The sequence below is a fragment of the Flavicella sediminum genome, assembly GCF_006381105.1.
Lineage (GTDB): Bacteria > Bacteroidota > Bacteroidia > Flavobacteriales > Flavobacteriaceae > Flavicella > Flavicella sediminum.
Genome location: NZ_VDET01000001.1, coordinates 173,015 through 230,685 on the forward strand (window position 1 = coordinate 173,015; position 57,671 = coordinate 230,685).

Consider the following 57,671-nt stretch of genomic DNA (forward strand, 5'->3'; position numbering starts at 1 on the left):
ACAAGCGATTTGGACATTCAAGTGGATGCCTATGTTGATGGAAATAAAGGCTATATCATTTTAAACAATCTTGAATTTGTAAATAAGTCGATTGAATTGTCATTATTTGATAAATATCCAGTTTCAGCAACAAATATTATCAAAAGACATTTAACTCTTTCTGGAAATGAGCCAATTATAGATGAAGAAATTCTAAATGAAAAAAATCCTACTGTGGAGCTAGGTGCAGAGTCTACCATGATTTTGGAATATTCCTTTGATAAAACTATTACTATTGATGAAGTAAGTACGGAATCAAAATACTTTGCAACTACCTATTTACAAGCTATAGAAGCGAATACATCGATAGATTTTCAAGTGAATTCGGTAACGAAAAATATATATGGCGAAGCCGTTTTAAGATTAGGATTAGGAAGAGCACATGGAAAGAACTTACAACCAAAAGTTTTGTTTAATGACGTGGAAATAGATGTTCCTGAAGATTATAGAGGGTATAACCAAGCCGATAAAGCTAGTTTTTTCGGTGTGTTGGAAATACCTGTTCCTTATGGTTTGTTAAAAAATAACAATGAAATTTCGGTAACGTTTTCGGAGACTGGCGGACATATAAGTAGTGTTGCTTTGCAGGTGTTTAATTTTTCGAGCAATATTCGAGAATTTTCTCCGGACGATTTAGCAGCGAATAATTATAAGATCAAAACAAAAAGTACTAGCTGTGTTGCTACTGATAATGGAGCGATAGATGTGGATGCAATTGCTACTTTTAATTACAAAGCAAGACTAGTAGGTGAAGACTATGCAAAGGATTTTAATTTTACAAAATCTTTTAAAGCAGAAAATTTGAAAGCTGGAAGTTATGATTTACAAATTACAATTCCTGAACACCCTTCTTATAAAGCTCATTTTTCTTTAGAAGTGGATGAAGTGGCTCCTTTAAATATTGCCTCAAAAGTAGATGATGCTAATAAGGAACTTTCTTTGTCTTTACAGGGAAGTGATGTCTATTATATAAAGGTAAATAATAAAGTTGTGCAAACAAATGAAAATCAATTAGTGGTTCCTTTAAATTCTGGAAATAATTTAATTGAAGTCACCACCGATCAAAGCTGCCAGGGAGTTTATAAAACCGTTTTAAATTACAAGTATAAACTAGATATTTATCCCAATCCTGCCAAGGAAAAAGTTTCTTTTTCTGTTCCTGAGAATCTTGTTTTTTCTAGTGTTTTTGTTTTTGATACTGCTGGAAATAAGGTGTATGATAGTAAGGTGACGAATGTAAAACATGAAATTCAAATTGCAAATTTGTCGGAAGGAGTCTATTTGTTAAAGCTTTCAAAGGATAGTGAGGCTTCTGTTTATTCCAAGTTTATGGTCAATTAAAAAGTGATTGGATTTCTTTAAAATTAATGATTTAATATAAATATGATGAAAAATATTCTTTCTTGTTTTCTAGTTTGTATGGTGCTACTGGGCTGTGTCGAAAAAAAAGTGACAGCGCAAATTGTAGATACTACAACTGAAGATTTTAATAAAAATTGGAGTTTCTTTTTAGCGAAGGATGATTTGGAGTTGGATAAAATGGCGCATCCAAGTTTTAAAATGGTCAATTTACCACACGACTGGGCCGTTGAAAATGAATTTGACAAAAATTTAGGGGAAGATGCAAAAGCGACTGGGTATTTAGCCGCTGAAGGAGTAGGCTGTTATAGAAAGATTTTTTCAAAAGAATGGAAAGCCGATGAATTGGTTTTTTTACATTTTGATGGCGTATATAATAATGCAGAAATATGGGTGAACAAACAGAAATTAGGGTTTCATCCTTATGGGTATTCTCCTTTTTACTTTGAGATTTCTAAATACTTGCATAAAAACGGTGAAAATAATGAAGTATTTGTAAAAGTAGACAGAACACGTTATGCCGATAGTCGTTGGTATACTGGAGGAGGAATTTATAGAAATGTACAATTGATTACCAAAAAGAAAGTACATATACCTATGTGGGGGACTTTTGTAACAACTCCAAAAGTTTCAAAAACCGAAGCAGAAGTAAAGGTAGAGACTTTGATTCAAAATGATTTTAAAACAAGTGAAGAAGTTAAAATTGTTACCAAGTTACTAGATAAGAATGGTCATGAAATTGTAGCGTTTTCTGAAAATTTAATTCTTGAAGCAGGCGGAAAAAAGAAAATAAATCAAAGTTTTTTGCTAAAAGAACCAAATTTATGGAGCGTCGATTCACCTAATTTATACCAAGCAGAAATTTCAATCTTCAAAAATGCATCCTTATTAAAGTCGGAGAAAACAAGTTTTGGAATACGTAGTATCAAATTTGATGCGGAAAAAGGTTTCTTTTTGAATGGTGAAAACATGAAAATTAAAGGTGTTTGTTTGCATCATGACGCGGGACTTGTAGGAGCTGCTGTGCCAAAAGGTGTTTGGCGTAGACGTTTGCAAATTTTAAAAGATGGTGGTTGCAATGCGGTAAGAATTTCTCATAACCCTGGTTCAACAGAGTTTTTAGATTTGTGTGATGAAATGGGAGTTTTGGTGCAAGATGAATTGTTTGATGAGTGGGACAATCCAAAGGACAAACGATACAATCAGAACGAACGATCTGTAGATTATATTACAAGAGGCTACGGAGAACATTTTCAAGATTGGGCACATAAAGATTTAACAGCAACTATTTTAAGTCATAGAAATCATCCTTCCATTATTCAATGGAGTATAGGAAATGAAATTGAATGGACTTATCCAAGAAATGCTGCCGCAACCGGTTTTTTTAACAATATGGATTGGAATGGGAATTATTTTTGGTCGGAGCCTCCACATTCTGTTGAAGAAATAAAAGAAAAATTAAGAACCTTACCGAAAGAAAAATACGATATCGGACAAACGGCACAAAAATTATCTAAATGGGTAAAAGAATTGGATACCACTAGATATGTGACCGCCAATTGTATTTTACCTTCTTCAAGTCATTTATCGGGTTATGCCGATGCATTGGATGTTATTGGGTATAGTTATAGAAGAGTGCTTTATGATTATGGACATAAAAATTACCCGGAGAAACCAATTATGGGAACGGAAAATTTAGCACAATACCACGAATGGAAAGCTGTTGAAGAACGTGATTTTATTTCAGGAACTTTTTTATGGACAGGTTTTGATTATATGGGAGAAATTAGAGATCCTTGGCCTGTGCGAGTACAGCCATCAGGAATGTTAACGACTGCTGGTTTTAAAAAAGGGTCTTATTATATGATGAAGTCGCTTTGGACCGAAAAACCGCATATTCATATTGCTACGCAAAATATAGAGAAGTCCTTAAACAAGCTCAATTACAAAGGAATTATTGTTGCGAAAAATCCTGAGAAATGGAAACATGCTTTGTGGAAATGGCAGGATGTAAATGAGCATTGGAATTATAAAAATCAGGAATTAATTTCTGTAGAAATTTATTCTAATTGTGAAGAAATTGAATTGTTCTTAAATAATAAATCACTTGGAAAAAAGTACTTGCTGGATTTTAAAGATCATATTTATAAATGGGCCGTTCCTTTTCAGGAAGGAAAACTTGTGGCAAAAGGCCTAAAAGCGGGTGTGGAAATTGAAGAACATATCGTAACAGCAAGGACTTCGACCCAAATAAGCATGACCGTTGATAAAAATGTGTTGAAAGCCGATACGTATGATGTTGCGCATGTGGTGGTACAGCTAAAGGATGAAAAAGGAAATCCAGTAAAAACTGATGATAAAGAAATTGTTTATACCGTAAAGGGACCTGTAAAATTATTAGGAATTGACAATGGTTGGGAAAAAAGTGTTCAAAAATTCCAAAGCAATATAAATACAACGCATAACGGAAAAACTTTGTTGATCCTTCAGGCATTAGATCAAAAAGGAAATGTGGAAGTAATAGCAACTTCCAAAGGAATTGAACAAGGAAGCATTCACTTAAAAATAGAATAAAAATGACCTCAGTTTGAGGAGCTTTTAAACGTAGTTAGAATTAGTTAGTTTGGCCAGCTTTAGGTGTTTTATACACTTAGGGTTGGCTTTTTTTATAAGCGTCATTAAGTGTTTCTCAAAATTAATGAAGACGGTTCCTTATGAAAATGTATGCAGTAGTATCATTTACTGCCACAAAACGGAGCTGTGTTTTGTAATTCTAAAAAAGAAAATGGCTACATATTAAAGTAGTTAGCCCACAGTTTGTGCTGGAATTATTCAAAAACACTTTATTTTAAATATGTCTTTGGAAGTACATTTTTTAATAGAAAATAACTCGATTTTCCATTGAATTCATATTAAGTTTCATACAAACAAAGACATCATAATTACCGATAGCAACATCAATTAATGGGGCTTAAATTAACTTGCAGCGTATAAAATTGCATTTTAATAAAGCGTCTATGAAATTTATCAGAACCTATTGTATTTTGTTGTTTGTCCTAAGTCTTTCTATAGGCGTTGATGCGCAAGAGAAAAATATTAAAAAAATAACTTCGGAAAATTTACCCGCTCTAAAAAATATTTTAGAAAATCATCCGGAGATGGATACAAATAAAGATGCCATTCTTACAGAGGGAGAGTACAGAGCTTTTCAACATAAAAGAGATTATAAAAAACACGAACAAGCATTTAAAGGGTATTACAATTATATAAGCGATATCAATTATGCAGGAAATACAAACAAGGCGCAGTCCTTAGACATCATGATTCCTGAAAATAGAAAGGGAAAGAAGTTGCCCGTAATTGTATTTATTCATGGAGGAGGATGGAAAAATGGAGATAAGGCAATTGGTCTGGGTATTTTGGACCCTTTTATTGCTTCAGGAGAATTTATTGGAGTTACCATCAATTATAGATTGTCAAGGGAAGCCAAGTGGCCCGCTCAAATCCACGATTGTAAAGCCGCCCTACGTTGGCTGCGAGGGAATGCTAAAACCTTTGGAATAGACAAAGATAAAATTGCCGTTTGGGGTTTTTCGGCAGGCGGTCATTTAAGTGCCATGCTTGCAGTTTCATCCAATCATAAAGAACTTGTAGGGAAATTAGGAAAGCATAGAAAAGAGTCAAGCACTGTTACTTGTGCTTTGTTTGGGGCTGGACCTACCGATTTTTTAATGAAAAAATCAGTGTCTATTATTCCAGAAATGGTTGATAATGGTTTTCGAGGAAGTGCTCATAATGTGTTCAATTTGTTAGATGATGGAAGTGCAATAAAAGAGAAAGCAAGGAAAGCATCTCCCATCTATTTAATCGACAAAAAGACCAAACCCGTCTTTGTTTATCATGGAACAAAAGATCCTTTGGTAAACATGGAACATTCAGAAAGTTTTATAAGAATGTGTAAAGAAAAAGGAGCTACAGATTATTATTTAACGAAGGTTGAGGGCTTAAAGCATGAATCAAAAATGCCTTCAGACTTAAAAGATAGAATTACTAGCTTTTTACAAAAATATTTATTGGATAAAGAAATTGAAGTAGGGCAAGGCGCTGTATCTATTGATCAATAAAAAGTTTTGAGGCTGTGGTTTGTTGGTCTTTATAAGAAAGCATTTTAGTAAGAAATGGCGTTCTATATAGCATATCAGATGATAGTTGAGAAAAGTGATCGTGCGTTTAAATAATAAAAAAAGAACCAATAATAATTTATAAGACAATCAAAATTATGAATAATAAGTTTACAATAGTAGTGCTATTCAGTATGCTAATAGCAACAAATTTAGCAAGTGCGCAAAATACGAAGCAACCCAATGTAATCATTATTTACGGAGATGATGTTGGTTATGGAGATGTTGGTGCTTATGGTTCCAAAATGATTCCTACACCCAATATTGATAAATTGGCTAAGGAAGGATTGCGTTTTACTGATGGACATTGTACTGCGGCTACCTGCACGCCATCACGCTATGCCATGATGACTGGAGTGCATGCCTTCAGAAATAAGGTAAATATTTTACCTCCTAATGCGCCCTTAACTTTTCCAACAGATGTTTTAACCTTGCCTAAGGTTTTTCAAAAAGCAGGTTATACGACAGGTGTTATTGGTAAATGGCATTTAGGTCTAGGAGAAAAAGGAGTGTATACAGATTGGAATAATGAGGTAAAGCCAGGACCTTTGGAAGTTGGTTTTGATAGCTGTTTTTTATTGCCATCAACAAATGATAGGGTTCCTTGTGTGTATTTGGAAGGCCATAAAGTTGTGGGCTTAAGTAAAAAAGACCCCTTATATGTAAGCCGGGAGTTTGCAGAGGTACAAGGTAAAAATAATACGGAATATGAAAATGGGGTAACAAATCCAGAGGCTATGACTTATTATAGAAATACCGGAAATCAGCACAACAACACTGTAGTTAATGGAATTGGACGAATAGGCTATATGAGTGGTGGTCAATCTGCTCTTTGGAATGATGAAGGAATGGCAGATGTATTTGTAAAAGAAGTGAAAAAATATATCAAAAAGAATCGTAAGAAACCTTTCTTTTTATATTATTCAGTTCAAGATATTCATGTGCCAAGAGCACCTCATAAACGGTTTCAAGGAAAAACAGAATTAGGTTACAGAGGAGACGCTATGGTGCAGTTTGATTGGGCAACAGGTGAGGTTTTAAAAACGTTAGAAAAATATGGTTTGTCGGAAAATACCATCGTTATTTTTTCAAGTGATAATGGCCCCGCTTATGATAATGGGTATTTAGACGGGACTACCATAACAGATTCTTACGGAGAAAATGACAGAGGTCACGATGCTTCCGGTATTTATAGAGGAGGAAAAGCACAAATTTATGAAGGGGGTACACGTGTTCCATTTATCGTAAAATGGCCAGGTCATATCAAACCAGGTGTTTCTGATGCTGTGGTTAGTCAGATAGATTTTATAGCTTCGTTTTCCGAATTTTTTAATCAAGAAATTACAGAAAATCAAGCCAGAGATAGCCGAAATAGTTTAGATGCTTTTTTGGGAATTGATACAAAGGGACTTCTTTATTTGTTTGAAGAGCATCGAAGAAGAAAGGCTTTGAGAATTGGAGATTGGAAATATATTATTGGAGCTGCTAAAAAGCGAAAAGATTTAGGTCCTGAATTGTACAACTTAAAGTTAGATCCGGGAGAGCAAAATAATGTAGCTTTTTTAAATCCTACAATTGTTGAAGAAATGCATGAAAAATTATTAAAAATCATCCATAAAAAATAAAATATGTTGTTGGACAAGAAATCTGCTTTTCGAACATTTGGTAAGGCTTTTGTCATTCTAAGTTTGTTTTTAGGTCTCGTTATTACTCTTTCATTTTCAAAAAATGATAAAAATAATGGAACAAAAACATACAAAGTCCATGCGCCATTCAATAAAAAATATGAAGAAAAGCAATTGGGTGAAATTTTGTGGTGGGAAGATACTGAGAGAGCTGTTGGAGCCGTCGGCTATCACAAAGGCTTACTAATTGCTCCGCTAAGTTTTGATTTTGGAGGAGGTATGGGAGCTGGGTGTCTGGCTGCATACAATGTTGATGATCCTACAAGTCCAAAAAAAGTTTTTGATTCAAGAAATTTTCCTAATGTATATCATAAAAAAGGAGGCGTAGATTATTTGGGCGATTTAGGAGAAATTCATGCTTTGCAGTTTCATAAGGATATGGTTTTGTTGTCCGACAGAGGTGATGAATGGAATGGTTTTGTCATAGTTGATTTGTCTGGTTTGTATGATCAGGATCCTAAAACCAATCCTAAGGTTGTTAGTAGGTATCGTTTTCCAGATATTGAAAAATCAACAATTTACGATGGCTTTAGCTTTTCTCCAGTTTGGGCTGGCGGTAAATATGTGTATGCTCCAACGGGCTCTTGGGGCTTTTTTATTATTGATACGGGAGATCTGAAAAACCCAAAATTATTGGCACATTTAACCAAAGAACAATTGTACGATCAAACATTGCGTTCAGTTCATGCCATAGGAGATTTGTTGGTTTTGTCGCCAGCAGCAGTCAGAAGTAAAAAAGGAAAATTGGTTTTTGTAGACGTGAGCAATCCTTCGAAACCAAATTTACTCAACAGCCATCCTTTTAAAACGGGTTATCAGGGAACTCTATATGGAAATCGGTTTTATAATTCTGGGTTTACAAGAAAAGATGGAGTTGGTAAAGATTCTTTGACAGATATCATTGCCTATGATTTTTCAGATGTAATGCACATCAAAGAAATAGTGATGTGTACAACAAATAAATTGGATAAAAGTGAATATATGTATTTGCAAGACGACAATATGTTTATTGGCGACTATAATGGGCTTACAAGATGGGATGTAGAAAAAGACAAAGACAAGGCGAATTTTGCCATACATATTTACCCACAACATCCTCCTGCGAATGATTATGGTTTTGTTTCTCCTTTAGGAGGAAACTTAGTGGTTATAGGTTCAGACCATAGTGTGTCAAGTAAACTTAATATTGCTTGTCACCAAGTAGAATCCGATTTAAAAGCTCCTGAAGTTAAAAGTGTTTATCCCAAAAAAGGAACAAAAGGGGTTTCTCCACTAGTCAAAATAGGAATTTCGTTTTCAGATTTTATAGATAATGGTTGCTTAGAGCATAACGCCGTATATGTAAAAGAAAAAGGTACAGGTAAGCTTGTTAAATGTGGTTTTAGTCATGGCCAAGGAATTGTGCATGCGGTACCAATGGAATCTTTGAAAAAGAATAGAACCTATAGTGTTTATATTACGTCCAATTTGATGGATATGGTTGGGAATTCTTTTGAAGGCAATAGTTTGGTGACTCAATTTTCTACAGGAGATTTTCTTTCAGAATATGATACGGAAGTAAAAGTAGATGTACCGAGAGAAGTTGGAACAGCAACTCATATTGAGGGAATTGTAAGCTTTGACGGGGCACCCAAAAAAATAGCGTATGCTTGGGATTTCGGAGATGGGTCGGCGGTGACTTCTTTTTCCGAGAAATCAAGTATAAAAAAAATATTTAAGAAACCTGGAAATTATAGTATTACGCTATTAACAAAAGCTGAGGGGACTGATAGAGTGGTGAAAGCTACTGCTGTTCAGGTGGTTCATAATTTCTTGCCAAAAACTCAAGCAGCCACAAGTAGTACACTTTTATTGGATGAGAAGGAAAATAAAATGTTTGTGGTAAATCCTGATAACAATACGTTTACCTGTGTCGATACAAAAACAAATAAAGTTATGTATGAAGAACAAACAGGGGAATCGCCAGTTTCTATAGCGAAATGTAAAGAAGAAATTTGGATAAGTTGTTCTAAAAGTGACGAGATTAAAATTCACGATGCTGCTTCAGGTAGCTTGCTTAAGACCATTCGTCTTGCTTATGGGGCGGCTCCCTATGGCATTGCGTTTAATGCAAAAACAAACAAAATATTTGTCGCTTTAAGTGCTGTTAATAAAATTCAAGAAATAGATGTTATAAAGTATGAATTACAGCGTTCAATTGAGCTTTATGGTTCTTTACGTCATATCGCTTTTTTACCAGAAAAAAATATTTTGGTGGCACCGCAATTCATAGCCCAAAATCAAAAGGGAGCTATAGTACAATGGGTAGATGTGAAAAAATGGAAAGTACTTTATCAAAAAGAATTGATTCCTAGTTTAGATGTTGATGGAATTTCAAACGGAAGAGGATATCCTAATTATTTAGGAGCTATGGCCGTAAATCCAGAACAAAATAGAGTTTGGATTCCTGCTAAAAAAGATAATTTGTTTAGAGGGCTTAAAAGAGATGGAAAACCTTTGGTGTTTGATCATACGGTAAGAAGCATAGCCGTTCAAATGGATATTGATACTAAGAAAGAATTAGTTAAGGATCGATTGGATTTTGACAATCATGATTTTGCAACTTCGGCGACCTATAACGCGTTTGGAAATAGGGTTTATGTGACAACAAACGGGAGTCAGGCTTTGTTTGCAATAGATGCTTATAACCCCAACAATATTTCTGCTTTTAATACTTATGGCGAAGGTGCAAGGTCTATTGTGGCGAGTAGGGATGGAAATCAATTGTATGTTCATAACCAACTAAGTCGTTCTATTTCGGTGTTTAATACCAAGCCAGATGGAGATGTGAAGTTTAAAACCAAATGGAAAATTGTGCAAAAAGAACTTTTAGCAGAAAATGTGTTGGCGGGTAAAAAAACGTTTAACAATACGTTTAAAAGTAATTTATCTAGAGAAGGATATATGAGCTGTGCTAGTTGTCATATTGATGGTGGTCACGATGGTCGAATATGGGACCTATCGAATCTAGGAGAGGGATTTAGAAATACAATTGATTTGAGAGGAAAAGAAGGGATGAAACACGGAACTTTGCATTGGTCTGCAAATTTTGATGAAATTCAAGATTTTGACAATCAAATTATTAATTTAAATGAAGGAACCGGTTTTTTGTATGAATTGTTGCCTAAAAAACTTAGGAAATTTATTCCACATACATCAGGCTTGCACAAAGGCTTAGATAATTTGGCTGAATATATAACATCACTTTCTGATTACCCAAAGAGTCCAAATAAAAATATTGACGGAACCTATACGAAATCAGCAATTAAAGGCCGTCAACATTTTATCAAATTGGCCTGTTATAGCTGCCATTCAGGAGCAACCTTTACCGATAGTGGATTTGGAACTGTGCATAATATGGGGACAATAAAATCAAACAGTGGAAACAGATTGCATAAGAAATTAGAAGGTTTGGATACGCCGACATTGATTAGTTTGTGGCAAAGTGCTCCTTATTTACACGACGGTTCCGCAAAAACACTAGAAGATGTTTTTGAAAAAGGAGAAGGGGCTAAGGCTCAGGAACATCGGAAAGTAGGTGATTTGAGTAAAAAAGAAAAACAAGAATTAATGTCGTTTTTACTTGAGTTAGATCAGGAAGATGGAATTACAGCAGCAGAGCTGAAAAGCAAGAACAAAAAGCCAAAGTTTGTAAAAGAGCGCTATAAGGCAGATTTTATTTATGAATTTCAAGACTTGAAATATCCTATTGTCAAAGTAAAAGCTTTTGATGAAGATGAGGATCAGAAATTAACCTATCGAATTATTCCGTCTGTATACTCAAATCTGTTTGCTATAGATTCTTTAACGGGACAAGTAGCGTATATTTTTGAAGAAATTTATTTAAAAACAATTGCCAATAAAGTTTTGGATTCGGAAAAACAGTTTGACATAAAAATTATGGTAGAAGATACAGGGGCTTTTGTGAGAAGAGATACGACTTCCTTAGCTGTACATATCCAATTTCCTTATTTGGCCATGTCAAACAAAGAGTTTAAAAGATTTTATGTTTTACTCATAAAAATAAAGCAAAATAAAAAATTGAGCTCCGAAGAGTTGTCGGAATATGAACTACTAAAAGAGAAATCACTTGGCTATAGAAATAATGAAGAACGATGGATACGCACTAGTAAATAAGTTGTTTTCGTTTAAAAGAAATGATAGTAAAAAACTAATTCTAATATTTGTTGGGTAGGACAATAAATTTAAATTTCAAAGTTTATTAAATATAAATCTTACTTTTGTTTTTTTTGAAAAGAAGATACAAAGTATATGGCTAAAGAGAAGACAGAAGTTAAATCAACATACAATGTTCCTAATTTGGAGCGAGGTTTGCAAATTATAGAATTGTTGGCGTTGCATACGAAAGGGTTAACATTGACTGAAATTATTCAAATGTTGTCCATCTCAAAATCAAGTGCTTTCCGTATTACGAGTACCTTAATTTTTAAAAATTACCTACAAAAGAACGAAACCACCAAAAAAATTACGCTTTCACGAAAAATGCTGACGCTTGGTATTTCCTCTATGAATGAGCAAAGTATTGTTGAATTGTCTATTGATGTGATGCGAGCTTTGAGAGATGAACTAAAAGAATCGGTTATGCTGGGTGTTATTTTAGGCAGCAAAGGAACCATATTAGAGCAAGTATCTTCTTCTTATCCTGTAAAATTATTTGTAGAACCTGGTACACAATTCAGTCTGCATAGTTCAGTAGGTGGTAAATCTATTTTAGCAAATTTACCTAAGTCCGAATCGGATGCAATTTTGAAAAATGCCAATTTTGTAAAGTTTACCGACAATACAATTACTTCAAAAAAGGAGTTTAAAGAACAGTTGTTGGAAATAAAAAAAGAAGGTTATGCCATTGATAATGGTGAAGATATTCAAGGTATTCATTGTGTAGGAGCTCCTATTTTTAATGAATATGGGTATCCGGTTGCCGCTCTTTGGATTACGGCTCCGCATGGGCGATTGCCACACAACGACTTTCATAAAAAAGGCAAGGTCATTGCCAAATACGCTCTCCAAATATCTACCAAGTTAGGATATATAATACGTTAGTTATTATTTAGTTGCCTTTCTGATGTTTTCCATTTGTGCTAAAAATAGCGCATGGGAGCACTGCGTCTTCTTTGTTTTTATGAAACTAGTTTCATATATGGAAAAAATAATATTGAAATGGTTTTCTATCTCGGTTTTTATTTTTACTTTTGTTTCAAATGAGAAACAAGTTTTTTATTTGAAACAAATATTTAAAAAATGAAAGCAACCGTATACGAAGGAAATAAGACCTTCAAAGTAATTGAAAAAGAGATCGAAGCACCCTTGGCTGGTGAAGTTAGAATTAAAGTAGCTTATTCAGGAGTTTGTGGTACCGATGTGCATATTTATCATGGTATGATGGACAAGCGTGTGGACATGCCTCAAACAATTGGTCATGAAATGTCAGGTACAATTGATGCTGTTGGAGCAAATGTTTCTGATTATGCTATTGGAGATAAAGTTGTTGTTCGTCCTTTAGATGATTCTAAAGCAAAAGCTTCTGACAAAGGATTCAATCATATTTGTGAAGAATTAAATTTTATAGGTATTGATAGTCCGGGTTCTATGCAACAATATTGGAATGTTCCTGCCTTTACATTACATAAATTAAAAGAAAATACAGATTTAAAATTGGCCGCTTTGATAGAGCCTTTATCAGTAGCTACGCATGATGTTCGTTTGAGTGGTTTGGTAGCTGGTGAAACTGCCGTTGTTTTAGGGGGTGGGCCTATCGGACTTTTGGTTGCTATGGTGGCTAAAGAAGTGGGTGCGCAAGTAATTATTTCTGAAGTAAATCCAATTCGTATTCAAAAAGCCAAAGAACTTGGTTTTGATGCCGTAAGTCCTATTGATGTGGATTTGGTAGCCTATGTACATGGGAAAACGGAAGGAAGAAAAGCGGATGTTGTTTTTGAAGTAGCGGGAGTTCAACCTGCTTTAGATGTAATGACAGAAGTTGCTGGGATTAGAGGTAGAATCGTTATGGTGGCGATTCACGGAGTAAAAAAAGAAATTGATTTGTTTAAATTCTTCTGGAAAGAATTAAAATTAATTGGAGCTCGTGTATACGAACGTGAAGATTATGAGAAATCAATCGCATTGATTACAGCTAATGAATTGCCGTTTGAAGATATGATTACTGATGTACAACCTTTGTCTAATATTCAACAAGTATTTGAAAATATTGATAAAAACCCTGATGGATTAAAAGTCTTAATGGATTGTCAATTGTAAAAATCAGCTATGAGCTTAGGGCTTTTAGCATTTCAAAATAGATAGAATAAAAACATGCTAAAGGCTAGTAGTAAAAAGCCAATAGCTTAAAGAGAATAAAATGAGTATTTTAAATAGTTTCAGTTTAGAAGGAAAAACAGCCTTGGTAACAGGTTGTAAAAGAGGAATAGGAAGAGCAATGGCTATTGGTTTAGCTGAAGCAGGAGCTAATATTATTGGTGTTTCGGCAACTTTAGAATTAGAAGGAAGTGGCGTTGAAAAAGACGTACAAGCAGTTGGTAAAAACTTTAGTGCTTACCAATGTGATTTTTCTGATAGAAAATCCTTGTATAAATTTATTGCTGAAGTAAAAAAAGACCATCCTCAAATAGATATTTTGGTGAACAATGCAGGAACTATCTTAAGAGCGCCTGCTGCTGAGCATTCAGATGAGTTATGGGACAAAGTAATAGAGGTAAATCAAAATGCACAATTTATTTTAACTAGAGAGTTTGGTAGAGATATGATTGCAAGAGGTTCAGGAAAAGTAATTTTCACAGCTTCTTTATTAACTTTTCAAGGAGGAATTACAGTACCAGGTTATGCAGCGAGTAAAGGAGCAATTGGTCAAATGACGATGGCTTTTGCTAATGAATGGGCTGGAAAAGGAGTAAATGTAAATGCAATTGCACCAGGTTATATTTCAACAGACAACACAGAAGCATTAAGAAACGATGCTGAAAGATCCGCTTCAATTTTATCACGTATCCCAGCCGGTCGTTGGGGGAATCCAGTAGATTTTGCAGGGCCAACAGTGTTTTTAGCATCAGAAGCAGCAGCATACATGCACGGATCCGTCGTTTTAGTTGACGGAGGTTGGATGGGTAGATAATCCTTTTATAGACTATGAATAACAAAATAAATAGAAGTATGAAAATGCAATCACTATTCTTTATAGTGGTTGTATTTTGTGCTGTCATAAATTTGAAGGCTCAGAATAAACCGAATATTGTTTTTATTTTATCGGATGATGCGGGTTATGCAGATTTTGGCTTTCAAGGAAGTAAAGATTTTAAAACACCAAACTTAGATGCTTTGGCAAAAAGTGGTGTAAAGTTTACACAAGCGTATGTTTCTGCAGCTGTTTGTGGTCCGTCTAGGGCAGGTTTGTTGACTGGTAAATACCAGCAAAAATTTGGCTTCGAAGAAAATAATGTTCCGGGTTATATGAGTGCATCCGGATTGTTAGGTGATGAAATGGGACTTCCATTAGATCAGGTAACTGTGGCGGATTATTTGAAAAAACAAGGCTACAGAACTGCCATCTTCGGAAAATGGCATATGGGTAATGCGGATAGGTTTCACCCTACAAAAAGGGGCTTTGATGAGTTTTATGGTTTTAGAGGAGGTGCTCGTAGTTATTACGAAATTTCAGAAAAAAGTGAGAAAAGAAGATTGGAAGATCGATTGGAACGTGGCTTTGAAGATTTTAAAGAAAGTGAAATCTACTTAACAGATGCTTTGGCAAATGAAACAAATAAATTTATGGAGCGTAATAAAAACAATCCATTCTTTGTGTATTTGTCCTTTAATGCCGTGCATACGCCCATGGAAGCTCGTGAAGATGACTTAAAAAAAGTAGCGAAACATCTTACTGGAAAACGCAGAACTTTAGCGGCTATGACAATGGGCTTGGATAGAGCTTGCGGTCAGGTGCTAGATAAAATTAAAGAGCTAGGAATAGAAAAAAATACCTTGATCGTTTTTGCAAACGACAATGGAGGTCCTTCAGATTCTAATAAATCGTGCAATGCACCCTTAAGTGGTACAAAAGCAAATCATTTAGAAGGAGGTATTCGAATTCCTTTTTTAATGTCTTGGAAAGGACATCTTAAGAAAAATAAAACCTACAACAATCCAATTTCGACATTGGATTTGTTGCCAACTTTTGTGGCTACCGCAGGAGGTGATATAGAAAAAATTGAAGGTTTGGACGGGGTGAATTTACTTCCCTATGTGACCCATGAAATTAAAGAAAAACCACATACAACTCTGTATTGGAAAAAAGAGGCGAGAGGTGCTATTCGATTCAATGATTATAAATTGATTCGTTTTCCAGACAGACCTGCTGAACTCTATGACCTAAGCAAGGATATTTCTGAAGTAAATGATTTGGCTTCTGAAAACCCAGAAATGGTTAAGAAATTGTATAAAATGTTATTCAACTGGGAGCTAACTCTTGAACGTCCGTTGTGGCAATTGAAAAGAGTGTTTGAAGGAAAAGCAGCCGAGAGAATGGATACGTATAGAAAAGAAAAAATAAAGAAATAAATAAAAATTATGGCAGAAATTAAAGAGTACCAGTTATTTATTAATGGAGAATGGAAAACTTCTACTTCAGGAGAAACGATTGATATTGTAAGTCCATCAACGGAAGAAATTGTAGCACGTGTTCAAAATGGAACGGCGGAAGAAGCAATTGAAGCGCTTAAGGCAGCAGAAAAAGCTCAAAAAGAGTGGAAAAAAATGCCTCCACGTGATCGTGCTGATTTGTTATATAAATTAGCAGATGAAATTGATGCCAACACAGAACGTTTAGCTGTTTTATTAACTAGAGAACAAGGGAAACTTTTAAAAGTAGCTCGTTTTGAAGTAGCCGTTACTGGATCCTTCATCAGATATGCTGCAGAAGGAGCTCGTAGAATTGAAGGAGATATTATTCCTTCTGACAATCCTAACGAACAAATTTGGATTCAAAAAGTTCCTCGTGGGGTTGTTGTGGCTATTACTGCATGGAATTTCCCATTGGCTTTAGCAGGTCGTAAATTAGGACCGGCATTAGCGGCAGGGAATACCATTGTCATTAAACCAACATCAGAAACTCCTTTAGCTACTTTAGAATTAGGAGATTTAGCCAATAAAGTAGGAATTCCTGCTGGAGTGATCAATATTTTAACAGGACCAGGTAGAGCTATGGGGAATGCATTGGTAGAAAGCCCAATTACCAAAATGGTAACCATGACGGGTTCTACTCCTGTAGGACAACAAATTGCTCGTAATGCTGCAGAAAACATGACACATGTGCAATTAGAATTAGGAGGTAAAGCGCCTTTTATCGTTTTTGAAGATGCGGATATTGATGCTGCGGTAGAAGCTGCTTTACATTCTCGTTTTGACAACTGTGGACAAGTTTGTACTTGTAACGAGCGTATGTATTTGCACGAAAGTATTCATGATGTATTTATGGAGAAATTTATAGCAGCAACGAAAGCTCTTAAGGTAGGAGACCCAATGTTAGAAGAAACAGATATGGGACCTAAAGTAAACGCTGCTGAGTTAAAGCATATGGAACATTTAGTTGAAATAAGTGTGAAAGAAGGAGCAACTATTGCTACTGGTGGTAAAAGACCAGAAGGAGCAGAATTTGAGAGAGGATATTGGTTTGAACCAACTGTTTTAACAAACGTAACTCAAAATATGACAATTGTTCATGAAGAAGCTTTCGGACCTATTTTACCTGTTTTAAAATTTAGCTCTTTCGATGAGGTTATTGCTTATGCAAATGATAGTGAATATGGTTTAGCTGTAATGGTGTTTACAAATGATATGAATACAATCATGAAGTGTAACGACGAGTTGGAATATGGAGAAATCTATGTAAACAGAGGTCATGGTGAGCAACATCAAGGATTCCATAACGGATATAAAAAATCGGGTTCTGGAGGGGAAGATGGAAAATATGGTTTTGAACAATATTTAGAAAAGAAAACTTTTTATATCAGACATAAAGCATAAAAATTTATAGAAGAGTCTGCTGGGGAATGTATTTTTATTGGTTTATAGATATACCTAGCGGCTTTTCTGTTTTTTAAACAAAATAGACACATGAGTACAAAAATTTCAAAAATAAAAACACAACTGTTTACAGTGCCATTGCCAGAAGTAATGTCAGATGCTAAACATGGAGATCATTATCATTTTGAGTTGGTTACTGTAACCATAACTTTAGAAGATGGTTCTGAAGGAACAGGGTATACGTATACTGGAGGAAAAGGTGGGTTTGCTATCAAAGCGATGATAGAGCATGATTTTGAAAGTGTATTGCTTGGAAAAGATGGAACAGATATCGCTGGTATTTATGACTTCTTAGAGTGGCACGTACATTATGTGGGGCGTGGAGGTGTGGCTTCTTTTGCTATTTCTGCAGTAGATATTGCCTTATGGGATATCAAATGTAAAAAAGCTGGTGAGCCCTTATGGAAAATGGCAGGTGGAGCAGGGAATACTTGTAAAGCCTATTGCGGAGGTATCGATTTAATGTTTCCTTTAGAGAAATTATTAAACAATATGAAAGGATACATGGCAAGAGGATTTAATGCCGTGAAAATTAAAATTGGACGTGAAAATTTACAAGAAGATTTAGATCGAATCAAAGCGGTTCGCGAATTTGTTGGACCTGATGTAACTTTTATGGTAGATGCCAATTATTCAATGACCGTTGAAAAAGCCATCAAAGCCATTGAAGGTTTTAAAGAACACAATATCACTTGGTTTGAAGAACCAATCATTCCAGACAATTACAAAGGTTTTGGTGAAATTGTTGATGCTACTGGTTTTCCTTTAGCTATGGGTGAAAACTTACATACGATTCACGAATTTGAGTATGCTTTCGATCAAGCGAAATTGTCATTTATACAACCAGATGCTTCCAATTGTGGTGGTGTTACAGGTTGGTTAGCAGCAGCAAGATTGGCAGACAAACACGGAATTCCAGCTTGTTCTCACGGAATGCAAGAATTACACGTAAGTTTGGTTTCTGCACAACCTAATTCAGGTTGGTTAGAAGTGCATAGTTTTCCTATTGATGAGTATACAACCAGACCATTAGTAGTTGAAAATTTCAGAGCTGTTGCTCCAGATTATCCAGGAGTAGGAGTTGTATTCGATTGGGAGAAATTAGCTCCTTTCGAAGAAAAATAAACAAACTAAACTTAAATCAATAATAATGAGTGTAGAAATAACAAAGTTTGGAGCTTATCAAAGAGAGGGTATCGACCAATATTCGCTTAAAAATGCCAATGGAGTTGAAGTAAAAATAATAAATTACGGAGCAACAATTACAACAATCAATGTGCCTAATTCAAAAGGTGAAATTGAAAATATAGCTTGTGGTTTTGATACTTTAGAAGGCTACTTTGGAAAAGAATATGTGGAAAATTCTCCTTATTTTGGAGGAACCATTGGAAGGTATTGTTCTCAAATAAAAGATGCCAAATTTTCTTTAAATGGAAAAGGGTATCAATTGGCTGCGAATTGCAATGATAATAACTTGCATGGAGGATCTGTAGGTTTTGATAAAAAGGTTTGGTCGGTAGAAATACCTGAAATAGCAACACCAACAGTGGTTATGAAATTGGAAAGTAAAGACTTGGAAGAAGGATTTCCAGGAAATGTTGCCGTTTCTGTAACTTTTTCTTTGACAGATGAGAATGAATTGAAAATAGCCTACAAGGCTACGCCAGATCAAGACACACCACTATCTCTTACCAATCATAGCTATTTTAATTTAAATGGATTTGCTTCAACAGTGGAAAACCATGTTGCCAAGGTACATACCTATAAAAGACAAGCCATGGATGAAACAGGAGCAGGAACTGGTGAGATAGTAAATGTAACAGGACAAGCAGATGATCTTAGAGATGGAAAGCGAATAGGAGATGTTCATAAAGCTATGAATGATGGATTTGAACATTTTTATGTTTTCGACAATGCTGAGTTTAAATTAGCGGAAGTAGCGCATATCAATTCTGAAGAATCAGGGAGATCTTTAACTGTTTTTAGTGAAGAACCTTGTATGTTATTGTATACAGGAAAATATACTTCTGATGAAATAAGACGAGAAAACGGTGAGCAATATGGGAAATACCGTGGGTTTTGCTGTGAAACACATCGATACCAAAACGGACCAAATATTCAAGGTTCACCAAAATCAATTACCAAAGCTGGTGAAGAATTTAAAAGTACGACTATATTTAAATTTGGTTGGTAATCTACTTTATGTAGGCAGTAAAATAAATTTTAATAAATAAACTTAAACAATAATTTTATGATAACAGGTGTATTATTTGCAGTACTTGCAGGATTATTATTAGGGCTATATGCCTTGCCAGAAAAATTTACCAAAGATTTTGAATTCGAAAATACATGGAGTATGTTTTTCGCAATCAACACTTTTGTAGTGCCCAATATTGCCGCATTTTTATTAATTGATGGTTTTGCCGATGTGTTAGGCGCAATTCCTTCCAATGTGTTAATTGCCATGATTGTTTCAAGTGTTGCTTGGGGGATTGGAGCCATGATGTGGGGAAAAGCAATTAATTATATAGGACTTTCTTTAGGTTTCTCTATATTTATTGGAACCATTATTTTAGTCGGTTCTTTGATTCCGTTTTTTGTAGGAGGTATTCCAGCAACAAATGTGTTCTTAACTATTTTAGGAGGTTTGGTTGTGGTGCTTATTGGAGTAATGGCAAATGGTAAAGCCGGAATATTACGTCAAAAAGATGAAGAGGGGGCTAAAGCTGAAGGGGATCAAAAAAGTGGTTCTATGGCTACGGGTATTCTTATTGCCATTGTAGGTGGTTTGCTAGCAACAGGGTTTAGTTTTGCAAATTCTTATGGTGCCGAAATTATTGACCAAGCTTCACAGGCACAAGGAAATGCTTCTTGGAAAAGTGCGATTGCAGTAATGTATGTTATTTATATGGCCGGAGGTGTTGCTATTGCGGTATATTTTATTCAGCAATTAACAGCTAAAAAATTATGGGGTAAATTCAAAACACCTCATTTAGGCAAAAACATCATGTTAACGAGTATTATGGGCGTTTTTAACTTTGCCGCTTCTGTAGTGTTTGCCTACGCGGCTTTTAAATTAGGAAAAGAATTAGGAGGAAGTGTTGGTTATGCAATTTTTAATACCGCCTGTGTTGTGACGGCTATTGTAAGTGGTCTGATTACAAAAGAGTGGGTAAAGGCTTCTTCAAAAGCAAAAAACTCATTGTATTTAGGTTTATCTTGTATGGTGATTGGAATTTTAATTATTGCGTATTCAAATACATTAGCTTCATAAAAATAAAAAAGAATAAAATGAAAAAAATAAAATTTATAATCCCTGTATTAATAGGGCTAAGCTTTTTTTCTTGTGAGAAAAAAGCAGATTGTAAGCATGAACATGTTAAGCAGGTAGAATTGACTGATGAAAAACAAGATTTTCTTGGAATTACCAATAAAGATAAATTAAGTGCCGCTTCTAAAAGAGCTTTGCTATGGCCAGATGAATTATTGCATGGCAATGATTGGTTTTTTAAATATGAAACTTATGATTTAAAAGGAGATTTGGCCTATGAAGAAGGCGTGGTAAGAAGAGATCCTAGTGCAATTATCAAACATGATGGAAAATATTATGTTTGGTACAGTAGAAGTACAGGACCTTCTCAAGGTTTTGGAGGAGATGTTGTAAAAGACAAAGTTTTCCCTTGGGATCGTTGTGATATTTGGTATGCAACTTCTAAAGATGGTTTGACTTGGAAAGAAGAAGGTGTGGCGGTAGCTAGAGGAAAAGCAGGAGAATATGACGATCGTTCTGTGTTTACTGTTGAAATTATGGAACATGACGGAATGTATTATTTATCGTACCAAACCGTTAAAAATCCTTACAGCGTTCGTGTAAAAAATCAAGTAGGTTTGTCATGGTCTAATTCTCCAAATGGTCCTTGGACCAAAGCAAAAGAACCAATTTTAAGTCCGGCTGATAATGGAATTTGGAAAGGAGAAGAGCAAGATCGTTTTGCTGTAATTAAGAAAGGTGATTTTGACAGTCATAAGGTGCATGATCCGTGTATTCTTCCTTTTAAAGGCAAATTTTATTTGTATTATAAAGGTGAACAAATGGGAGAAGCGATTACTTTTGGTGGTCGTCAAATTAGACATGGGGTAGCAATTGCTGACAATCCAAAAGGGCCTTATGTAAAGTCTCCATACAATCCTATTAGTAATAGTGGTCATGAAATTTGTGTTTGGCCATACAACGGAGGTATTGCTTCTTTAATTACAACAGATGGACCTGAAAAAAATACGGTACAATGGTCTCCTGACGGAATTAACTTTGAAGTAAAAGCGGTTGTGAAAGGAGCGCCACATGCCATTGGTTTAAATAGAACAGCAGATAATGAAAAAGAACCAACTGAAATTTTACGTTGGGGATTGACACATGAATACAAAAATTACAACTACCAGTATATTCGTGGATTTAAAACGTCAAGAATGCAATACCACACTGCAAAAGGTGTTGTAAAAAAAGGAAGTGAGTTTTCTGTGAAAAATCAGAAATAATAGAACTTTATTTATAAAAAAAGATCAGTTTTATCCTGGTCTTTTTTTTGTGGTAGTTATTAAAACATACCTTTTAGTCTTCTATGTGAAATTTCAGTAAGTTTGAAGGAATAAAATTAGTATTCAATAGTAAAAAGTAATCCTATGAAATATCAAAATTTTTTAATCATCAATACTCTTGTTTTTTTATTGTTTGTTTCTTGTCAGGAATCAAAAAAAGAAAAATCACGAAAATACCATGCAAATTGGGAATCCTTAAAAGAACATCAAACACCTGAATGGTTTTTAGATGCAAAATTTGGAATTTATTGTCATTGGGGACCTTATTCTGTGCCCGAATATAAAAACGAATGGTATTCGCATTGGATGTATGTAAACAAGGACAATCCTGAAGCTAAAAATGGAGAGGCAAGTCACTATTACAAACATCACGTAGAAACTTATGGAACCTTAGATAAATTTGGCTACAAGGATTTTATTCCCATGTTTACTGCCGAAAAATTTGATGCAGCAGAATGGGCAGATTTATTTCAAAAAGCAGGAGCTAAATTTGCAGGGCCGGTATCAGAACATGCAGATGGTTTTGCCATGTGGGATAGTGAATTGACGCGTTGGAATGCTAAAGACATGGGGCCTAAAAGAGATATTATGGGAGAACTTTCTAAAGAAATTAGAAAGCGAGATATGAAATTTATTGCTACTTTCCACAGGCAATGGTTGTATGCATGGTTTCCTACATGGGATGAAACGACAGATGCGGCTGATCCTGAATTTGCAGATTTGTATGGACCTAAAGTAAACAAAGGCGACTTTCAATTTCCACACAAAAAAAATCACGCAACTGCGAATGGAGAAAAATTTCATTACCCAATGGCAGGAAAAGAATTTAACGACGAATGGTTAAATAGGTTAAAAGAAATTATCAATAAATACGATCCAGATTTGGTGTGGTTTGATAACAAAATGGATATTATTTCTGAAGAACACAGACAAGAGTTTTTAGAATTTTATTACAATCATGCAGATAAAAAAAATCAAGAAGTAGTGTCTACTTATAAATTTGAAGACTTTGCCAAAGGATCTGCCGTACTAGATTTGGAAAGAGCCAGAATGAGTGAAAAGAAAGAATTTCCTTGGTTAACCGATGATTCTATAGATTGGAATTCTTGGTCGCATATAAAAAATCCAAAATATAAAACAACCAATAGGTTGATTGATTTTTTAGTAGATGTGGTTAGTAAAAACGGAGCGGTATTGTTAAATATTACACCCAAAGCCAATGGAGAAATTCCAGAACCTGTAAAAGAGCGTTTGTTAGAAATGGGAGCTTGGTTGCAAACTAATGGTGAAGCAATTTACGGAACCAGAACTTTTGATATTTATGGAGAGGGAAGTTTTAAAGCAGTAGAAGGACATTTGAGTGAGCAAAAAAATGCAGACAATACAGCAGAAGATATTCGCTTTACCACTAAGGGGAACATTTTATATGCTATTGCTTTGGCTTGGCCAGAAGGAAAAGAATTTACCATACATTCTTTGGTGAAAGACAATGGTTTGTTTCCTGTAAAAATAAAATCTATTCAATTATTAGGAGACAATCAAGATTTGAAATTTGAGCGAAATGATAAAGGATTGACGATTGAACTTCCTGAAAATAAAAAAGGAAATCATGCTTTTACTTTTAAAATAACCCCAGAGAATTAGGGGTTATAGGTTTTTCCTTTTTAAATTTCACCGGTTAAATCATAAATAACTAAAGTTTTTATAGGTTATAGAAACTTTAGTTATTCAACAGCTTGCACAACTTTATTTTACATGATCATCCTAAATGCACAAGGGATGTTCATGTAAGGTTGTTATCAAAAGTTTAGATTGATGTACGTTTTGTTTCCTAAATGAATTATTTCTGTAAATTTTGATACATAACAGTAGAATAAACTAAATCCTTATTGCCTATTAAATTAGTGTACCTTTACAAGGCTCGGCTTACCCGATTTCATTAATTCTTTTTTTCAGATGTTTCTGATAATAAAAAAAGAGTATTACAAATATTTTCTTGCTACTTACCCACAAGAATTATAAAAATTCTTAACCAATAAGCGACTAAAGTAACAACAAAATTATAAAAAGAAGAGCTATGACCAAATCCAAGAATATAATTCTGGAATTAAAGGAACAGAATGTTGACTTTACGAATAAAAATAAAACGCTAGAGCTAGCAAAAACTAAAGCAGAAACAGTAAATCGTAAACTAAACTTATTTTATGACATTTCACCTAATGGGCATTATATTGTTGAAAGTAATGGTGAAATTGTTCATATTAATAATAGCGGTTTAAGTCTTTTAAATAAAAAAATGAAGGATGCAGCCAACATTAGTTTCTGCGAATTTATCTCGGAAAAAGACCTACCTAATTTCAATGCTTTTTTACAAAAAGTAAAACGTACAAATTCTGATAATTTCTACGATATACAATTATCTATAAATAAAAAAAACATACTTGTTGAATTAATAGCTACATATTTAGAAAAAGAAGAACAATATCTTATAATTACCATAAAACGAACCCAAAAAGAACATCTTAATAGAATATTATTAGAAAATAAGTTTATTTTTAAAGAAACTCAAAGAATGGGCCATATTGGCTCCTTTAAATTCAGTATATCTAATAACTTAATAGAAATATCTGAAGAGTTGTATTTAATTTTTGGGATTCCCCGTGAAACGTCTATTACTATTTCAAATTGGAAAAACATTGTTCATCCTTTAGACAGAGAAATGATGGTTAATTTTTTTAAAAGATGTATTGCGAATCATGTATCATTTCATAAGGAATACAGAATTATTCGGCAGAATGACAATCAAGTGAGGTGGTTAGATGGATGGACAGAAATTGCTTTTGACACGGAAACAAATAAACACACTATGATTGGAGTAATCCAAGACATTACCGAACGAAAATTATCGCAAGAAAAAATACAATATACAGAAACACGTTCTCATCAAATTTTTGAATCCTCAAAAGAAGGTATATTAATACTTAACGCAATTACCGGACAAATTACGGATGCAAATCCTTTTTTAATAGAATTGATTGGATATAACTACCACGAGTTAGTAGGAAAAGAGCTTTGGCAAATTGGTGTTTTTAAAAATATAGCGGCTTCTAAAGAAACTTTTATCGAATTACAAAACAAAGAATATATTAGGTTTGAAGACATGCCATTAGAAACAAAAGATGGAAACTCAATAGACGTAGAATTTGTAAGTAATGTATATATGGTTGATAAGAATAAAATAATTCTGTGCCATATTAGAGACATTTCTGATCGTAAAAGAGCAGAAAAAGCATTGCATGAAAGAGGTCAATTATATTATGCTATGTTCGAAAAAAACCAAACCCCACAACTATTAATAGATCCTATTAATGGTAATGTCATTGACGTGAACTCATCAGCAGCAAAGTTTTACGGGTATTCTTTAGAAGAATTTAAATTAATGTCACTATCAGACATTAGTACGTTTCCTTCTGAACAAATATTGGAAGAGATGAAAAAATTTACAATCACAGGGCCCTCTTATTTTGAGTTTATTCATAAGTTAGCTTCAGGTGAAACTAGAGATATTGAAATGTATACGAGTCCTTTATCTATTAATGGACAAGCTTTATTAATTTCAACTATAAACGACATTTCTAAACGGAAACTAGAAGAAGAAAGACTGGTACAATTAAATAAAAACTTAAAAGAAGTAAACGTCTTAAAATCGCAATTTATTTCTACTGTTTCTCATGAATTTAGAACTCCTTTAGCAGGGATTCTGTCTAGTGTTCAATTATTACAAATTTATAGCGATACTTGGAACAAGGATAAAAAAGAAAAAATTTTTAAGCAGATATTTGATGGCGTACAACAAACAAAAGCATTATTAGATGATGTTTCTCTTATAGACGAAGAACAAACTAGTAAATCTTTTTTTAGACCAACAAATATTCAACTTATTCCGCTTCTTGAAGAGATTATTGAAGAAAATTTAAGTATCTCAGAAACCAATCAAAAAATAATTCTAAAATCTCAATTGAAAATTGAAAATTATTACATGGACGCAATAATGATTCGTCATATTTTTAATAACGTAATTTCTAATGCCTTAAAATACAGTGGTAAAAACATTGCGTTTCATTTAAAAGAGAACAACCATAAGGAGATAGAATTCAAAATTATAGATCAAGGAATTGGAATACCTCATGAAGAAATAAAATATTTATTAGAACCTTTTTACCGTGCTACTAACAAAGGTGCTGCAAAAGGAACCGGTTTTGGATTGTCTATTGTTAAAAGATTTGTTGACCTTCATAAAGGTCAAATGTTAATAGAATCTATTGTAGATAAAGGAACTACGGTAACTATTTCATTACCATACCTACAGTAGAAAATGTTTAGTAAAAAATAAAATCTAAATGAAAGCTGTATTTTCACTCAACAACAAGTAATTCTTATTTTTTAAAATGAAAAAAATCCTGATCATAGAAGATGACACTATTTTAAGAGAAAATACTGCTGAATTTATTAGAGCAAATAATTTTGAGGTATTTGTTGCAAAAGACGGGCTAGAAGGCGTTCAAAAAACTTTAAGACATCTACCTGATCTTATAATTTGCGATATATCGATGCCTAACATGAATGGTTATGATTTTTACAAAACAATTAAGCAAATTAAAGCTACATATACAATTCCTTTAGTGTTTTTTTCAGCAAGAACTGAAAAAGAAGACATAAGGGCTGGTATGCAATTGGGCGCTGATGATTATATTACAAAACCATTTGATCTACATGAAGTATTAAAAGTAATTAATACACGTCTTGATAAATATGATAAGCTGGTAAAAATTAATGAAGATAAATTTCATGCACTTATCGATCATCCAACTTTAGGAATTTATATTTACGAAAACGGTAAATTTATATTTTATAATGAACCCTTAGCAGCTATTTTTGGTTACCAATACGATGATTTTTCTTCCATAAGTTTTGAAGATCTTCTGGATGAAAAACAGTGCGATAAGAAAAAAATTTTAAATGACCTAGATCGTTGTTTAAAAGACTCTAAAGGTTATATATCTCATAAATTTAAAGCGACTCATAAAAATTCTACTCCTATTTTTGTTGAATTAACTGGTACAGTAATTAATTATGAAGGTAAATCGAGTCTTGCAGGCAATATCTTTAAAATAGATAACATTAGTAAAACATCAATTATATTTAAAGAGATCTTAGACGACCCACCAAACTTAACCAAACGAGAACTTGAAGTTTTAAAACTAATTTGTAATGGGAAATCTACTTTAGAAACCTCAGAAATTCTTTTCCTTAGCCAACGTACTATTGAGACTTACCGAGCAAATTTATTAGAAAAGACAAAAAGTAAAAACATTGCTGAACTAATTATGTACGCTATTAAAAATGGATTAATCCTTGTGGATTAATAACTAGAATCAAATATCGAATAATTTAGAGGCCTTTCTTAAATAAGTTTTTAGTTCTTTTAAACTTAGCTCCAAAATACGATCTATTAAAATACGCTAAATCAGATTCTTCATACTATTTTGTTTTAAATCTTCACCGCTCAGTATTTATACCCATCGTTATTGCTTATTTTTTTTAACAAATCGGTAAATGTACTGACCTGCTTTGTTGTTAAAAATATGTTCTTTGCCGCATAACGAGAGATTATTAAGGCAGATTCCATCATTAATTTAATAATCGAAATAATTCTGTATCTATAAGTCTAACATAGAAAACTGATTATTACAATTTTTTAAATGAAAAAAATACTTATCATCGAAGATGACAATGTCTTAAGAGGAAATACAGCCGAGTTCATTAAAGGTCAAAATTTTGATGTTTACATAGCAGAAGATGGACTTGTAGGCGTGCAACAAACCTTAAAATATTTACCAGATCTGATACTTTGCGATATATCTATGCCTAATATGAATGGGTACGATTTCTATAAAACAATTAAACAAATTAAGGCTACTTCTACCATTCCTTTAGTCTTTTTTTCTGCAAGAACAGAAATTGAAGACATAAGAGCAGGAATGCAATTGGGAGCTGATGATTATATAACTAAACCTTTCAATCTTTATGAATTGTTGAAAGTTATAAATACACGGCTCGCAAAATATGATACATTAAAGCAGATTAACAACGAAAAATTTCAAGCACTTATAAATCACCCAACATTGGGTATTTACATTTATAATAACGGTAAATTTTTATTTTACAATAATATATTAGCAAATATTTTTGGTTACAATTACGATGATTTTGCGTGTGTAAATATTGGAGATCTCCTGGATGAAAAAAAATGTAACAAAAAAAACATTTTAAATGATTTAGACCGTTGTTTAAAAGCCTCAACGGGCTCTGTCTCTATTAAATTTGAAACTTCTCATAAAAACTCAAGCGCTATCTTGGTTGAATTATTTGGAACTGTAATTACTTATAAAGGACAATCTTGTTTAGCTGGTAATGTGTTTAAATTAGACAACCTAAATAAAAACCTATTTAATTTTAAAGACAGTATAGAAATATTGCCAAAATTAACGAATAGAGAGCTTGAGGTTTTAAAATTAATCTGTAAAGGAAAATCTACTTTAGAGACATCTAAAATACTTTTTTTAGGTCAACGAACTATTGACACCTATAGATCAAACCTTTTAGAAAAAACAGAAAGCAAGAACACAGCAGAACTTATAATGTATGCTATTAGAAATAGATTAATAGAAATAGAGTAAGAAAACAGATTCTTCTAATGACTATAAATTTCAAAAAATAGAGTCCCCCAATACTATTAAGAATTACATCTAACAGCTCTAATAAAAGATATATAAAACTATATAATTACCATATATATATATTAGGTATTTATACCCAATGTGTTTTCATTTATTTAATGAGAATAGGTAAATGTACTGACTGTTATCACTTAAACATAACGGTACTTTGCATTCTAAACAGATAATTAATAGTAGAATTTCTGTTTATTAAAAAACATTAATATGAAAAAAGGTATACTTTTATTTGCAATAACAATATTTCTTTTTTTTACTTCAATCAGAAGTATCAGTCAAACACTTGAATTAGGAATAATTGATTCTTTTGAAGGTTTCAGTGGAGAAGGAGGAATTACAAATGGGGCTGGAGCCGTATGGACAGGAGATGTTGGTACCAATGCGGGAGCCATAACCGGAAGTTTTGTGGGCGATAAATACCAGGCGACTGATGATACAGCTCAAGCTAGGTTCGATTTAATGAGAACCTATATTCATCTTAACGATATTTTTGTTGATTACCATGGTACTCATGCCCCTGCCTTTGGTGGAGAAACGATTACTCCTGGTGTATATTACACTGCCGCTGCTGGGTCGGTAGGAGGAGAGCTTATTCTAGATGGTGGTGGTGACCCTGATGCATTCTTTATTATTAAATTCATGGGGGCAATTACTGTTGGCGCTAACGCAGAAGTTACTTTACTAAATGGTACAAAATCCTGTAATGTGTTTTTTATGTCTGGTGCAGCAATCTCTGTTGGAGCAAATGCGAATATAAAAGGAACTTTATTTTCAAAGGTTGGGGCTATTGACGTTGGTACAGGTGCTACTCTAGAGGGTAGAATGTTATCCATGGCTGGAGCAATAACCACTGGAGCTAATGCAACTGTTTATCAACCTCCTTGCAAAAGTACTATTCCAATATTTTGTGAATTTGGTTGTGGACCCGCTCCTGAGGTAGATATTTTAGGGGTTGTTTCAGAATTTTCACTTTATACGAATATAGGTGCTGTAGGTAACACAAGTATTACAGGAGTTAATGGTAAAATTGGTACAAACTCGGGAGGGATAGCTGGTTTTGGGAATTCGATTCATATAGGAACAGAACATATAGCAGATGCTCTTACAGCACAAGCTAAAATAGATTTAGATAGTGCTTACATTAAACTGATGCTTTTACCTGTGACAGGTGTTCATTTAGCTCCATCTTTTGGTGGAGGAGAAACCCTTAGTCCTGGAGTTTATCATGTAACTGGGGCAGGATCTATAGCAGGAACTATTACTCTTGATGCGGCAGGAGATCCAGATGCAATATTTGTAATTAGGTTTGGAGGAGCTATTAGCATAGCAGCACAGACAACAATGCTTTTAAGCAATGGTGCAAAACGTTGTAATATTTTTTGGCTTGGTGGTGCCGGTGTTATTACTGGTGCAGTTACTATTGGTTCTGGATCTGTTCTAAAAGGTAATTTCTTCTCACATGGTGGGGCTTGTAATTCAGGTGAAGGAGTGTTTTTAGCAGGTAGACAACTTTCTACGGAGGGGGCAATTAATACAAATACAAGTATTTTGTATAGAGATCCAGAATGTGTTACCTCCATCTCTTTAACAGCCATTGACACTGATGGTGATGGTATTTATAATGACGCAGATATAGATGATGATAATGATGGTATTTTAGATACTATTGAAGATTGTATTGATCTCGATGGGGATGGGGTTACTAATGAGTTAGATTTAGATGCAGATAACGATGGTATCCCAGACAATATTGAAGCACAGTCTACAAAAAATTATGGTATACCAACAGGTATAGATTCTGATGATGATGGTTTAGATGATGCATACGATGCAACACCAAATGGAAGTTCAGATGGAACAGGATCCATTGGTATTGTGCCACTAAATACAGATGAAAATGCAACTGTAGGAGCAGACATTACTCCAGATTATTTAGATTTAGACGCTGATGGAGATGGGGTCTTTGATGTTATAGAATCTGGTAGTGGTTTACCCGAAAATGGTAATGGAGTATCTACGGGTACCTTTGGAGATAATGGTTTAAATGACCTTGCAGAAACTGGAAATATTGACTTAGGTTATACAGATCTTAATGGAATATTTGACAATACCCAAACAGATAATTTTTCTGATGAAGATGAAGATGCTCTTACGATTGGAGATGTAGATTATAGAGACGCATCTAATGATGGAGTTCCTATGATTACTCAAATATATCAATTTGGTGATGAAAGATGGATTGAAATTACAAATATTCATGCTACCAAAAGCATTGCGGCTAATCTAATTAATATTCAATTATATATAGATAAAACGGGAGATCAATCTGGTATAGCACCAGATGTTACTTATCTAATTACAACTTCAATTGCTGCTGGAAAATCTATTTTAATTAAAAACACTTCTAATACAATTACTAATATAGATGTTTTTGCTTCGGTTGTTACTAACAACTCTTTAACAGACTTTATAAGTGGAAACGATATTATCACATTGTCTTCAATAAATGACGTTGCTTCATATGCGTCTAGGTATGAAGAAGTTACTTCTATAACCGATAATACCTCTTTTGTAAGGATTGATGAAATTTTATTACCCAATGAAAATTATACATCAACTGAATGGATAGCATTTGTTGACTCAGCGCTAGACCCTTATAGAGTTTTAGCTTCCGGAGGCCCAGAAAGACATCCTCATGATCCTTTAATTTCTGAAATAATAAGCGCGAATATAGATGCTAATACGTTATTAGGCTTACACAAGGTAAATATTACATCTAGAATAGGTAGTTCTTGGTCTAATGGTTTTCCAGACAGGTCTAGACATATTGCCATCAATGAAGATTACAACCACATAAGTAGCAGATTAAGTGCTAGAAAACTAATTGTTAATAACAATAGTAAATTAGCTATTACTGATAATTTATTAGTGGTTACTAACGCTATAACACTAACGGCTACTAATGATGAAATTAGATTAATCGGTTCGTCTCAATTAATACAAACACATACAGGCGTGTCTCAAGTAGTTGGTGACGGAAAATTATTAGTAGATCAAAACTCTTTAGTACCTAGTTTATATAGGTACAACTACATGAGTTCTCCTGTAAATACAATGGGAGAAAGTACCTACTATTTAGATGCTGTTTTAAAAGATGGAACCACTTCTTTAGATGCAACAACTGCTATTGGTACTATAGCTAAAAACATTTCGTTTATTGACGGTTATGATGGAGATACTTCAGACCCAATCTCTTTGGCTGATTGTTGGATGTATACCTATTCTCCAAACGCAGATGGGCGATCTAATTGGGCTCATAAATATAAAAACCTTGAAATAAGCAAAGGAGATGGCTTTATCTTTAAAGGACCAGGAAGACCGCAAAACTATACTTTTGTAGGAACTCCTAATGATGGAACTTTTAATACTATAGCTTCTGTTGGTAAAGATGAATCTTATTTAATAGGAAACCCTTTTCCATCCGCAATTAGTATTAAAAAATTTATAGAAGACAATATAAATTCTACTACTGCAACGTTATATTTTTGGCAACATGTAGGGGAAAGTTCTGCTGAAGGAATTGCTGGACATTCTTTTTCTGGATATGTGGGGGGTTATGCTACTAGAAATATAGCTATGGGAGTATCTGCTAATAATGCAAACGCTACGGTAGATTTCACTTTAGAGGCTGAAGATGCAAACGAGTTAGAGGGGACATCAATAGATGATGATAGTAAAACAGTTATTGAATTGAATGATATAAATGAATATATTAAGTTTTCTAATATTTCCAGAGGTGTAGATACATTAAGAGTTCATTATAAATCATCTGTTGCTAAAAGTATTAATATTAACGTAAATAATGTTAATAGAGGTGACTTTCTTTTAACTGCGACAAGTGGTAATTACATAAATAGAATTATTAAATTGTGTATAGAAAGTGGCAGTAATATTATCTTTACTTCTAATGATGAAAATTCTATTTACATAAATAATGTATGGTTTAAAGATGGTGATGGAAAAACAGAATGTGCACCAGATACTGGCGGAAGCGTATATGATGATTCATATTTTACTGTAGAGCCATATATTGCAATCGGCCAAGGATTTTTTATTCAAGGAGATCCAACTGATGGTGGCCCAATTATTTTTAACAATAGCCAAAGAGAATATAAAATAGAAGAAACTGGCTCATCTGTATTCTTTAAAGGTAAAAATACCAAATCTAAAGAAATTAAAGAATTTAAATTACCGCTTTTAAAAATAGGAATGAACTTTACAAATGCTCAAGAAAATCGGCTGCACCGTCAAATAGGAGTTTCTTTTCATGAATCAAATTCTTTTGCTTTTGATAAAGGATATGACTCTGAAATGTATGATATGAGTACTACTGATATTTACTGGAAATTTCCAAATAATGAACTTCATTATGTAATTGCTGGTGTGCAAGAAATTACAGCTAATTTAGAAGTTCCTGTGGTAATTAATATGGGATACAATGGATCAATTTCTATAATGATAGATGAAATAAAAGACATTGATCAAGATGTTTTTATAAAAGATAAGCTTACAAATCAAACACAGAAAATAAACAATGCTTCTGCTACGTTTCAATTAGAAGAAGGTATATATTCAGATCGGTTTGCGTTGACTTTTATTGAAAGTTCAGCATTGTCTAATGATAATTCTAACCTTGTTATAACTAATATAAAGGTCTATTCAAATAATAATAGTATTATTATTTCTAAAGATGACGATTTAAGTATTACAAGCGTACAATTATATAGCTTTCTTGGGAAAAAAGTAGGTCTTTGGGAAATTATTGAAGACAAAAATTATTACAATCTAAAAACAGAAAACCAAATGTCTTGTGGAGTGTATATTGTTAAAATAAACACCAGTAAAGGTCAGATAAACAAGAAAATACTAGTTAAGTAAAAATAGATAACAGCTTACATATAAATGATTTATTAAAGATTTTGTCTTTAATTGTAATTTTTAGTGGAATCCCTATAAAACTAAACTCATTTATTGTAAGTTTTTTTAACGTATTACTTTTAGAATTCAATAATATCACAATAGCTATTTACACAAATAGCACCTCATCCAAAACTACCAATTGATAATAATGATTTATTACATCTTTAATTATAAGTCTTATATATGTAATCTCACAAGTAAACACAGAATAAACAAGACATAGAATAACAAATTTTTAAAAGTACAAAACACATTCGTTCTAGTATCAAATACATCTGTCACTACAATCTAAGCAAGGTACAATTAGCTTTGTAAGGATAAAATAGTTGATACATGAATAAAAATTACCTCAAGACAATTTTTAGAAAAAGCAGCGTGCTTTTCCTTTTTTTAGGAATTACGAGTTATGCACAAAATAACACCGTAACAATTGATATTGCTTGTCAGCGGTTTCTTAATGAGGTTTCGGAATTGGATAGGACTAAATATTTTTCTGTTCACGATTCAGGAACGGATAAAGAGCAAGCTGCCTTTAGAAAAGATTATAATGTAACTGGTGGAAGAAGTTTTTGGGGTGCCTTTTCGTTTGCAAAATCAAAAACAGGTTCGGTTGGCGTGTATCCGGCAAGTAAAAACGGAAATAACAATCCAAAAGAAGTCAACAGAGGGCAAATAAGTACAGAGCATCCAAGTTCTGCTTTTGTTGATGGAATGGATGTTGAAAAGGCTGCAAATTGGGCGGTTGAATATTTTAAAGACTTTCAAACGGATGCTGGGCGACCAGAATATGTGGAGGTAATGAACGAACCATTTGTGCATGCTTCAGATTTTTATGACGGTTGGAATGCGGCAGAGAACAATCGAATTAAAAAACAAATGGCTTTGTTTTACAAGGAAGTGGGTAAAAAAATTCAAGAAGATGCCTTGCTAAACAAAATAAAAGTTATTGGTTACTCTTCTGCTTGGCCTTCTGTAGAATTGTATGATTTTGGACACTGGGAAGAGAACATGAAAATGTTTATGGATACGGCTGGTGAGCATATGTATGGTTTTGCCACACATTTGTACGACGGTGTGAATGTAGAAGGACAAGACAACAAACGATCGGGAAGTAATTCTGAAGCTATTTTAGATTTGATCGAGAATTATAGCATGATGAAATGGGGCGTTGTAAAACCACATGCAATTTCTGAATATGGAGCTATTGAAAAAGGATACGGAGATGCTTATAGCGACATTGCCAGTGCGCAAACCACTATTTCTATCAATCATATCTTATTTAATTTATTGGATAGAGAAGATCGATTAACCTGTTCTATCCCTTTTATTACAGGGAAAGCGACTTGGCATATAAATGAGGCGAATAATTACCAACCTTATCAAGCAGTACTTTGGAAACCTACAAATATTGGAGAACCTACTCCTGCGGGTTGGGAGTATACCCCTAGAATAAATTTTTACAAACTATGGAAGGATGTCAAAGGCAAGCGGGTTTTTATTAAAAGTGACAATCCAGACATACAATCGCATGCTTTTGTTGATGGAAATAAAATGCATATTGCCTTAAGCAACCTAGATGAAGTTAGTCAAACAGTAGATTTAAAAATGTTGACTTCGTTGACGGATCTAATCAATGTAAAAGTGAAATCTTTAAAAGTTTATGTCGATGCTTTGGCTTCGTATACGGAAACTGTTGTCGACGATTTGACTTCTTTAGAATTGATAAAAGATGAAACCGTAGTTATAGAATTCAATTTAAAAAATGGACTTGCGTTTGACAATGCTTTAAGAACAAAATTATACTACCCAGCCAATAATTTAGAAAAAATTGAAGCAAACAAGGAAATAACATACAGTTTTAACAATGTTGCAACTGGAGATGGTTTTGCGAAATTAAGAATGAGTATTGGAAGAAAACACGATGTTACAAAACAACCTTTAGTCAAAGTAAATGGTGTAGAAGTTCAAGTTCCTGTTAATTATCCTGGCTACGACCAAGCAAATAGAGATGATTATTTTGGAATGATTGAAATTCCTTTTCCAGCAAGTTTACTAAATGAAAGTAATAATGTGTCAGTTGTATTTCCTGATACGGGTGGGAAAATAAGCTCCATGATCTTGTCAACAGATATTTACGACAAAGCACAAAATTCATTCAGCCTTCAAAGTATAGGGAATCCTTGCCCAGGAGAAATGAAAGGTGAATTAAAAATCAAACCACTTATTTCAGATTCTTATAGAGCTAGGTTGACAGGAGAGAATTTTGATGAGACTTACCAATTTTCAAGCAATTATAGCATTCAAAATTTAGCTTCAGGAAAGTATCAGTTGGTCGTTACTTCAGACACGGATGTCAATTTTAAAAGTGAATTTATTTTAGTTATTCAAGAGCCTGAAAGTTTAACGGTAGCATCAAAAATAAATGAAGAAGACAAAATAATGGTACTAAATCTTACAGGAGGTTCTAGTTACAGCATTCGTCATAATAAGGAAACAATACACACAGCGAATTCAGAATACATACTGGAATTAAAGAATGGAGCCAATCAAATAGAAGTAAAAACAGATGCTGATTGCCAAGGTTTATTTTTAGAAAATGTTGCTATTGGAGAAGAAATACACGTATATCCAAATCCGTTTAAGGAGGCAATTACCATAGATTTAGGAATTGATAAAAGTGAGTTTGCTAAGGTAGATTTATTTTCTAGCACTGGAAATTTAGTATTTACTTCGAAAAAAAAAGTGGAAGAAGGAAAAATTAATTTAGTGACATCTTTTATGAAATCGGGGGTTTATGTGGTGGCTGTGCAAACGGCTGCTAAAGTTGTTTTTAGGCAAATGATAAAATGACTCTAAAATGGAACCTCCTTATAGGAACAGTGAACATATAGACAAGGAATAAATACATCTGTATGTATTCAAAAAAAAGCTTACCACTAGCTTGCACCGCATTAATACTGTAAACTTTCACTAATTAAAAATTTTATGAATACAATTAAAAGCGCCATTAAATATGCTGTTTTTCTCTTTTGTGCTGTCATTTCTGCCAAAGATATATATGTAGCAAAAAACGGAAACGATTCAAATGCAGGGACAGAAGTAAGTCCCTATTTAACTTTAACCAAAGCGGCACAAGTTGCCATAGCAGGCGATATTGTTTATATACGTGAAGGGGTTTATGAAGAATTGCTAAAACCTAGCAATTCAGGAACAGCTGGAAATCCTATTATTTTTCAATCTTATCCAGGAGAAAAAGTAGTGATTTCTGCCATGCAATCTTTGTCGGGTTGGACAAAAGACAGTGGTTCTATTTATAAAACAACAATTCCTTTTTCAAGCTTAGGGCAAAAGAATTTTGTAATGAACAATGACACGGCTTTGGATTTGGCAAGATGGCCTAATAAAAATTCAAGCAATCCTTTTGACTTAAATACACTAAGAAACTCTGGAGGAAGTGGCGGTGACGTAATTAACGGTGCTTATTTGACTGAAAATACGATTCCAGCAATAGATTGGACAAATGGAGCCGTGTTTTTTTATGGAGATAAAGGTGGGTCAGGATGGTTGGCATGGAAATCTACAATAACCAGTAGTACTGCAGGACGAGTAAATTTTAATTTGGATAAAAACCCAAATTGGATTAGAACCTTTCATGCACCTGCAGATAAAGGTGATTTTTATTTAGAAGGCGTAAAAGGAGCATTAGATTACCAAAATGAATGGTGGTTCAATGCTAGCACAAAGGAATTATTTGTGCAATTGCCTAGTGGAACGGCTCCGGTAGATGGGGAGGTAAAAATGAGAAGGAGGGAAGAGGTAATTAATTTGGTGAATAAAAAATATATCGAAATTAAAAATTTAGCCGTTTTTGGAGGAAGTATCAATATGTCCGATACCTCAACTTGGAACCAAAACGGAAATAATAAAACTACAAATAATAAGTTGTTCGGAATTTCTTCATTTTATGGTTCTCAAACCCAAGGTGTTTTTACAAGCTTTAGTGCAGGTATAGCAAGCGTTTTTGTTCAAGGATCTGATAATATTATTGAAAAATGTGAAATAGCATTTGGCGCTTCTACAGGGTTGAGTGTTCGTGGAAATAGACATAAAATAATAGATTGCAGGATCCATGATTTTAATTTTCTAGGTTCATATGACGCACCCGTTGTGTTAAGAGGTATGAATGATAGTGAGTTTAGAAATAATGTTGTTTTTAATGGTGGTCGTGATGCTGTAAATTATAGCGGAGCAAATAATGTATTGTCCTATAACGATATTTCAAGAAGTAATTTGATAGCGGATGATTGTGCTTTGTTTTATACCGTTGGAGCCCAGTATACCACAGAAATTCATCACAACTGGTTTCATGATGCTGCCTCAAGTGGAACAAAATCCAAAGCTGCTGGAATTTATTTAGATAATGATGCAGCGGGATTTTCAGTGCATCATAATGTGGTTTGGAATACGGAATGGACTTCCGTACAAATTAACTGGAATGGAAAGGACATAGATATTTTTAACAATACCTTGTTAAACGGTTCAGGTGTTATGGGCGCTTGGCATAAAGATGGTACGGCTTTTTCAAATGTAAAAGTTTGGAACAATTTAGGAAGTGATACCAAATGGGAGCCGCAATCGGATAAGCAAAATAATTTAACCATCACTTCCGATGTGTTTACGGATGCCACAAATAATAGTTATTCTTTAAAACCAAATACTTCTCCTGTAGATGCTGGAAAAGTAATTGCAGGAATAACAGATGGTTTTTCAGGAGCTGCGCCAGATGTTGGTGCCTATGAAGTTGGTAGCGTAAATTGGGTTGCTGGTATTACTTGGGATCCTAATTTAGGGCCAACAGGTTTGGGTTGTTATAATTTACCAGGTGAAGTTTGTTTGTTGTTGCCTAAAAATGATGCAGATAAAGATGGTGTAGATGATGCTTATGACGAATGTCCTGATACGCCAGTAGGTGCCAGTGTGAATGCAAAAGGATGTGCAGTTTTTACTTTGGAAAATGACAATTTTAAACTTCAAGTAACGGGTGTTTCATGTGAAGGAGGTGCCAATGGAAGTATTTCTATTGATGCTAAAAAGAACTTAAACTATACGGCTAAAATAGAAGGAACTACTTTAGAAAAAACGTTTACGGCGACTGCCAATTTTGAGGAATTGAGTGCAGGAACTTATACAGTTTGTTTAACAACAACCGCGGATGCCAATTACAAGCAGTGTTTTGATGTAACGGTAAAAGCACCAGCTAATTTGGAGGTGAATTCTTCGGTAAATGAGGCTAACAATACGTTAGAATTAAATTTATCAGGAAGCCACTTGTATCGTGTTACATTTAACGAGGAAATATTTGTGACCGAAGAAAATAATGTTCAATTAAAATTGTTGCCTGGTGAGAATTCGGTTTCCGTAAAAACAACGAAAGCCTGTCAAGGAACTTTTGAAGAACTAATTATGGGGCAAGCTCCTGAATTCACTTTTGAAAATCCTGTAAATAATGAATTAAAAATACGAACTTCAGTTTCAGTTAAAGAAAAAGTTAGCTATGCCTTATTTACAAGTACAGGTAAAAAACTAAGTCAAGGTTTTTTAAATGAAGCGGAATCGATTATTGATATGTCTGCTATGCCTTCGGGTTTATACATCCTTAGCATTCGCTCAGAAAATTACAAAGTACAATCAAAAATTATTAAGAAATGAGAAATTTAGGAAGAGGGTTAGTCCTTGTTAATGCGCTGTTGTTTTTATTTAGTTGTGGAGGAGGTGATTCAGTAGAGACGGATCCAATTAATAATGATCCAGAAGAAGCCTTATTGGTCAGACCGTTAAAAGATGCTGTTTGTAACGAAGGAACGATAATTTCAGAGACTCAAAGTGATGTGACTTTTGAATGGAACGCTACAGAAAATACAGATTCTTATATTTTGGAAGTAACCAATTTAATGACAAATTCTTTAAATAGTTACAATGCGTCTGCAACCAACAAAGTGGTAACCTTACAGAGAGGGGTTTCCTATGCTTGGAAAGTTTATTCAAAATCTAATACAAACACAAGTGTTGGAGAGAGTGAAACTTGGGATTTTTACAATGCCGGTTTGGGGATTGAAAATTATGCGCCATTCCCTGCAAAAGTTGTAAGTCCAACTATGGGCGGACTTTCAGGTGTGACAACCTTGTTAAAATGGGAGGCTAGTGATTTGGATAATGATGTGTTGGAGTATGGTGTTTATTTGGATACAGCGAATCCTCCTGTAACTAAATTAGGAATGACGTCTTCACAGCAATTTAATGTTTCTTACTTAACAGAAGATATGGTGTATTATTGGAGGATTGTTACCAAGGATAATCATGGGAATGAATCAGTATCACCTGTTTTTGATTTTAGAACACAGTAGAATAGTTAACATTAGAAGTAGAGAATCTTAGTATAAAAATAAAAAGAGCTTGTCGGTATAGACAAGCTCTTTTTTGTTTATGATGATTTAGTTTTTTATTTCTCAAAAGAATAGATTTCCTGCGTATCATTATTATTTGCAATAAAAATATAGTCTTTCGATTTTCCATTAATAAGAACCATATTCCTAACGTCTTTATCGGCATAAAAACCAGTATTTCTATTAGATTTATAAGTTAAGTGTCCGTTTTTATCACCTTTCAGATAAGTTCCAATTCCGGCATCTGCTTTTGTCGTTTCCACTTCAGACATATAGTTGTTTCCTGCTAAAAGTAAATCTTTATAGCCATCCTTATCAAAATCATGGAATATAATACTGTTTATAGGAGAGGTTTGAGCTTCATTGACAAAAGGTTCAAAGTTGAACGATTTATTTTGGTTATTCATAAAAACCCCAGATCTAAATTCATTTACTTCATAATGCAAAGCCGTTTTAATTCCGTTTCCTAAGATTCCTTGTATATCTGAGTTGGCAAAACTATTGTAAGTTTTTATTTTGTTTTTGAGATGAGGCATTTGTTGAGTAGAACAACCTTTACCTCTGACAGGAACTTGTTTGTTCTTGTAGTTTTTTGCTAAGAATATATCTTCGGTACCATTATAGTCGAAATCACGTGTATACACATGAAAAGGTTTATCCTTGTTTGCATGGAATTTATAGTTCAATCCTAAATTCCCCGCAACAATGTCTTGATCTCCATCATTGTCAATATCAGCAATTAATAATTTGTTCCACCAGCCTTTAGCAGAACTTAATTGTGGGTATTCCGTACTTTTTGTTAATTTACCATTAGAGTTTAGAAATACTTCAACTCCCATCCATTCACCACAAACGAGTATATCTAATTTTTTGTCGTTATTTATATCGTACCACACAGCATCAGTTACCATACCTACGTGTTCTAATTCCGATGCTAAGTTTTTCGTTTCTATGGTAAACTTCCCGTTGTTGTTTAGTAGCAAATAACTGGTTGGTGCATAGGGATATTTCGATGGAACTACTCGACCACCCACAAATAAATCTTGGTCACCATCATTGTCATAATCTGCTGCAATAACTACCGAACCAGCACTGGCAATTTCAGGAATACTGTTTAGTGACTTAGAAAAGATTCCTTTTCCGTTATTAATATATAATCTATCCACTAATAAACGGGGAGAATGAGTAAATTCATAACTACCACTTACCACATATAGATCTTGGTCACCATCGTTATCTGCATCAAAAAAACAAGCACCAACATCTTCATAACGACTGTCGGCAATTAGGTCTTTAGACTTTAGTTCTTTGAATGTACCGTTCTTTTGACTTATTAATATTTGACAGGCTTGGTTTGCACCACCTCCAATAAAAAGATCTTCAATACCATCTTTATTGATATCTGTTTTAGAAATAGCTGGACCTGTTTGAGATAATTTATGAGGCAATAAAATTTGTTCATTGTAATCGTCGAATATAGGGTCAATGTGCGTGATGTTTGTTTTTGTTTTTTGAAATAAGGGATGTTTTTTTTCTGTAGAGTTAGTTTTCTCATTGGCTGCTTTAGAATAGGAAATCAAAATGGATTGATTCTTTTTTGCCGTTTTTAAAATTTCTTTTTGACCATCAGACCAAATTATTTCTATTTTTTTTAAGGTATCTTTTTTCGAAATTCCAAAATGGAGAGTGTTTGAAACAGCAGATAGAAAACCACGAGAATTGATTAATTGACGCGTTTGTTTTTTTCCATTTTGAAGATAAAGGTTTGCGATTACTCCAATTCCGAAAGTGTTTTTTTCAGGCCCTTTAAAATTTAATTTTATAAAATCTCCTTGTGTATTTTCAATGGCATTGTTTTTTAAAACCGTGGCCACTTCATTGATGTTATTTACAACTAAATCTAAGTCGCCATCATTGTCCAAATCGGCATAAATGGCTCCATTAGAGAATGTGGGTTTTACATCGTTCCATTCATCAGAAACATCTGTAAATGTTAGGTCTCCTTTATTTTTGAAAAAGTAATTGCTTAATTTTTGTTGAGGTAACATTTTGGCAAAACCTAAAAAATCTTCCTTTGTTGGTTTTCGTTTATTGTGTCTTAGGATTTGTAAAATTTCATTGTTTTTATCTTTGTCAATAACATCCCTAAAAACACCATTGGTAACATATACATCATTCAGCCCATCCAAATCAAAATCTGCTAAAAGTACCGCCCAACTCCAGTCTGTATTTGGTACACCTGCAATTTGACTTATTTCACTAAAGGTTGCATTTCCGTTATTTAATTGCAACATGTTGTGCATGTATTGGTAATGATAACCTTTTTCAACCATAGAAGTAAAGTTGTCTTTAGAGGTCATTCCCATGGTTGTTTTGGATCTAATATAATCGGCAGGATTCATGTCTAAAGCCATTAGGTCAATCAATCCATCATTGTTGATGTCGGCCATGTCACTTCCCATACTATTGAAAGACATGTGTTTTACAAACTGTTCTCTTTTTTCAGAAAAAGTTCCGTTTTTATTATTGATGTAGATGAAATCTGGAATGTCAAAATCATTACAAACATAAATATCCAACCACCCATCGTTATTTAAATCTGTTATTGAAGTACTTAATCCAAATCCTATTTCAGGTACGATTCCTGCTGTTGCAGAAACATTTACGAAATGTCCCGTTCCATCGTTTTGATACAGGTGATCAGAACCTTTTCTTGTAATTGTTTCAGGATTATTTTGAATGCTTTTAAAATCGACCAGTTCAGGCTTTTTAGTCATGTCAGGTGTATTATTTACATACAAGTCTAAATCATTGTCATTGTCGTAATCAAAAAAAACGGCATTGATAGATCTATTGGCATCTGCGATACCAAGTTCTTCAGCTTTTTCAGTAAATGTTAAATCACCATTGTTTAGGTATAAAAGATTCGAGAATTTATTATCTGTGTCCGTCCATCCACCTCGAGAAATATAAATATCTACAAATCCATCATTATTTACATCTGCAACAGTTACACCTGCATCAAATCCTTGTTTTTTTACAATACCTGCTTTAGCCGTAATATCTTCAAATTTAAGATCTCCTTTGTTTAAATACAGTTTATTTTCATGGGTGTTTGAAATAAAAAATAAGTCAACCAAGCCATCGTTGTTAAAATCGGCAGAGGCAACACCACCACCTATATATGTATAGTTGTATTGAAAATAATTCATTTCTAATGTTTCCTCAAGATTATTGGTAAAATGAATTCCAGATTCTTCAGGAGGAAGTACTGTGAATAGTTTTTTCTTAGAAACATTATTAATGGAACTCGGGTCAGCATGTTTACATGCTATTTGAAATAGCAAGAATAAGGAGCTTATTGCCATGTAAAAATAAGAATTAGACTTATTTTTCAGAAGAAAGTCTAGCATAATTAGTGGTCTTTAAAAATGATGGATATTGTCTGTTTAAATTAGGTGCTTTTATACAGTGTTTAGATGAATGTACGGAAATTAATTAAGTTTTTTTTGTAAAAAAGTAACGGCAAATCATCTAGTTGATTTGCCGCGACTAATTATAAATAACTCAAAAATTATTTATTTTCCTAAATTAGGATTTAAATCTACTTCTATCTGTGGAATTGGAGCGTAATAATTATCTGTAGCTAAGGATCCTAAAACAGGATTTGCTATTGGAATATTCGGATCTAAAGGTGTTCGAGCGTCATTGTTCAAAGCATCTGCAACTTTCTCCATTCTAACCAAATCATTATAGCGTAAAAACTCACCTGCTAATTCCCATTTTCTTTCTGTAAAAGCTAATTCGGCTAAGTCTCCAGAAGTGACATCAATTGTAGGGTCCGGTGTGTCAAACGGTTTTCCAGCTGCTCGTCTTCTAATTTGATTAAGGGCTTCCCAGGCATCCGGACTATTTGCACCAGATCTACCAGATGCCTCAGCGTAGTTTAATAAAACTTCTGCATAACGCATATAAAAATCATTTCTATCCGTTGACCATTGACTTGGGAGGTCTCCAAGAGGTCCCGCAACTTTTGTGAATACAGGTTGTACTTGGTCGCTAAAATTCTTCCAGTCTAAATCAGTTCTATAGGTTGCTTCTTTTCTTGGTCCTTCAGGGAAATCTTCAAAAAACCGAACTTCAGCAAAAACCTCAGACCAACCCCCTTCTACATCACTAGGATAGCCTAATATACCATATTTCCTATTTCCTAATCCATTAGGATTGCTATAGGCAATCGTCCAAACAGATTCTTTGTTAAATCGATTACCTACTTTCCATAAATCATTTAAGTCACTTAGTAATCCAAATCCATGAGCAGCGCTGTTGTCAATTACTTTTTTAGCCATAACGGAGGCATCTGTGTATTTGGTGTTGTCTTTTACTGGAAAACCAGCCCAATTCATATACAAGCGAGAAAGTATGGCAGCTGCACTTCCTTTGTTTGGGCGTGGAGCTCCTGCTTCAACACCAGGATAAATTACAGGAAGTAAACTTTCCGCAAGTAATAGGTCGCTTTCAACTTGTTCATAAACTTTAATTTGTGTTGCCAATTCGATATCAAAATCAGGAACAGATGTTAATGGTAATGGAATTCTACCATGAATTCTAGACATATGTAAAAAAAGTGTTCCTCTTAAAAAATGTGATTCACCTAGAAGTCTATCATATCCTTCTTGATCCGTTACAGTCATTCCTTGTGCACTTTCTATCACAGCATTTACTGCGCGAATCATTGAGTAAACATCTTTCCAGTTGCTCAAGGTTCTTGGGTTGTCAGCCGAAACATTCATTTGGTCATATTCTCTAAATGGAGCTTTATTTAGCGCTTTGTGTGTGGTCATATCGTCACCAGCCCATCCGAAAACGTTAAAAGTTGTCCATTGAGCCGCTGTACGTAATTTTCCATAAACGCCCGTTACTCCTAAATTAAAATCCTGTAAAGATGAAAATTGTCCAGGTGCCAATTGAGATTTGGCAGGATCTTCATCTAAGTCGATACAGCTTTGCAATGACATTGCAAATACCATAGAAACGATGGCAATACTGTTACTTAAGTGTTTTATGATTTTATTTTTTGTATACATAATTTGATCAATTTTTTTGTTAAAAATTCAATTTAAAACCTAAAGAAATAGTTAAAGGATTAGGAAAGGCACCAGCGTCAATACCAGCAGCAACATCTCCATTCCCTCTTTCATTTGGATCTGAAGCTACAGAAGTTAATTCAGGGTCATAGCCTTGATAATCTGTAATCAAAAACAAGTTTTGACCACTAGCAAACAATCTCAATGATTCAATTGAACCAATATTACGTAGCGTATATCCTATAGCTAAGCTTTGTAATCGAATAAAACTTCCATCTTCTACAAAACGTGAAGAACCAATAATACTTTGTCCGCCAGCAGGAATATCTGTTTCGTTTTCAGGAGTCCATTGGTTTAACTGGTCTGGTGATAAAAAACTTTTTTGTGGACCATTGATTGTCCCTCGCATTGTGTTATAAACATCAAACCCGTGAACTCCTTGTAAGAATACATTTAAATCCCAATTTTTATAAGTGAAGGTGTTACTGAATCCCCAAAATGTTGTAGGTGTACCGTTTCCAATAGCTTGATAAACGATAGCACCAGATTCATCTCTTAAGTACTTAGGGTCTCCTGGAGCTCTACCGTATACTGCCGCTTCTGTTGTTTCTGCTGTTTTCCATGTTCCCAAAAAAGTAGCACCTAAAAATTGTCCTAGGGGCTCTCCTTTTTCTATAACATTCCAATAGGCTTGTGTTCCGTCTGTAGCTTCAAAAGATCCTTGAATGGAGTTTACACCTCCTAAGTCAACGACTTTGTTCTTAACAAAGGAGAAATTAAAGTTAGAATCCCAACTAAAATTTTCCTTCCTAATAAGATTTCCACCTAGTGATAAGTCCATTCCGTAATTTTCAACTTCACCAATATTTTGTGTAATTACTCCACCACCATTTGTTCCTGGTACAGGAACATCTAATAGTAGATCTGTTGTGTTTTTTTTGTAAGCATCAATACTTAAGTTTGCTCTTCCATTCCAAAAAGCAAGATCAACTCCCATGTTTGTTTGTGTTGTTGTTTCCCAGGTCAAGTTTTCGTTTCCATAACCATCAGGAATCGCACCAGGCGAAGTTGCTCCTCCAGAAAAAGGGTAAGAAGCATCGGTTCCTCCAATTTCAGAACTTGGATAAGTAACATAAGGAGCTACGTTTTGATTCCCTACTTGTCCCCAGCCTCCTCTAATAGCAAAATCAGTTAAGAATTCACTATTACTTAGAAAGTCCATTTTTTTGAAGCTGTATTTTAACGCTACTGAAGGAAAGTAACCTGTGTTTTGATCACTTCTAAATCTAGAAGATTGGTCCATTCGGATAGTAGCAGTAGCGAATAAACTTTCGTCGAAGACGTAAGCAGCTCTTGCCATAAGTGATTGGATTCCAGATTTATTGTAAATGTTTGAAGCTCTAAAAGATTGACCTAATTCGGTTAAGTGAAAATTTCCTGAAATAAGGTAATCTGTTGATGCCCATCCATTTTGGCTATATTCACTTTGTGAAAATTCATACAATCCAGTGGCGGAGATATTATGCTTCCCAAAAGTTTTAGCCCATGTTAAAATATTACTTACTTGATATCCTGTAGTTCTAGTTCCACTGTAGGTAGCATCTGGCAAGGTCATACTAACGATATAGTTTTCTTGTGCTGTATTGATAGAATTGGCTCCCACTACAACTGAATAGGTAAGATTGTCTGTTAAATTATAAGAAGCATTAAAATTGATATCGACTCTGTCCCGAACATTTTCGATATTAGAATTACGCATATCTGCTATCGGGTTGTAGGTTCCACTAGCGACACTTTTTAATGAATATAGATTAAAATCTCCATTTTCGTTATAAATGGGTGTTGTTGGATCCCAAGTTAGTGCTTGAAATATTTTTCGACCTTCAAATAAATTAAACTGATTTAAGTTGTTTTTAGTCTTTGCTCGTATGGCGGATAGGTTCAACCCAACTTTTAATTTGTCATTAAGCTGAGTGTTTACATTGGAACGGAAAGAATATTTCTCATAACCGGTTTCTATAACCATACCTTGTTGGTTAACATAATTACCAGAAAGGAAGTAGTTGGTTTTACCGTCCTCAGAACCCCCACTAGCAGACAGCTGAATGTTTTGAGTCATACCTTGTTGACTTAGTAATTCTTTTTGATAATTAGTTCCTCCATTTGTTTCAAAACCTGCAATTTCTAGGTCGGTATAAATAGCAGGTGAATTTACTCTAGCTCTACTAGAATTTTCTATTCTTGCAAAATCTGCTGCTCCAAGTGTTGGTATGTATTTAGGTACATTGTCTATAGAAAGGAAATAATCTACGCTTATTTTTCCTTTTCCTTTTCCTTTTTTTGTTGAAACTAAAATCACACCATTAGAACCTCTTGAGCCATAAATAGCGGTTGCAGAGGCGTCTTTAAGTACATCCATAGAAGCAATGTCATTAGGGTTGATGGAACTTAAATCACCACCAATAACACCATCAACAACAACCAAAGGGTTGTTGTTTCCTGTAATTGAATTTACACCTCTAATACGAACTTTAATTTCTCCACCTGGTTGTCCAGAATTTCGAGTAACTTTTACTCCTGATGCTCTACCTTGTAAGGCATCTTCAGTCCTAGTTAATGGTTGGTTTTCAAATGATTTAGAAGTTACTTGTGAGACTGAACCAACGACATCTTGTTTACGTGCAGTTCCGTATCCAATAACAACAACTTCATCAAGCGTTGAAGCGCTAGGTGCCATCTTAATAGAAAAACTTAGTTTGTTTCCCAATGCAATTTCTTGGCTTTCGAAACCTACATAAGAAACAACAATTATTGTGGCGTTTTTACTTATTGTTAATGAAAAATTACCATCAAAATCAGTTGTTGTTCCTGAATTACTTCCTTTTACTAAAACAGATGCGCCAGGTAATGGCATTCCAGTATCGTCTTTTACGGTACCTGAAATTGTTTTTTGTTGTACTATTTCAGCAGCTGTTCTCGATTTTTTTTTGTCGACTACAAGCACAATTTGTTTATCTAAGACTTCAGAGTTGATTTTTGTATTGGTAAATAATTGCTGAAGAATTGTTGAAATTGATTCCTTTTTGTGGTTTACGGATACAATTTTCTTATAATCAACTTGGTTGTCGTTGTATAAGAATTTGAATTCTGTTTTGGATTCAATTTCTCGGAGTACTTTTTCAATGCTAACTTTCTTTAGGTTTAAAGAAATTTTGGTGTTTTGAGAATAGGTGCTAGCTTGGATTTGAAAAAGTGATATTAAAAATAAGTAAACGGTTAGTTTCATTTTTAAATCAAACTTTAGAGTATAGAGAGAATACCTCTCTAAATTAATGAGATTTTTCATACTTTTGTTTTGAATTAAGTGGTTTAATAATTTGTTATTGAATACGCTATATCCAATCGGGGAATGTTCCAGCATTTTCCGATTTTTATGTATAACGCATTTTTGAGTTTAGTAAGTGGTCATGTCATGAAGTAGTATGGCTTTAGTTAGTTTAGTGTATAATTATTTGGTTTTCTTTTTTTGTATAGCTAAACGGTGAGTTTTTTGCAAATGAATTCAATACTTGCTCAATGGTTTCAATGTCAAATGTGGCTGTAAAAGTCTCCACAAATAGTTTTTGATTGTTACAACTAATTTTCACATCGTAATGTCTTTCTAATTTTTTTATGATATTGTGAAATTTCATATGTTCAAAAACAATCTTCCCATCAATCCAACTTGTATAAATGTCGGTGTTAACTGCTTTTATGCGAATTCGGTTATTTTTTTTATGCCAAGAGGCTTTTTTTCCTGGAGTTAATAAAGTGCTAGTGGCGTTTGAATATTTTTTGCCTTTTTGATAGAGACTTACGGCTCCTTCCACCAAAACGGTGCTTGTAATGGCGTCTTCAGGGTAAGAAGAGATATTGAATTTAGTCCCCAAAACACGAACATTTATATCGTTAGCTGTTACTATAAAAGGATGCTCCTTGTCTTTGGCTACATCAAAATAAGCCTCTCCTATGATACTTACTTTTCTGTCCATTCCTCTAAGAAATTTTACAGGGTATTTAATAAAACTTCCAGAGTTAAGATACACTTTGGTTCCATCTGAAAGGGTAATTTGAAAGGTTTTGCCATAAGGAATAGTCAATTCATTGAATTTTAATTTTTCGGTAGGTTTTTCAATTTCTTTATCTGTGTTGTCTAATGAATTTTGAGAAACAATAGCATAGGTTAAATTTGTTCCTTTTTGATTTCCAACAACTTCTCCGGTTTGGCTGATGATTTTACGTTCTCCAGTTTCTGAAATAATTTCAGTTTGGCCATTGTCAAGTTTTAAAGTAATGGCACCAGTTTTTATGTTTACTGGAGTGATTCGATTAGTTGGCCAATCGAAATTTAAATAGGCATAAGCGATTCCTAATGTGCAAATGAAAATAGCGGCTATTTTGCTGAATTTTTTGAAGTAAATTAATTTAGCATTTTTAGGTGTTTTCGCTTCTAAAGTTTTCCAATCTTGTTTTTTAGATTTGTTTATAATTCGAGCCATGATCTCATGATCCTTTTTGAACTTAGGGTCATTGATTGTTTCAAGAATTTCATTAGCATCATCAGTCCCAAACAAATTAGTTGTCTCCTTCATGATTTTGTCTGAAGGATCGACCTTTTTGTCTTTGATTATTTTAGAGGCTAATTTTTTAGCGACCTCTTCTATTTCTTTTATTCTCGTCATTATTAAAAGTGGCAATCGTTATTTTAGACAGGGCCACATAAACTAAAACGACTGATTTTTAAAAAGGGGTGAAAGTTTTTCGAAAAAAAAATATTTTTTTTTCGAGACTGGAATTATAGGGAAGAGAAGTACTTTTTTATTTTCTAAAGAAAGTGAAATATAGAGCCGTAACAATAAAGGCTCCTTCTAACAAAGGTCTTAATTTTTGATACGCAATCTTTTTTTGAGTTTTAACGGTATTTATCGAAATACTCAATTCTTCTGAAATTTGAATATTTCTATAGCCATTCATGCTCAACTTAATTATTTGTTTGCATTTTTCTGGCAAAGTATTAAGGGCATTGTCTACTATTCTTGAAGTTTCTTCTAGCAAAAGTTCTTTTTCAAAATAACTTTCAGAGGCTAAAATTTTGATATCGTCTTCAGTAAGTTTATTTTTAAGTTGGTATTCATTACTTTTTAAATGATCCAAACATTTGTTTTTAACCGACGTATACAAATAAGCTTTTACGGAGTCATTTTTAGAAAACTCTTTTTGCTGTCCTAAAAGTTTGATAAAAACTTCTTGAACTACATCTTTAGAAAGTTCCAAATCACGCAGGTATTTATTCGCAAATAAACACAAGGAAGTATAGAACGTATGGTAATACTTTCTACAGTCAGACTTAGAAAGTGATTTCTTCGTTACTTTTTTCAAGATAGGTTTAAGTTTGGTTTAAAAGTTGGTTAGACTTTTAAGAAAACAACATTAATATATGTTAATTTTCCTACCCTCAAATTAACAACAAATGTTTCAGTTATCCTAATTTGAAAATTTAGTAAAAATTGATTGTTTAGTTTTTGTCAAGTTTTTTATAGGGGGCATATAGTCGAAATATTTTATTTATTATTTGTGATACGGTCTTAAATTTACTCTTAAAATCAGGTCATCTGCTGTAATAAATAGAAACCTACCATCGTCAGAAAAAACACAATTCCCCGTTTTCCTGTCTGTGTTTATCGTTCCAATATGTTTTCCTTCAGGAGTAATAATTAATACACCACCAGGACCGGCTACAAATAGATTTCCGTTTTTATCAACCTTCATTCCGTCAGGACATTGTTTTTCACGACTAGACTTGTATAATTTTGTAGCATCAAAGAAAATTCGTCCGTTTTCTACCTTTTCATTCTTTACAATATCAAAAGCATAAATTTTTGGATAGTTTTTATCTGAATCAGCTACATAGAGCGTTTTGTTGTCGTTTGATACGGCAATTCCGTTGGGCAGTTTAATGTCCTTTGTTACTAATTTAGCTTCGCCGTTTTGGGCTAAGAAATACACACCATTAAAACCGATGTCACTTTTCTTTCCTAAGCCTAAACCAAAAGTAGGATCGGTAAAATAAATGTTGTTATAGTTGTCAAACGTTAAGTCGTTAGGCGAGTTGAATTTTGCTCCTTTGTAGTTTGTGGTAAGAGGGTTGAAGGTAACTTCGTTAGGAGATTTGTATTCCGTTAGTTTGCTAATTCTTCTATCCGCAACTTGACACAGCAATAAGTTTCCTTTTTTATCAACTAGTAAACCATTTGAGCCTTTTACTTTTTTTGCAGATGTATTGGCAATTCCTCCAGAAGGAGCTAAAAACAATTTTAAACCCGTAATATCATTCCATTCATAAGCTTTGTTTTCGGGAACGTCAGAGAAAACTAGTTTTTGACCTTTGGAAAACCAAGCTGGTCCTTCTGACCAATTGAAGCCTTCTGCAATTAATTCTACACGTGCATTTTTGGAAATTATATTGTCTAAAGCAGCATCCAATCGTACGATTTTTCCATGGGAAGGATATTTTTTTAAGGAGTCTATTATTTTAGTAAAACGAGTTTTTACCAAGTTCTCTTTTGAAGTCAATGTATGTGTTAGTTGACTTTTTTCTAGAATATCCTTTTTAATATTGTAAAAGCGACCGTCTCCATAAAGTTTGTAATTTTCATTCAAAACAAATTCAGCAGGTGAAAATTTGGATTTCCCAACGCCTGGTTTGGGATTGTAACTCATATACACCCAATCTCTTCTTTTGGCGGGTTCTGATTTTAAGATGGAATAAAAACTTTGTCCGTCTGTTTGAAAATCATTTGGCACCTTCTTTCCTGCGACTTCAAGCAGTGTTGGAAGAAAATCGATGGCATCTATAAAATCATTCTTTTGCTGGCCTTTTTTTATGTTTTTAGGCCAATTGGCTATGAACGGGACTTTTATTCCACTTTCTATTGTAAGTCCTTTTCCACCTTGCACCAATTTATTTCCCATTTTAGAAGTTACTTTTTGGTGAGTTCCATTGTCGGTATAAAAGAGTATTAAAGTTTCTTTTTCAATGCCTTTTTCTTTTAGTTTTTGAACTAGATTCCCAACAATTTTATCGGTGTAAGCCACCATATCTCCAAAATATTTTGGGTCGTCTTCAAATCTTTTCGACTTGTCTTTCCATACACTACTTTCTGGAGTAGGAGAAAAAGGATCATGGGTAAGTACCATTGGATAATAGACAAAGAAAGGCTCGTTGGTTTGTCGGTCAATAAAATCAAAAACATAGCTAGAAAAAATATCTGGTCCATATTTGCCTTTGGTATTTGTTAGTTGTTTTCCATTTTCAATAATAACCGGATCGGCAAATCTAGAGCCTTTGTCTTCTGTATGACCAACATGCCAAGCAATATACTCATCAAAACCCGCATTTTTTAATTCCATTCCAGTAGCTCTTCTATTTTCAGCCCCTGGATAATCAATAGGATCATAACTGTGCAATTGCCATTTACCTGCCAGGCACGTTTTATAACCTGCCTCCTGCATAAGGTGTCCGAATGTTTTTCCTTGAGGGGTTAGTATACCGAAAGCTGTCCAGTTTCTATAATTGTATTTTCCCGTCATTAATTTTACTCGGGTATTGGTACACAAAGGTTGTGCAAAAGCTTGGTTGAATTGCATTCCTGTTTTGGAAAGCTTGTCAATATTGGGAGTTTTGTAAGAAGTTCCTCCGTAACAACCTAAGGCCTCGTAGCCTAAATCATCGACTAAAATTAGAATAATATTCGGACTTTTTTTTGTTGGTTTGGGGTTTGCAAACGAATTTGAAATTAAAAATAGGAAAAGGATCGCCGATAAAAAACGCAATTGCTTGTCGTTTTCATTAAAGTTTATTGAAATCATGTGAGTTGTGAGTCTTTAGTTTTTAATTACCATTCTGTAAAGTTTCCGTCTTTACCACGCCAAATTGGGTTTTTCCAATCGTGGCCAATTTTTACGCCTTCTTTTAATTTGTCTTCATCCATTTCAACACCTAAACCAGGTTTTTTGAATAGCTCAATATAGCCGTCTTTTAAATCGAAAATTTCAGGGTTTTTCATATAATCTAATAAATCGAAACCTTTGTTGTAGTGGATACCCAGACTACTTTCTTGAATGATAGCATTTGCACAACTAAAATCTAGATGTAGGGCAGAAGCAAGGGCGATAGGGCCAAGTGGACAATGAGGCGCAATGCTAATGTCATACGCTTCGGCCATTGCCGCAATTCTTTTTACTTCAGAAATACCACCGGCATGACTTAAATCGGGTTGAATAATATCCACAACACCTTGGTGAAGAATTTCTTTAAAATCCCATCTAGAAAACATTCGTTCACCAGTTGCAATTGGGATGCTGGTATAACTATAAATATGTTTTAATAAATCATTGTTTTCACTTAGTAAAGGCTCTTCAATAAACATGGGGTCATAGGGAGCTAGCTCATCTATCAATCGTTTGGCCATTGGTTTGTGAATTCTTCCATGGAAATCAATTCCAACATCTAAGGTATCCCCAAATTCTTCTCTTAATAATTTTATATTGTTAGCTACTTTTTTGATGTCTTTTATAGAAGCTAACCAATCCATTCCGCCAGTAGCGTTCATTTTAACCGCACTGTAGCCCATGTTTATTTTTTCTTGGGCTTGTTCTAAAATTACTTCTGGATGATCACCACCAATCCAGCAATACATTTTCATTTTATTTCTGACCGATCCTCCTAATAATTCATAGACAGGAACATTTAAAAACTTTCCTTTGATATCCCATAAAGCCTGATCTATTCCAGAAATAGCGCTCATGAGTATGGGACCACCTCTGTAAAAACTTCCTCGGTATAATACTTGCCAAATATCTTCAATATTATTGGCGTTTTGTCCTAAAATAAAGGGTTTTAATTCATGGATACAAGCTTCAACAGTAGCTGCTTTACCTTCAACAACAGGTTCTCCCCATCCTATAATTCCACAAGCAGTGGTAATTTTCACGAATAGCCATCTGGGTGGCACTTTAAACAATTCTATTTTCGTGATTTTTAAATTTTCCATAAATTTTTATTTGTAGGAGCCCGTTATTTCTATCCCTTGTGAGATTTGAAATAATTGACTTTAGTTACTTCAATATGTGCTTTCATGGCATCAAATGCCTTGGTTTCATTTTGCTCTACAATTGCTTCTAATATTGCCTTATGATGGAACAACATGATGTTTTTTTCTTCAATTAAATTACCGTCTGTAGGTTTTGCAAAAACACTCTTTTTAAACTTAGGCATTAGGTTGTAAATTGGATTTAACAACAGCTCTAAGACCTTATTGTTATTAATGGATAATAAAATTTTATGAAAATCATTGTCCAATTCTGCTTCTAGTTTTTTGTTATTGATATCACAAGCCGTCATGTTTTTCATGTTTTGAGTCAAAAGATCCAAATGCTTTTGCGTTCTGTTAACGGCTGCTTGGGCTGCAATAGCAGGTTCTATAACCAAGCGGGTGTCAATTGTTTCTATGATAACATTATCGTTTACAGAAAGTTCAAAAAACATGTTCAATATTTCAGCGGTGTTTTTAAAACTCATTTCAGTAACAAAAACACCACTTCCTCTTTTAACAGCCACCATTCCCTTTGCGCTCATTCTTTTTATAGCCTCTCGAATAGCAGTCCTACTGACTTGAAACATTTCACAAAGTTCATTTTCAGTAGGTAATTTTTCGCCAGGAGAATAAGTGCCTTTTTTTATCGCTTTAATTAACGCTTCTTCTATTTGTTGCGAAAGTGACTTTTTTTGTCCTATTTGTTCAAACATAATTTTTAATTCTAGTTCTTTGACATCCTATTGTCAATAGTGGTTTTAAGGTTAAAAGATACTTAAATTAACTTAAAACAACCGTAATTTTACCAATTAGTAAAAGAACTGTCTGAATTTTTTAGTTTTGGAATTTCAACAGGCTTAACCGGTTGAGATTTCTCATATTCTTCATCAAATTCAACCCCTAATCTAGACGTTTTTTAAATTGGATATTTAGCTCCTTGTCGTTTTGGTTGAAGGGGGGAATATTTGGGATCATTTGTAATTGTTTATGCTCCTGTATTTACTTCTTCTATCCAACTGAAATTTTAAAATCATTCATGATTCTTTTTTATGTGTTTAATAAAATTGATCGCATTCTGTTCTATATCTATCAGATCTTGTTCATCTTTAATGGGTTCTTTTAAAATACTGGCAATACCAATACCGGTTGCACCAGCGTTCATCCAAAGACCCACATCGTTTTGCTTAATATTGCCAACCGCTAAAATTTTGACACGATCAAGTGGGGCTTTAATTGATTTAAAATAGGCTATTCCCATGATGTCAGCTGGGAATAGCTTTACAAAATCGGCTCCTGCTTCGAAGGCTTCACATACTTCTGTTGGAGTTAAGGCTCCCATTAAAATTGGGATATTGTTTTTATGTGCAATATCTATTAAAGTAAGATTGCAATTAGGTGTCACTAAAAACTGTGCTCCAGCTTTAATGGCTTCATTTGCAATTTTTTCATTAGTCACGGTACCTGCTCCAATTAAAATATCAGGATAGGACTTTCGAGCTTCAATAATGGCTTCGGTATACTTTGGTGTATTCGAGGTAACTTCCAAAATACGAACACCAGCTGAGGCTAACCGACCGATCACAGCTTGTATTTTACTACTATCTTTTAACCGAGTAATAAAAACGATTTTTTCATGCTGAATTAGTTCCGAAATCTCTTTTCTATTCATTTCTAATCATTTAAACTAGTTTACCAATTTGTAAAAGACCCATCATTTTTTCTTAGACGAGGAATTTCAATAGGTTTAAAAGTTTGCTTTAAAATATAGTCTTCATCGATTTCAACACCTAGCCCAGGTGAATCTAAAACAGGATACCTTGTGCCTTCTAATTTGGGTTGAACAGGATAAAATTTAGGGTCGTTTGTAGATACGTGTGCACCGGTATTAACTTCTTCTAACCAACTAAAATTAGGACATGCAGCAGCTAAATGAATGGTTGCAGCAGTACAAAGTGGTCCTAGTGGATTGTGAGGCATAAGGTCTATATAATGGGCTTCTGCTAAGGAAGCAACTTTCATTGCTTCGGTGATTCCTCCCACATTGCAAACATCTATTCGAGCATATTGGGTGATATTGCGCTCTAAAAATGGTAAGAATTGCCATTTACTTGAAAACTCTTCTCCGATAGCAAAAGGAATGTCGATCATATTTCTAAGGCTTTCATAAGCTTCCGGGTTTTCGTCTCGTATGGGCTCTTCAATAAAATCAAGTGTGCCAGGAGGAATTCGATTCATGAATGAATAGGTCTCAGCTGCCGTCAATCGCGAATGGTAGTCTAGACCAATGGTTACCTTTGTTCCAACTTCTTTTCGTAAAGCGGTTACCCAATCTGCAATAATGGCAATGGATTCTCTGGGTTCAAATCGGCTGATGTCTGCTTGGTCTTCAAATTCTGCTGGAGCCAAACGAATCATATCCCAACCTTCTTTTACCATTTTCTTCGAGCGTTCCATGAGTTCTTCAAAGGTGGCGAACCGTACCGAAGCAAAGCAAGGCACATAGTTACGTTGTTTGCCACCAAGTAATTCGTAAACAGGTACCCCTAAAGCCTTTCCTTTTATGTCATGAAGTGCAATATCAATAGCTGAAATAGCTGCCGTTAATACGCGACCACCTTCAAAGTATTGACCTCGATATAGATTTTGCCAGATAGCACCAATTTGATTGGGATCCTTTCCAATAAGCAAGGGTCTATAATGATCTATGGCTCCTACAACGGCCAGTTCTCTTCCTGAAAGACCTGAAGCTCCCCATCCATAGATGTTAGAGTCTGTTTCAATTTTAACGACTAATTGACTTCCTGAACCAACGTTAATCGGATATGCCTTTATCTCCGTAATTTTCATCTTTCTTATTTTTTTATCTACTACTATTTAAATGTCTTCTTTTGGTATAATACGTTCTACTTTTCCAACGATGAAAGTGTATGAAAGTACACCAATTAATGATATAACTGCTATAAATACCAATGCTGGCCTAAAGTCTCCGTCTGCTACAAGATATCCAATAATAGCAGGCACAAAAACGGCTAAGCCTCCAATAAAATTAAAAGCTCCTCCAACGAGTCCTAAATTTTCTTTAGGGGCTATTAAAGAGACAAATACCCAAGCAATACTTGCTAGTCCCATTCCAAAACCTGCTAAGGCTAAAAATAGAATAATAAAAAAGATATCATCTGTGTAATTCGCACCAACGATAAAAATAGTCATTAGCATTC

General features: G+C 34.1%; 33 protein-coding genes (2 of these 33 running past the window's edge). 22 read left to right on the forward strand and 11 right to left on the reverse strand.

Going from position 1 to position 57,671, the window contains the following annotated elements; all coding sequences use genetic code 11:
• The 22 genes from FGM02_RS00500 to FGM02_RS00605 all read left to right on the forward strand — a co-directional run.
• Positions 1-1,380, forward strand: the 3' portion of a protein-coding gene (locus FGM02_RS00500; protein ID WP_208021453.1) for a T9SS type A sorting domain-containing protein. The gene continues 1,167 nt to the left of window position 1, outside the view; 1,380 of the gene's 2,547 nt are visible here — the last part of the coding sequence; the start codon falls outside the window, past its left edge; it ends in the stop codon at positions 1,378-1,380.
• A 42-nt stretch (positions 1,381-1,422) separates the two neighbouring features.
• Positions 1,423-3,972, forward strand: coding sequence for a glycoside hydrolase family 2 TIM barrel-domain containing protein (locus tag FGM02_RS00505; RefSeq protein ID WP_243739315.1), 2,550 nt, complete (start codon positions 1,423-1,425; stop codon positions 3,970-3,972).
• Positions 3,973-4,415: 443 nt separating this feature from the next.
• Entirely contained in the window at positions 4,416-5,522 is a 1,107-nt protein-coding gene (locus FGM02_RS00510; protein ID WP_139955879.1) for an alpha/beta hydrolase, read from the forward strand.
• A gap of 155 nt (positions 5,523-5,677) precedes the next feature.
• Entirely contained in the window at positions 5,678-7,204 is a 1,527-nt protein-coding gene (locus FGM02_RS00515; protein ID WP_139955881.1) for a sulfatase family protein, read from the forward strand.
• A gap of 9 nt (positions 7,205-7,213) precedes the next feature.
• Positions 7,214-11,440 carry an Ig-like domain-containing protein gene (locus tag FGM02_RS00520; protein ID WP_166461105.1) on the forward strand — a complete coding sequence of 1,409 codons (4,227 nt, stop codon included), beginning with the start codon at positions 7,214-7,216 and terminating at the stop codon, positions 11,438-11,440.
• Between the two features lie 135 nt (positions 11,441-11,575).
• Entirely contained in the window at positions 11,576-12,367 is a 792-nt protein-coding gene (locus FGM02_RS00525; RefSeq protein ID WP_139955885.1) for an IclR family transcriptional regulator, read from the forward strand.
• A gap of 198 nt (positions 12,368-12,565) precedes the next feature.
• Entirely contained in the window at positions 12,566-13,582 is a 1,017-nt protein-coding gene (locus FGM02_RS00530) for a zinc-dependent alcohol dehydrogenase (RefSeq protein WP_139955887.1), read from the forward strand.
• A 106-nt stretch (positions 13,583-13,688) separates the two neighbouring features.
• A complete protein-coding gene (locus FGM02_RS00535; protein ID WP_208021456.1) occupies positions 13,689-14,453 on the forward strand; it encodes an SDR family NAD(P)-dependent oxidoreductase in 765 nt (254 codons plus the stop codon).
• Between the two features lie 38 nt (positions 14,454-14,491).
• Positions 14,492-15,892: a sulfatase gene (locus tag FGM02_RS00540; protein WP_208021454.1), complete on the forward strand. Its 1,401-nt coding sequence runs from the start codon at positions 14,492-14,494 to the stop codon at positions 15,890-15,892.
• 9 nt (positions 15,893-15,901) lie between these two features.
• Entirely contained in the window at positions 15,902-17,356 is a 1,455-nt protein-coding gene (aldA, locus tag FGM02_RS00545; protein ID WP_139955891.1) for an aldehyde dehydrogenase, read from the forward strand.
• Between the two features lie 90 nt (positions 17,357-17,446).
• A complete protein-coding gene (locus tag FGM02_RS00550) occupies positions 17,447-18,541 on the forward strand; it encodes a mandelate racemase/muconate lactonizing enzyme family protein (protein WP_139955893.1) in 1,095 nt (364 codons plus the stop codon).
• Between the two features lie 25 nt (positions 18,542-18,566).
• Entirely contained in the window at positions 18,567-19,610 is a 1,044-nt protein-coding gene (locus FGM02_RS00555; RefSeq protein WP_139955895.1) for an aldose epimerase family protein, read from the forward strand.
• Between the two features lie 57 nt (positions 19,611-19,667).
• A complete protein-coding gene (locus FGM02_RS00560; protein WP_139955897.1) occupies positions 19,668-20,690 on the forward strand; it encodes an L-rhamnose/proton symporter RhaT in 1,023 nt (340 codons plus the stop codon).
• A gap of 17 nt (positions 20,691-20,707) precedes the next feature.
• On the forward strand, positions 20,708-21,952 hold the full coding sequence (locus FGM02_RS00565) for a glycoside hydrolase family 117 protein (protein WP_139955899.1): 1,245 nt from the start codon (positions 20,708-20,710) through the stop codon (positions 21,950-21,952).
• A gap of 144 nt (positions 21,953-22,096) precedes the next feature.
• Positions 22,097-23,656, forward strand: a complete 1,560-nt coding sequence (locus FGM02_RS00570) for an alpha-L-fucosidase (RefSeq protein ID WP_139955901.1) — start codon at positions 22,097-22,099, stop codon at positions 23,654-23,656.
• 433 nt (positions 23,657-24,089) lie between these two features.
• Positions 24,090-26,384 (forward strand): PAS domain-containing sensor histidine kinase, encoded by a 2,295-nt coding sequence (locus FGM02_RS00575; protein WP_139955903.1) that lies wholly within the window; start codon positions 24,090-24,092, stop codon positions 26,382-26,384.
• Positions 26,385-26,460: 76 nt separating this feature from the next.
• Positions 26,461-27,438 (forward strand): response regulator transcription factor, encoded by a 978-nt coding sequence (locus FGM02_RS00580; protein WP_139955905.1) that lies wholly within the window; start codon positions 26,461-26,463, stop codon positions 27,436-27,438.
• 336 nt (positions 27,439-27,774) lie between these two features.
• Positions 27,775-28,752 carry a response regulator gene (locus tag FGM02_RS00585; RefSeq protein WP_139955907.1) on the forward strand — a complete coding sequence of 326 codons (978 nt, stop codon included), beginning with the start codon at positions 27,775-27,777 and terminating at the stop codon, positions 28,750-28,752.
• A 264-nt stretch (positions 28,753-29,016) separates the two neighbouring features.
• Positions 29,017-33,747, forward strand: coding sequence for an ice-binding family protein (locus FGM02_RS00590; RefSeq protein ID WP_139955909.1), 4,731 nt, complete (start codon positions 29,017-29,019; stop codon positions 33,745-33,747).
• Positions 33,748-34,122: 375 nt separating this feature from the next.
• Positions 34,123-36,639: a T9SS type A sorting domain-containing protein gene (locus FGM02_RS00595; protein ID WP_166461106.1), complete on the forward strand. Its 2,517-nt coding sequence runs from the start codon at positions 34,123-34,125 to the stop codon at positions 36,637-36,639.
• A gap of 135 nt (positions 36,640-36,774) precedes the next feature.
• A complete protein-coding gene (locus FGM02_RS00600; protein ID WP_139955911.1) occupies positions 36,775-39,498 on the forward strand; it encodes a right-handed parallel beta-helix repeat-containing protein in 2,724 nt (907 codons plus the stop codon).
• Positions 39,495-40,193, forward strand: a complete 699-nt coding sequence (locus FGM02_RS00605; protein ID WP_139955913.1) for a hypothetical protein — start codon at positions 39,495-39,497, stop codon at positions 40,191-40,193. The genes FGM02_RS00600 and FGM02_RS00605 overlap by 4 nt, the downstream gene beginning before the upstream one ends.
• 95 nt (positions 40,194-40,288) lie before the next feature.
• Here FGM02_RS00605 and FGM02_RS00610 read toward each other — a convergent pair whose 3' ends face one another.
• The 11 genes from FGM02_RS00610 to FGM02_RS00660 all read right to left on the reverse strand — a co-directional run.
• Positions 40,289-43,645: a VCBS repeat-containing protein gene (locus FGM02_RS00610; protein WP_243739316.1), complete on the reverse strand. Its 3,357-nt coding sequence runs from the start codon at positions 43,643-43,645 to the stop codon at positions 40,289-40,291.
• Between the two features lie 165 nt (positions 43,646-43,810).
• Positions 43,811-45,319 (reverse strand): RagB/SusD family nutrient uptake outer membrane protein, encoded by a 1,509-nt coding sequence (locus FGM02_RS00615; protein ID WP_139955916.1) that lies wholly within the window; start codon positions 45,317-45,319, stop codon positions 43,811-43,813.
• Positions 45,320-45,338: 19 nt separating this feature from the next.
• Positions 45,339-48,605 (reverse strand): TonB-dependent receptor, encoded by a 3,267-nt coding sequence (locus FGM02_RS00620; protein WP_166461107.1) that lies wholly within the window; start codon positions 48,603-48,605, stop codon positions 45,339-45,341.
• A gap of 211 nt (positions 48,606-48,816) precedes the next feature.
• Positions 48,817-50,040 (reverse strand): FecR family protein, encoded by a 1,224-nt coding sequence (locus FGM02_RS00625; protein WP_139955920.1) that lies wholly within the window; start codon positions 50,038-50,040, stop codon positions 48,817-48,819.
• Positions 50,041-50,176: 136 nt separating this feature from the next.
• Positions 50,177-50,737, reverse strand: coding sequence for an RNA polymerase sigma-70 factor (locus FGM02_RS00630; protein ID WP_139955922.1), 561 nt, complete (start codon positions 50,735-50,737; stop codon positions 50,177-50,179).
• Between the two features lie 189 nt (positions 50,738-50,926).
• On the reverse strand, positions 50,927-53,227 hold the full coding sequence (locus FGM02_RS00635; protein WP_139955924.1) for a sulfatase-like hydrolase/transferase: 2,301 nt from the start codon (positions 53,225-53,227) through the stop codon (positions 50,927-50,929).
• 26 nt (positions 53,228-53,253) lie between these two features.
• Complete coding sequence (gene dgoD, locus FGM02_RS00640; protein WP_139955926.1) at positions 53,254-54,411, reverse strand: galactonate dehydratase; 1,158 nt, start codon at positions 54,409-54,411, stop codon at positions 53,254-53,256.
• A 29-nt stretch (positions 54,412-54,440) separates the two neighbouring features.
• The gene (locus tag FGM02_RS00645; RefSeq protein WP_139955928.1) at positions 54,441-55,166 is read right to left on the reverse strand and encodes a FadR/GntR family transcriptional regulator; all 726 of its coding nucleotides are present in this window, start codon (positions 55,164-55,166) and stop codon (positions 54,441-54,443) included.
• Between the two features lie 317 nt (positions 55,167-55,483).
• Positions 55,484-56,122 (reverse strand): bifunctional 4-hydroxy-2-oxoglutarate aldolase/2-dehydro-3-deoxy-phosphogluconate aldolase, encoded by a 639-nt coding sequence (locus tag FGM02_RS00650; protein WP_139955930.1) that lies wholly within the window; start codon positions 56,120-56,122, stop codon positions 55,484-55,486.
• Positions 56,123-56,142: 20 nt separating this feature from the next.
• On the reverse strand, positions 56,143-57,300 hold the full coding sequence (locus FGM02_RS00655; protein ID WP_139955932.1) for a mandelate racemase/muconate lactonizing enzyme family protein: 1,158 nt from the start codon (positions 57,298-57,300) through the stop codon (positions 56,143-56,145).
• A gap of 27 nt (positions 57,301-57,327) precedes the next feature.
• Positions 57,328-57,671: the 3' end of an MFS transporter gene (locus FGM02_RS00660; RefSeq protein WP_139955933.1), read on the reverse strand. Its footprint extends 946 nt past the window's final position; only the last 344 of its 1,290 coding nucleotides appear in the window; its start codon lies off the right edge, out of view; the stop codon is at positions 57,328-57,330.

Excerpts from the sequence above, each read along its gene's own strand:
- FGM02_RS00505 (WP_243739315.1), top strand. The coding sequence starts at position 1,423 with ATGATGAAAAATATTCTTTCTTGTTTTCTAGTTTGTATGGTGCTACTG.
- FGM02_RS00510 (WP_139955879.1), top strand. The coding sequence starts at position 4,416 with ATGAAATTTATCAGAACCTATTGTATTTTGTTGTTTGTCCTAAGTCTT.
- FGM02_RS00515 (WP_139955881.1), top strand. The coding sequence starts at position 5,678 with ATGAATAATAAGTTTACAATAGTAGTGCTATTCAGTATGCTAATAGCA.
- FGM02_RS00525 (WP_139955885.1), top strand. The coding sequence starts at position 11,576 with ATGGCTAAAGAGAAGACAGAAGTTAAATCAACATACAATGTTCCTAAT.
- FGM02_RS00530 (WP_139955887.1), top strand. The coding sequence starts at position 12,566 with ATGAAAGCAACCGTATACGAAGGAAATAAGACCTTCAAAGTAATTGAA.
- FGM02_RS00540 (WP_208021454.1), top strand. The coding sequence starts at position 14,492 with ATGAAAATGCAATCACTATTCTTTATAGTGGTTGTATTTTGTGCTGTC.
- aldA (WP_139955891.1), top strand. The coding sequence starts at position 15,902 with ATGGCAGAAATTAAAGAGTACCAGTTATTTATTAATGGAGAATGGAAA.
- FGM02_RS00550 (WP_139955893.1), top strand. The coding sequence starts at position 17,447 with ATGAGTACAAAAATTTCAAAAATAAAAACACAACTGTTTACAGTGCCA.
- FGM02_RS00555 (WP_139955895.1), top strand. The coding sequence starts at position 18,567 with ATGAGTGTAGAAATAACAAAGTTTGGAGCTTATCAAAGAGAGGGTATC.
- FGM02_RS00560 (WP_139955897.1), top strand. The coding sequence starts at position 19,668 with ATGATAACAGGTGTATTATTTGCAGTACTTGCAGGATTATTATTAGGG.
- FGM02_RS00565 (WP_139955899.1), top strand. The coding sequence starts at position 20,708 with ATGAAAAAAATAAAATTTATAATCCCTGTATTAATAGGGCTAAGCTTT.
- FGM02_RS00570 (WP_139955901.1), top strand. The coding sequence starts at position 22,097 with ATGAAATATCAAAATTTTTTAATCATCAATACTCTTGTTTTTTTATTG.
- FGM02_RS00575 (WP_139955903.1), top strand. The coding sequence starts at position 24,090 with ATGACCAAATCCAAGAATATAATTCTGGAATTAAAGGAACAGAATGTT.
- FGM02_RS00580 (WP_139955905.1), top strand. The coding sequence starts at position 26,461 with ATGAAAAAAATCCTGATCATAGAAGATGACACTATTTTAAGAGAAAAT.
- FGM02_RS00585 (WP_139955907.1), top strand. The coding sequence starts at position 27,775 with ATGAAAAAAATACTTATCATCGAAGATGACAATGTCTTAAGAGGAAAT.
- FGM02_RS00590 (WP_139955909.1), top strand. The coding sequence starts at position 29,017 with ATGAAAAAAGGTATACTTTTATTTGCAATAACAATATTTCTTTTTTTT.
- FGM02_RS00595 (WP_166461106.1), top strand. The coding sequence starts at position 34,123 with ATGAATAAAAATTACCTCAAGACAATTTTTAGAAAAAGCAGCGTGCTT.
- FGM02_RS00600 (WP_139955911.1), top strand. The coding sequence starts at position 36,775 with ATGAATACAATTAAAAGCGCCATTAAATATGCTGTTTTTCTCTTTTGT.
- FGM02_RS00605 (WP_139955913.1), top strand. The coding sequence starts at position 39,495 with ATGAGAAATTTAGGAAGAGGGTTAGTCCTTGTTAATGCGCTGTTGTTT.
- FGM02_RS00610 (WP_243739316.1), bottom strand. The coding sequence starts at position 43,645 with ATGCTAGACTTTCTTCTGAAAAATAAGTCTAATTCTTATTTTTACATG.
- FGM02_RS00615 (WP_139955916.1), bottom strand. The coding sequence starts at position 45,319 with ATGTATACAAAAAATAAAATCATAAAACACTTAAGTAACAGTATTGCC.
- FGM02_RS00620 (WP_166461107.1), bottom strand. The coding sequence starts at position 48,605 with ATGAAACTAACCGTTTACTTATTTTTAATATCACTTTTTCAAATCCAA.
- FGM02_RS00625 (WP_139955920.1), bottom strand. The coding sequence starts at position 50,040 with ATGACGAGAATAAAAGAAATAGAAGAGGTCGCTAAAAAATTAGCCTCT.
- FGM02_RS00635 (WP_139955924.1), bottom strand. The coding sequence starts at position 53,227 with ATGATTTCAATAAACTTTAATGAAAACGACAAGCAATTGCGTTTTTTA.
- dgoD (WP_139955926.1), bottom strand. The coding sequence starts at position 54,411 with ATGGAAAATTTAAAAATCACGAAAATAGAATTGTTTAAAGTGCCACCC.
- FGM02_RS00645 (WP_139955928.1), bottom strand. The coding sequence starts at position 55,166 with ATGTTTGAACAAATAGGACAAAAAAAGTCACTTTCGCAACAAATAGAA.
- FGM02_RS00650 (WP_139955930.1), bottom strand. The coding sequence starts at position 56,122 with ATGAATAGAAAAGAGATTTCGGAACTAATTCAGCATGAAAAAATCGTT.
- FGM02_RS00655 (WP_139955932.1), bottom strand. The coding sequence starts at position 57,300 with ATGAAAATTACGGAGATAAAGGCATATCCGATTAACGTTGGTTCAGGA.